This window comes from Streptomyces sp. NPDC002536, from assembly GCF_053594995.1.
The window spans coordinates 1-57671 of sequence record NZ_JBSFWU010000022.1; the positions used below are offsets into that span (position 1 = coordinate 1).

Genomic DNA, 57671 nt, shown 5'->3' on the forward strand with positions numbered 1-57671 from the left:
ACCCGCGGTGCGCTGACCACCTTCTCCATCGCCAACGACGTCGCGAAGTACTTCGCGATCATCCCCGCGATGTTCGCGGTCGCCTACCCCGGCCTGGACAAGCTCAACATCATGAGCCTGCACTCGCCGCAGTCCGCGATCCTGTCGGCCGTCATCTTCAACGCGCTGATCATCATCGCGCTGGTGCCGCTCGCCCTCAAGGGCGTGCGCTACCGGCCGATGAGCGCGGACGCGATGCTCCGGCGCAACCTCTTGATCTACGGACTGGGCGGCCTGATCTCCCCGTTCATCGGCATCAAGATCATCGACCTGCTCATCTCCCTCATCCCTGGCATCGGGTGACGTCATGAACAACTCCGTACGCAGCACGGCACGGCTGCTGATGGCGGGGCTCCGGGCCCTGCTGGTGCTCACCGTCGTCTGCGGTGTGATCTACCCGCTGGTCGTCACCGGCATCGCCCAGGCCGCGTTCAACGACCAGGCCAACGGCTCCGAGATCAAGGTCGACGGCAAGTCCGTCGGCTCCGAACTCCTGGGCCAGAGCTTCTCGCTCGACAAGAAGGACAAGGACGGCAACCCGCTGCCCGACCCGCAGTACTTCCAGCCGCGGCCGTCGGCGGCCGGGCCCAACACCGAGAACACCCAGTACAAGCTGCTGGTCTCCGGGGCCTCCAACCTCGCCGCCGACAGCAAGGTCCTGCTGACGAACATCCAGCAGCGCCGCGCGGACATCGCCGCCTTCAACGGCGTCGAGCCGAAGGACGTACCCACGGACGCCGTGACCGCCTCCGGCTCGGGTGTCGACCCCGACATCTCCCCGGAGTACGCGCGGCTGCAGGCGGACCGGGTGGCCAAGACCAACCACCTGCCGGCGGCCGAGGTCCGCAAGCTGGTCGAGGACCACGTCGACGGGCGGCAGCTGGGTTTCATGGGCGAGCCGCGGGTGAACGTCCTCAAGCTCAATGTCGCGCTGCGCGCGCTGGCCAAGGGCTGATTCTTCGGCCGCGGGCCGTCTGTGGCCGGTCGCGCCCACGCGGCGGAGCCGCATGATGTGACAGCCCCGCGCCCCTTAACGGGGCGCGGGGTTTCCCTTTCTCACCAGACGTCCCCCGGCCGCCAGTCGCACACCAGCTCCCCGTCGAGGTCCAGTGCCGAGCGCATCGGCAGCACGTAGATGTGGCCCTCCTCCTCCGGCGTGCGCGCGACGCCGTCCGGGGTGAGCACGGCGGCGCGGCCCCGCCACTGCTGCCAGCCGCGGCCCGTGTAGAGCGGGACGGCCTCCTCCGCGGCGCCGAGCGCGCCGAGGTGGTACCCGCCGGAGTGCAGCACCCGTTCCAGTGCCTCCATCACGGCGCTCGCCAGGCCCTGCCGGCGGTGGTCCGGGTGGACGGCCACGGCCTCCACGTAGCCCGTGCGCAGCGACCGCCCGCCGTGCAGCAGCCGGCGCTGCACCAGTGAGCCGTGGGCGAGCAGCCTGCCGCCCTTGTGGACGGTGGCATGGATGCCGCAGACGGTGTGGTCCCAGTCCTCGGCGGTGAAGTCTCCCTCGAAGGCGAGGTCGAGCAGGGCCCGGATCTTCGCCAGCCCGGCGGGCGTGAATGCGGACGTGTGAGCCGTGGATGCCCGGTGCATCGGGGCATCCTCGCAGAAGGACACGCCAGGCGGCGTCAGAACTGCGTCAATACCCGACCCCTGACCGCCTCCCGCCCGATATGTCCCGAACCTTGGCCGTAAGGTCGACGTGCGCGGCAGTGCTGCACCTCGCGGCGAAAACCGCCCGAACACGGCTGCGCATCGTGAAAGACAATGGGGCCATGGGACGCGGCAATCTCCGGATCTATCTCGGTGCGGCACCGGGCGTCGGCAAGACCTACGCCATGCTCTCCGAGGCACACCGCCGCGTGGAGCGCGGCACCGACGCCGTCGTGGGCTTCGTCGAGCACCACAACCGGCCGCGCACGGAGGTCATGCTGCACGGCCTGGAGGAGGTGCCGCGCCGCGAGATCGTCTACCGCGACTCCACCTTCACGGAGATGGACGTCGACGCCGTCCTCGCGCGCCGCCCCGAGGTCGTCCTCGTCGACGAGCTGGCCCACACCAACGTGCCCGGCGCGCGCAACACCAAGCGCTGGCAGGACGTCGAGGAGATCCTCAAGGCCGGCATCGACGTCGTCTCGACCGTCAACATCCAGCACCTGGAGTCGCTGGGCGACGTCGTCGAGTCGATAACGGGCGTGCGGCAGCGCGAGACCGTGCCCGACGAGGTCGTGCGCCGTGCCGACCAGATCGAGCTCGTCGACATGTCGCCGCAGGCCCTGCGCCGCCGCATGGCGCACGGCAACATCTACAAGCCCGACAAGGTCGACGCCGCCCTCTCCAACTACTTCCGGCCCGGCAACCTCACCGCGCTGCGCGAGCTGGCCCTGCTGTGGACCGCCGACCGCGTCGACGAGTACCTGCGCCAGTACCGCACCGACCACAGCGTCTCGACCATCTGGCACGCGCGTGAGCGCATCGTCGTCGGCCTCACCGGCGGCCCCGAGGGCCGCACCCTCATCCGCCGCGCCGCCCGCATGGCCGCCAAGGGCTCCGGCAGCGAGATCCTCGCCGTCTACATCGCCCGCAGCGACGGCCTGACCTCGGCCTCGCCCAAGGAACTGGCCGTCCAGCGCACCCTGGTCGAGGACCTCGGCGGCACCTTCCACCACGTCATCGGCGACGACGTGCCGGCCTCGCTGCTGGAGTTCGCCCGCGGGGTCAACGCCACCCAGATCGTGCTGGGCTCCAGCCGTCGCAAGACCTGGCAGTACATCTTCGGCCCCGGCGTCGGCGCCACCGTCGCCCGCGACTCCGGGCCCGACCTCGACGTCCACATCGTCACCCACGACGAGGTCGCCAAGGGCCGGGGCCTGCCCGTGGCCCGTGGCGCCCGGCTGGGGCGGGGGCGGATCGTGGCGGGCTGGCTGGTCGGCGTGGTCGCACCCGTCGCGCTCAGCATGCTGCTGACGACCGTCGTGCCCGAGGTCGGCCTCGCCAACGACATGCTGCTGTTCCTGTGCCTGACGGTCGGGGCGGCGCTGCTCGGCGGCCTGTTCCCGGCCCTGGCCTCGGCGGCCGTCGGCTCGCTGCTGCTCAACTACTACTTCGTCGAGCCGCTGCACGAGTGGACGATAACGGACCCGAAGAACATCGTCGCGATCGTGATCTTCGTGTTCGTCGCGGTGTCCGTGGCCTCCGTGGTGGACCTCGCCGCCCGCCGCACCCACCAGGCGGCCCGGCTGCGTGCCGAGTCGGAGATCCTCTCCTTCCTGGCCGGCAGCGTCCTGCGCGGCGAGACCAGCCTGGAGGCCCTGCTGGAGCGGGTCCGGGAGACCTTCGCCATGGACTCCGTGGCCCTGCTGGAACGAGCCAGCGAGGTGGACCCGTGGACCTGCGCGGCGAGCGAGGTGACCAACTCCGGCAGGCCGCTGCTGCGCCCCGAGGACGGTGACGTCGACATGCCCGTCGGCGACAACATGGCCCTCGTGCTCTCCGGCCGCGTCCTGCCCGCCGAGGACCGCCGCGTGCTGGCCGCCTTCGCCGCCCAGGCCGCCGTCGTCCTGGACCGGCAGCGGCTGGTCGGCGAGGCCGAGCGGGCCCGCGAGCTGGACGAGGGCAACCGCATCCGCACCGCCCTGCTCGCCGCCGTCAGCCACGACCTGCGCACCCCGCTGGCCGGCATCAAGGCCGCGGTGACCTCCCTGCGCTCCGACGACGTCGCCTGGTCCGAGGAGGACGAGGCCGAGCTGCTGGCCGGCATCGAGGACGGCGCCGACCGGCTCGACCACCTCGTCGGCAACCTGCTCGACATGTCCCGCCTGCAGACCGGCACGGTCACCCCGCTGATCCGGGAGATCGACCTCGACGAGGTCGTCCCGATGGCCCTGGGCGGCGTCCCGGAGGGCAGCGTCGCGCTCGACATCCCCGAGACGCTGCCGATGGTCGCCGTCGATCCCGGCCTGCTGGAGCGCAGCGTCGCCAACATCGTCGAGAACGCCGTGAAGTACAGTCCCGACGGCGTGCCCGTCATGGTCTCCGCCAGCGCCCTGGGCGACCGGGTGGAGGTCCGGGTGGCCGACACCGGCCCCGGCGTGCCGGACAGCGCCAAGAACCGGATCTTCGAGCCCTTCCAGCGCTACGGCGACGCGCCGCGCGGCGCCGGGGTCGGCCTGGGCCTGGCCGTCGCCCGCGGCTTCGCGGAGGCCATGGGCGGCACGCTCGCCGCCGAGGACACCCCCGGCGGCGGCATGACCATGGTCCTCACCCTGCGGGCCGCAGCCGGCCTGGCGCCCGTGCGCGCCGACCTGCCGGCGCAGGCCACGACATGATCCACCGGCGCACCGGCGCCCGCACAGCACAGCACGCACAGACCGACAGACCGAGACCGCGCGCCCAGCGGATGGGCCGCATGAACAGCAGAGGTGGTTCAGCATGAACCGGGTGCTCGTGGTGGATGACGAGCCGCAGATCGTCCGCGCTCTCGTCATCAACCTCAAGGCGCGGAAGTACGAGGTCGACGCCGCGCCCGACGGCGCCACCGCACTCCAGCTCGCCGCCGCCCGCCACCCCGACGTGGTCATCCTCGACCTCGGTCTGCCCGACATGGACGGCGTCGAAGTGATCAAGGGCCTGCGCGGCTGGACCCGGGTGCCCATCCTCGTCCTCTCCGCCCGCCAGACCTCCGATGAGAAGGTCGAGGCGCTGGACGCCGGCGCCGACGACTACGTCACCAAGCCGTTCGGCATGGACGAGCTGCTGGCCCGGCTGCGGGCCGCCGTGCGGCGCGCCGAGCCGACGGGGCCGTCGGCCACGGGCGACGACGCGATCGTCGAGACGGAGGTCTTCACGGTCGACCTCGCCGCGAAGAAGGTCAACCGCGACGGGAGAGACGTCCGGCTGACCCCGACCGAGTGGCACCTGCTGGAGGTCCTGGTCCGCAATACGGGCCGTCTCGTCAGCCAGAAGCAGCTCCTCCAGGAGGTCTGGGGCCCGTCCTACGGCACCGAGACCAACTACCTCCGCGTCTACATGGCCCAGCTCCGCCGCAAGCTGGAGCGGGATCCTTCGCACCCGAAGCACTTCATTACCGAGCCGGGGATGGGGTACCGCTTCGAGGTCTGAGGGCCCGGTGGCCTCCGGCCGGGGGGCCGGGGGTCGGCCCCCCGGGAATCGCAGCATCACGGAGCCGGGGATGGGATACCGGTTCGAGGTGTGACGCAGGTGGTCACGGGAGGGGATCGGGCGGGGCCCGCCCCGGTACGCTGGGTTCATGAGCGCCGCACCACGTTCCGACAAGCCGACCGGCCGTTTCCGCCGGATGCTCGACCGGCTGTCCAGCTCGCAGGAAGAGCTGCACCACGCCGAGCTGCAGCAGGACACGGAGGCCGTGGGCTGCACCCGGATCTGTGACTGTGACGACCGTCAGATCGTCAAGGTCACCGGCACGCTGCGCACCGTCACGCTGCGCCCCCGCGCCGGCGTCCCCGCGCTGGAGGCCGAACTGTTCGACGGCTCGGCCCCGCTGGACGTGGTCTGGCTGGGACGGCGGTCCATCGCAGGCATAGAGCCCGGCCGCAAGCTGATCGCCTCCGGCCGGATCTCCATGAGCCGCGGCCGCCGGGTGCTGTTCAACCCCCGATACGAACTCCGACCCGTCGGACAGGAGTAGCTGTTGACGTCTCTCGACAAGCCGGTGGACCGCCAGGAGCAGGGCCCCGGCAGCGATGCGAGAGCAGCCACCGAGGCCGCTCTGTTCGAGGCCTTCGGCGGGGTGCGCGGCATGGTGGAGACCACCGTCCCCGGCCTCGTCTTCGTCGCCTTCTACACGGTCAAGCGGGACATCCACCTCGCGGCGATCGCCGCGCTGAGCCTGTCCGTGGTGCTGGGCGTGGCCCGGCTGGTGTCCCGGGACACCCTCAAGCACGCCTTCAGCGGTGTCTTCGGGGTGGCCTTCGGCGCCGTCTTCGCGATGATGTCCGGCGACGCCAAGAACTTCTACCTGCCGGGCATGCTCTACACCCTCGGGCTGGCGGTGGCGTACATCGTCACCTCACTCGTGGGCTTCCCGCTGCTCGGCGTGATCCTGGGCCCGCTGTTCAAGGAGAACCTCTCCTGGCGCACCCGTAACCCCGGACGCAAGCTGGCCTATACCAAGGCCAGCTGGGCCTGGGGGCTGATCCTGCTCGCCAAGTCGGCGATCCTGTTCCCCCTGTACTGGTGGGGCGACGCCACCCAGCTGGGCTGGGTGAAGGTGGCCCTGGGCATTCCGCCGATGCTGCTGTCGGTCTACCTGACCTGGATCTTCCTGGCCAAGGCCCCGGCGCCGATCGACGTCTTCGCGGAGATGGAGGCGGCGGAGGCCGCCGAGCGCGAGAAGGCACAGGCCTAGCGGACAGCCGAAAGCCGAAGGGCCCGGGAACCGAACGGTTCCCGGGCCCTTTCGTGCCCCGTCATTCCCGGCGGAACGCTCAGCCGACGTCCTCGCGACGCACCGACAGCAGGTCCTCCAGCTGCTCCTCGCGTGCCGGGGCGGCGACGAAGAGGAGCTCGTCGCCGGCCTCCAGCGCGTCCTCCTTGTTCGGAGTGAGCACGCGGTTGCCGCGGATGATGGTGACCAGCGAGGTGTCCTCGGGCCAGTCCACGTCCCCGACCCGGGTGCCGGCGAGGGCCGCCTCCGGCGGAAGGGTGAGCTCGACGAGGTTGGCGTCGCCCTGGCTGAAGCGCAGCAGCCGCACCAGGTCGCCGACGCTCACGGCCTCCTCGACCAGCGCGGACATCAGACGCGGGGTGGAGACGGCGACGTCCACGCCCCAGGCCTCGTTGAACAGCCACTCGTTCTTGGGGTTGTTCACGCGGGCCACGACCCGCGGCACCCCGTACTCGGTCTTCGCGAGCAGCGAGACCACGAGGTTGACCTTGTCGTCACCGGTCGCCGCGATGACCACGTTGCAGCGCTGCAGCGCGGCCTCGTCGAGCGAGGTGATCTCGCAGGCGTCGGCCAGCAGCCACTCGGCGAGCGGCACCCGCTCCACGGAGATGGCGGACGGAGCCTTGTCGATCAGCAGGACCTCGTGCCCGTTCTCCAGCAGCTCGCCCGCGATGGAGCGGCCGACGGCACCGGCACCGGCAATCGCGACCCTCATCGGTGCGCCTCCTCAGGCCCCTGGGCGAAGGCCGCTTCGACCTTCTCCACCTCGTCGGTGCGCATCATCACGTGCACCAGATCGCCCTCCTGCAGCACCGTCGAGGACGACGGCAGCATCGCCTCTCCCAGCCGGGTGAGGAACGCGACCCGCACCCCGGTCTCCTCCTGGATCAGGCTCACCTTGTGGCCGACCCAGGCCTCCGAGACGGGCACCTCGGCGAGCTGGACGCCGCCGCTCGGGTCGCGCCACAGCGGTTCGGCACCGGAGGGCAGCAGCCGCCGCAGCATCTGGTCGGCCGTCCACCGCACGGTGGCCACGGTCGGGATGCCCAGGCGCTGGTAGACCTCGGCACGGCGCGGGTCGTAGATGCGCGCCGCCACGTTCTCGACGCCGAACATCTCGCGGGCCACCCGGGCCGCGATGATGTTGGAGTTGTCGCCGCTGCTGACCGCGGCGAAGGCGCCCGCCTCCTCGATGCCCGCCTCGCGGAGGGTGTCCTGGTCGAAGCCGACCCCGGTCACCCGCCGCCCGCCGAAGCCGGAGCCCAGGCGACGGAAGGCCGTCGGGTCCTGGTCGATCACGGCGACGGTGTGGCCCTGCTGCTCGAGGGTCTGCGCGAGGGCCGAGCCGACCCGCCCGCACCCCATGATCACCACGTGCACGTCGATGCCCCCGTATTCCGGAATACCGCGCTGACCTGCACCAACACCCTGCTCACACTTCCTTGCTTCGGCTTGCGGCACACCCATCGGAGCATCATCCGAATCGGTGCACGACACCACCGTATCCGTTGTGCCGCGCCGACCGGAGGCCAGGACGGCCGACCGGGCGCGGGGGCCATTTCATCACCCGGTGAAATGATCTTGCCCCGCCGGGTCCGCGGCCGGAGCCGATCGTCGAGGACCGGCCACCCCGGATGCGGACCGGGCCGGGTCCGGTCGGGGGCTCACGAGGGGTAATGGTCCGGACCGGAAGCGTCAACACGGCGGCAGAAGTCCGGAATTGGACTTCCCTTTCCGTGCAGTCCGTGCCGGACACCCCGAAAGCGGAAGCGTGTTCGTCTTTCGTGACGAAGATCGGACACACGGTCACCCGCGTGGTTAGGATGATCCGCGTATTCCGCTTCTGGACGGGACGTCAGGTCCTTCCCCTGTCCCGGCGCCCTCAATGCCCCCGTAGTCCAAGAGGAATTGATGTCACATCACATACCGGAGGTGGTGATCTGGTGTCTGGCCATCGCTCTGACCGTTGCGGTCGTGCTCCTGATGCGTCAGCGGACGATCACCACCGGTGTGCGCAGGCGAGCCGACCGGCTGGAGGACGGTATCCGGGCGCGTGACGAGGAGATCGGACACCTCGTCCGGGTCCGGCTGCCCGCCGTCGCGGCTTCCGCGGACCAGTCCGTGCCGCTGCCCGGGCTGCTCGACGAACGTCTCGCCGGCACCGTGTTCGCCCAGGGCATGCAGTCCGTGATGGAGCTGTTCACCCGGGCCGTGGACAAGGCGCAGTCCCGTGCGGACCAGTCCGCCAAGGCCGCGCTCAAGGCGTCCATGCGCGCCCTCCAGGGACTGGCCCACGAGCAGCAGCTGGCCATCTCCGACATGCAGGACCGGCACGACAACCCCGACGTGCTGCGCGACCTGCTGGAGATCGACCACGCCAACTCCCAGTTCGGCCGCCGCGCCCAGGCCATCGCCGTGCTCTGCGGCTCCTGGCCCGGCCGGCAGCGCGTCGCCTCGCCGCTCACCGACGTCGTCCGCGGCGCGACCTCGCGCATCCGCGACTACCGGCGCGTCCGGGTGCACAGCCAGGCGGACATCGCCGTCGTCAGCCGGGCCGTCGAGCCCGTCGTGCTGGCCGTCGCCGAGCTCCTCGACAACGCCGCCCGGCACTCCCAGCCGAACACCACCGTCGAGGTCAGCCTGCAGCCGGTGCACAACGGCGCCTGCATCGTCATCGACGACGCGGGCGTCGGCATGGACGGCCAGGAGGTCCAGCAGGCCGTCGCCTTCCTCTCCGGACGCCGCACCGTGGACGTCTCCCGGCTCGGAGACCCGCCCCAGTTCGGCTTCCCCGTCATCGGCGTGCTCGCCGCCCGCTACGGCTTCAGCGTCTCCGTCGACACCCGCTCGCCGTACGGCGGCGTTCGGACCGTCGTCTTCCTGCCCAGCGCCCTGCTGACGCAGCTCGACGTCGACGGGCCGGACACCACGCCGCTGGCCCCGCCCTCCCGGCAGGCCGCCAGGAGCGCGCGCCCGGGCGGCCGTCCGCACCCGCGCCCGGTGGAGCGCACCCACCCCGACCCCGTGCCGCCCGCGCCGGACGCCCCGCCGCCGGTCACCGGGTCCACCGCGGGCGGACTGCCCAAGCGCCGCCGCCGGCAGCCCCCGGCCGGGCACGGCCGCACGGGCTCGGTGCCGTTGCCCGCCGAGGCCCCGCAGGAGCGCACCGCGGAGGAGACCGCCCGGCGCATGGGCGCCTTCGCCCGCGGCACCCGCAACGGCCGCGCCGCCCGCCACCAAGGATTTGACCGGCACGATGGCCCCACCCGGCACCCGGACCGGGCCCCCGGAGAAGACGAAGGGAACCCCTACGCGTGAACGACCACATGAACAAAGAGCTGGGCTGGATGCTCGACGAGGTCGTCAAGATGCCGGAAGCGCGCCACGCGATCCTGCTCTCCGCCGACGGCATGCTGCGCGCCCACTCCCAGGGCATCGACCGGGACGAGGCCGAGCGCCAGGCCGCCGCCCTCTCCGGGCTGCAGTCCATCAGCCGTTCCACCAGCGACTTCTGCACCCACCCGGAGCACCGGGAGAGCGCCTGGCAGCAGACTCTGGTGGAGTTCGCCCACGGCTACGTCTTCCTCATCGCCGCCGGCCCCGGCGCGTACCTCGCCGTCTCCGCGGGCGAGAACGTCGACATGGAGGCCGTCACCTACCGCATGCAGAAGACGGTCGACCGGCTCGGCAAGGAACTCGTCAGCCCGCCGCGGCTGGACACCTGGCAGGGCAACCGGGCATGACCCCTCCCGCGCCGAGGCACGAGAGAGGGCTGGTGCGCCCGTACGTCGTCACCGACGGGCGCTCCCACCCGACCCGCAACACCTTCGACCTGGTCACCCTGGTCATGGCGCACGAGGACCGGCCGCTCGGCGGCCTCAGCCCGGAGAAGCGCAGGCTCATGGAACTCTGCCTCGGCGGCGCCCTGTCGGTCGCGGAGATCGCCGGCCACCTGATGCTGCCCGTCAGCGTCACCAAGGTGCTGCTCGGCGATCTCGTCGACAGCGGTCACCTGTCCACCAGGGCTCCCATTCCCTCGGCGCAGCTGCCCGAGGCCCAGATCTTGCAGGAGGTGCTCGATGGACTCCGTGCTCGCCTCTGACGGAGACCTCTATCTGCGACGGACCGTGCAGACCGCCGTGAAGATCCTCGTCGTCGGGCACTTCGCGGTGGGCAAGACCACCTTCGTGGGCTCGCTGTCGGAGATCCGGCCGCTGCGCACCGAGGAGACGATGACGCAGGCCGGCGCGCTCGTCGACGACCTGGCCGGCATCGACGGCAAGACCACCACCACGGTCGCCATGGACTTCGGCCGGCTCACCCTCAGCGACAGCCTGGTCCTCTACCTCTTCGGCGCCCCCGGCCAGCAGCGCTTCACCCGGCTCTGGCAGGACATGACCCAGGGGGCGCTGGGCGCGCTCGTCCTCGCCGACACCCGGCGCCTGGAGCAGTCCTTCGACGTCATGGGCCTGCTGGAGGAGCAGGGCCTGCCGTACGCCGTGGCCGTCAACCACTTCGACGGCGCCCCGGCGCACCCGGAGGAGGAGATCCGCGAGGCCCTCGACCTGCTCCCGGAGACCCCGCTGATCACCTGTGACGCCCGTGACCGGATCTCCTCCACACACGCGCTGATCACCCTCGTGGAATACCTGCAGAACCGCACCGTCCAGGAGCACGTGTGACCCACCGTCCGCCGCCCGGCTGCCCCGCGCACCAGGGGGACCGACCGGGCCCGCCCGTCACCCCGCTGTACGGGCCGGACTTCGCCGCCGACCCGCAGGCCGTCTACCGGCGGCTGCGCACGTACGGCCCCGTCGCCCCGGTGGAGCTGGCGCCCGGGGCGCACGCCAGCCTCGTGACCGACTACCGGGCCGCGCTCGAAGTGCTGCGCAGCCCCGAGCGGTTCGCCAAGGACGCCCGCCGCTGGCGCGCCCTGGCGGACGGGCGCGTGGCGCCGGACAATCCCGTCGTGCCGATGATGGCCTACCGGCCCAACTGCCTCTTCTCCGACGGGGACGCGCACCGCCGCTACCGCGAGGCCGTCAGCGACAGCCTCGGCCGGATCGACCCCAACGCCCTGCGCGGCTATGTCGAGCGCAGCGCCGACAGCCTCATCGACCGGTTCACCGCGCTCGGCGAGGCCGACCTGCTCCGCTCGTACGCCAAGATGCTGCCGCTGCTGGTCTTCCAGCAGCTCTTCGGCTGCCCGCCCGAGCTCGGCGACCGGCTGGTGCAAGGTTTCTCCGGCATCTTCGACGGCGTCGACGCCGAGCGGGCCGACGCCCTGATCACCGGCAGCCTGGTCGAGCTCATCGCCCACAAGCGGGAGCAGCCCGGCGCCGACATGACGTCCTGGCTGATGGCGCATCACGCCGAGCTCACCGACGAGGAGATGATCCACCAGCTCGTCGTCCTCATCGGCGCCGGCACCGAGCCCCAGCAGAACCTGATCGCCAACGCGCTGCGGCTGCTGCTGGCCGACGACCGCTTCGCGGGCGACCTCCGCGGCGGCAGCATGCCCGTCGAGGACGCCCTGGACGAGGTCCTCTGGCTCGACCCGCCGATGGCCAACTACGCCGTCCACTACCCCGTCGACGACCTGGACTTCGGGGGAACGCGGCTGCGGGCGGGCGAGCCCGTCGTGGTGAGCTTCGCCGCCGCCAACACCGATCCGGCCCTGCACTCCGAGAACCGCTCGGGCAACCGCGCCCACCTCGCCTGGAGCGCGGGCCCGCACCACTGCCCCGCCAAGGAGTCCGCACGGCTGATCGCGGCCGTCGCCGTCGAACGGCTCCTGGACCGGCTGCCGGACCTGGAACTGGCCGTCCCCGTCGACCGGCTCGTCTGGCGTCCCGGCCCCTTCCACCGGGCCCTCACCGCTCTGCCCGTGCGCTTCCCCCCGGTGCCGGTGCCCGTACCGGCGCCCGCGCCGCAGCACGTACAGCCCGGCTACACCGCCGAACCGCAGTCCTCGCAGTCCTCGCAGCCCTCGCAGCTCTCGCAGTCCGATCCGTCCGCAGCAGCAGAGACCTCTGGAGAAAGCCGATGGAACGCCACAACTGCCCTGTCGCATCCGTCGCCATCGATCCCTCGGGCCGCGACATTCACGGAGAGGCAGCCCGTATCCGCGCCCACGGCCCGGCGACCCCTGTGGAGCTCCCTGGCGGCGTGGTGGCGTGGGCAATAACGTCCCAGCCCCTGATCAAGCAGCTGCTCACCGACCCGCGCGTCTCCAAGGACCCGCGGCAGCACTGGCCCGCGTGGATCAACGGGGAGGTCTCCCCGGAGTGGCCGCTCTACACCTGGGTGGCCGTGCAGAACATGTTCACCGCCTACGGGCGTGAGCACCGCCGCCTGCGCAGCCTCGTCGCCACCGCCTTCACCGCACGCCGCACGGCCGCACTGCGCCCCCGCATCGAGCGGATGACCGCCGACCTCCTCGACGGTCTCGCCGCCCGTCCGCACGGCGAGATCGTCGACCTGCGCGAGGAGTACGCGTACCCCATCCCCATCCAGGTGATCTGCGAGCTCTTCGGCGTCGACGACGAGGCGACCCGGGAGGGCCTGCGCCACTGCGTCGACTCGATCTTCCACACCTCCGCCGATCCGGCGGAGGTCACGGCCACCTACGCCCGGATCTACGAGCTGCTCGGCTCGATCGTTGCCGCCAAGCGCGTCACCCCCGGGGACGACATGACCAGCATCCTGATCTCCGCGCGCGACGAGGAGGACGGCAGCCGGCTGAGCGAGCAGGAACTCGTCGACACCCTGCTGCTGATGATCGGCGCCGGGCACGAGACCACCGTCAACCTCCTCGACAACGCCATCCACGCGCTGCTCACCCACCCGGAACAGCTCGCCCTCGTCCGCGAGGGCAAGGCCGGCTGGAACGACGTGGTCGAGGAGACCCTGCGCTGCCAGGCGCCCGTCGCCAGCCTTCCGCTGCGCTACGCCGTGGAGGACATCGAGCTGGAGAACGGCGTGACCCTCCGCAAGGGCGACGCGATCGTCGCCGGCTACGCGGGGGCCGGGCGCGACCCCGGGCTGTACGGCGACGACGGCGACCGCTTCGACCTCACCCGGCCCGGCAAGGAGCACCTCTCCTTCGGCCACGGCGTCCACTTCTGCCTCGGCGCACCGCTCGCCCGGCTGGAGGCGGCCGTCGCCCTGCCCGCCCTCTTCGAGCGCTTCCCGGACCTGACCCTCGCGGCGGAGCCGGCGGAGCTGGTGCCGGTGGACTCCTTCATCTCGAACGGCCACCGGACGCTGCCGGTTCGGCTGCATGGGTGAACGAACTCGTGACTGACCTCGGTATTTGACGACCCCTTTACCCGTCGGACCGGAGGCGCGCGGAATGCTCGCTTCTGGTCCCGGCGGGTGGCGGGTGGGCGCACGCCATTTCGAACGCTTACGATCCTCTGCGTGTCCAAACTGACCGACCTGCCGAAACGGATCCTCATCGGCCGGGCGCTGCGCAGCGACAGGCTGGGAGAAACACTCCTGCCGAAACGTATCGCGCTCCCCGTCTTCGCCTCCGACCCCCTCTCCTCCGTGGCGTACGCGCCGGGCGAAGTGCTGCTCGTCCTGTCCGTGGCGGGTGCGTCGGCCTACCACTACAGTCCGTGGATCACCCTCGCCATCGTCGCCCTGATGGTCACGGTCGTCGCCTCCTACCGGCAGACCGTGCACGCCTATCCGGGCGGCGGCGGTGCCTACGAGGTGGCCACCACCAACCTCGGCCAGAAGGCCGGCCTCTCCGTGGCCAGCGCCCTGCTGGTCGACTACGTCCTGACCGTCGCCGTCTCCGTCGCCTCCGGCGTGGAGAACCTCGGCTCGGCCATGCCCTTCGCCGTCCAGCACAAGGTGCTGTTCTCGCTGGCGGTCATCGCGCTGCTGGCGCTGATGAACCTGCGCGGTGTGAAGGAGTCCGGAACGCTCTTCGCGATCCCCACCTACGCCTTCGTGGGCGGCGTGATCGTCATGGTGTTCTGGGGCGGCTTCCGCGGCCTCGTCATGGGCGACGTCATGCGCGCCCCGACGGCCGACTACCAGATCAAGGCGGAGCACGCCGGCCTTGCGGGCATCGCCCTGATCTTCCTCCTGCTGCGCGCCTTCTCCTCCGGCTGTGCCGCGCTCACCGGCGTCGAGGCGATCAGCAACGGCGTCCCCGCCTTCCGCAAGCCCAAGAGCAAGAACGCCGCCGCGACGCTGTCCCTGATGGGCGTCCTGGCCACCGTCATGTTCGTCGGCATCATGATCCTGGCCATGACCACCAAGGTCCGCATGGCCGAGAACCCGGCGACCGACCTGCTGGTCAACGGCAAGCCGGTGGGCGACGGCTACACCCAGAACCCCGTGATCGCCCAGGTCGCGGAGGCGGTCTTCGGCAACGGCTCGTTCGCGTTCATCTTCCTGGCCGCGGCCACCGCCCTGGTGCTGTTCCTGGCCGCCAACACCGCCTACAACGGCTTCCCGGTGCTCGGCTCGATCCTCGCCCAGGACCGCTACCTGCCGCGCCAGCTGCACACCCGCGGCGACCGGCTCGCGTTCTCCAACGGCATCGTGCTGCTCGCCCTGCTGGCCGGCGCGCTCGTCTACGCCTTCGGCGCCGACTCCACCAAGCTGATCCAGCTGTACATCGTGGGCGTCTTCGTGTCGTTCACCTTCAGCCAGGGCGGCATGGTCAAGCACTGGAACCGCCACCTGGCCGCGGAGACCGACCCCGCCGCCCGGCGCCGGATGCACCGCGCCCGGGCGATCAACGCCTTCGGCATGGTCTTCTCCGCGCTCGTCCTCGTCGTCGTGCTGCTCACCAAGTTCACGCACGGCGCCTACGTGGCCGTCATCGGCATGGTCGGCTGGTACGCGATCATGACCGCCATCCGGCGCCACTACGACCGCGTGTCCGAGGAGATCGCCGCGGAGGAGGCCGTCGACGACGACACGGTGCGTCCCTCGCGCGTCCACTCCATCGTCCTCGTCTCGAAGATCCACAAGCCCACGCTGCGCGCTCTGTCGTACGCCAAGCTGATGCGCTCCTCCGGCACCCTGGAGGCGCTGAGCGTCAACGTCGACCCGGCCGACACCAAGCTCCTCCAGGAGGAGTGGGAGCGGCGCGGCATCGACGTCCCGCTGAAGATCCTCGACTCGCCCTACCGCGAGGTGACCCGCCCGGTCATCGACTACGTCAAGAGCCTGCGCAAGGAGAGCCCGCGCGACGCGGTCAGCGTCTACATCCCGGAGTACGTGGTCGGCCACTGGTACGAGCACCTGCTGCACAACCAGAGCGCACTGCGCCTGAAGGGCCGGCTGCTGTTCACGCCGGGCGTGATGGTGACGTCGGTCCCGTGGCAGCTCGACTCGTCGGAGGCGGCCCGCAAGCGGGCCCGCAAGCGTGCGGAGTGGAGCGCGCCGGGTGCGGTGCGGCGTGGTCCGGTGACGCCGCCGAAGAAGGAGAAGGTGGCGAAGAAGTAGGGCGCTGCCGAATTAGCAGGTGAGGTGCGGCGGGACGTAGACTGGACGGCTGTTGTCCAGGCGGATCCCGCCGCACCTTTCTCGTCTCCTGGAGCTGACCCACCATGCAGCAAGAACCCAACGCATCACTGGTGGGCGAGGAGTACGAGGTCGAGGTGGGCCCGGTGGCGCACGGCGGCCACTGCGTCGCCCGTACGGAGTCGGGCCGTGTCCTGTTCGTGCGGCACACGCTGCCGGGGGAGCGGGTGGTGGCCCGGGTGACGGAGGGCGAGGAGACGTCGCGCTTCCTGCGGGCGGACGCGGTGAAGGTGCTGGAGCCTTCGAAGGACCGCGTCGAGGCCCCCTGCCCCTTCTCCGGCCCGGGCAAGTGCGGCGGCTGCGACTGGCAGCACGCCAAGCCGGGCGCGCAGCGCCGCTTCAAGGGCGAGGTGATCGCCGAGCAGCTGAAGCGGCTGGCGGGCCTGACCCCCGAGGAGGCCGGCTGGGACGGCACGGTCGTGCCGGCGGAGGGCGACAAGCTCCCGGCGGGCCAGGTCCCGGCGTGGCGTACGCGCGTGCAGTACGCGATCGACGCGGAGGGCCACGCGGGCCTGCGCAAGCACCGCTCGCACGAGGTCCAGGTCATCGACCGCTGCCTGATCGCGGCGCCCGAGGTCACGGAGCTGGGTGTCGAGAAGCGGGAGTGGCCGCAGATCGCCTCGGTCGAGGCGATCTCGGCGATCGGCTCGACCGACCGCCAGGTGGTCCTCACCCCGAAGCCGGGCGGCCGCCTGCCGATCGTGGAGTTGGACAAGCCGGTCTCGGTCCTGCGCGTCGGCGAAAAGGACCAGCAGATCCACCGCGTCCACGGCCGCCCCTTCGTCCGCGAACGCGCGGCCGACCGCACCTGGCGCGTGTCGGAAGGCGGCTTCTGGCAGGTCCACCCGAAGGCGGCGGATGTGCTGGTGCAGGCCGTGATGCAGGGCCTGATGCCGCGCAAGGGCGACATGGCGCTTGATCTGTACTGCGGTGTGGGCCTGTTCGCGGGCGCGCTCGGCGAGCGTGTGGGCGAGAAGGGCGCGGTGCTGGGCATCGAGTCCAGCAAGCGCGCGGTGGAGGACGCCCGGCACAACCTGCGCGACCTGGACCGGGTGCGGATCGAGCACGGCAAGGTGGAGTCGGTGCTGCCGCGGACGGGGATCGACACGGCGGATGTCGTCGTCCTCGACCCGCCGCGGGCGGGGGCCGGGAAGCAGACGGTGCGGCACCTGGCGTCGCTGGGGGCGCGGCGGATCGCGTACGTGGCGTGCGATCCGGCGGCGCTGGCGCGGGACTTGGGGTACTTCGCGGAGGAGGGGTACCGGCCGGTGACGTTGCGGGCGTTCGATCTGTTTCCGATGACGCATCATGTGGAGTGCGTGGCGATTTTGAAGCGGGTCAAGCAGGACGACTGACCTGTGGTTTTGGCAGGAGCGTCAGGTGCCTTCACGGGACGCCTGGCGCTCCTTCAGCATGAAGCGGCGCATAGCGCCATGGGGCCGACGCTCAGATCTTGATCACGGTGGCGCGTGTGCCGCACAAAACGGTGATGTCCTCCGGGTCGGAGGTGAGAATCGTGATGGGGCCGGGGGCGGCGAGTGCCGTGGCGCTGAGCATGGCGTCGATCGCGTGCTTGTGACCGTGGAGGCCGGTGTCGGCGAGCAGTGCGGCGGCCTGGCGGGCGATCGGCTCGGTGACCGGTTCGACGACGAGGCGGGACAGTGTCCATTCCAGGGCCGGGCGGTTGATCCGAGGGTGCACTACCTCGACGAGGGTGGCTGCGGACGTGATCACCCGCACGTCGTCGGCGCGGGCAAGCGCGAGCCAGGTGGTGACCGTGCGGTCGCGCAGGACGGCCTTGGCCAGTCCCTCGCTGTCCAGGACAAGGGTGCCGCCCGGCGTGGCGGCGGGGAAGCGGGTCACGCGGCGTCTGCCCCGCCCCGGGTCTGCTCCTGACGTGCCTGGTGGAGTTGGTCGCGCAGGGCCTGGATCTCGTCGTCGGTGATGGCGCCGTGCTCGGCCTCGGCGACAGCGATGAGTTCGTTGAGGTTGTCGCGTTCGATCTGACGGGCGACGGCTGTGGCGACGTAGGCGGACAAGCCTGAAGGGCCGCTGCGGGCGCGGGCGGCCTCCGCGATGTCGCGCGGCATCGTGATCGAATACTTGCCGGTAGGCTCGCTCATGCTACCTATCCTACTCCTCATCCTACTTCCGTGGGTCGGCCGCTGCGCATCTGCCGGGACAAGGCCGCGATGCCGGCGAGCAGCTCGGCGGGTGGCTGGTCGAGGTCGAGGGCGTGCTGATGGATGATGACGCCGACGTGCCGCACCCGGTGAGCGGTGTGCGGGGCGTTTCCTTTCGCGTAGACGAGGTGGCCCTCCGGCAGTCCCAACGCCGTGCAGTAGGCAAGCATTTGGTACAGGTCGGCATCCGGGTAGCCGTCCCGCCTTTCCGCCTTGTACTTGGCGTCGGCCACAGCCAAGGGCGTGCCGTCCGGTCCCTGCAGGACGAAGTCCGGCTTCATGCGGATCACGGCTGCCTCGTCGAGGTGGTGCGGGTCCTGGAGACGGCCGGTGAGATCCGTGCCACGCAGAGTCTCCTGCAGCGCGACCGTGACGAATTCCTCGAAGAGCCTGTTCATGTCGAACAGGAAGCCCTCGATACGCAGTCCGCCGGGCGAGTGGTCGGCCGACATGCCGTCCAGGACGGCATGGGCGAGGTGCAAGGCATGGTGATAGCGGGCGTTGAGACGGGAAGGGTGCCAGACAGGCAAGGCCTGTCCCCGCACCAACGGGGCAACTTCGGCGAGACGGGTGCGCTGGTGCAGCAAACGTCGGCGTACGTCGCGCGGTACGCCAGGCAGACGGAGCAGCCGGTCCACCGCGGCCCGCAGGATGCGGTTCTCCGTGATGTCGGTCGTGAACTCGTCGTAGGCCACTTCGACCGGCAGTGTCGCCCCGAAGCGACGTCGTATCTGGTCGGCCTCCCGGATCCGTCCTCGGACGACCGTAGCCGTCTCCTCCGTTGGCCGGTATCCCTGGAGCAGACCCTGCCGCAGCGCCCGGTCGGTCTGCCGTTCGACGGCGTGAGCGAAGGCCGGCACCAGGTTCTGGTACCCGGCCACCTCGACCTGCCCGTCACGCCAGCCGCCGCGCGGGTCCAGGCTGTAGCCGAGGAGGAAGAAGAGCCGGGCGATGGGCACCTTGGGCCTGACGCGGACAGTGACGGCTTCGCCGCTGTGCGGAGAAGTGACGGTGACCGCGCCGACCTTGCTGCCCGCCCGCAACAGCCACCGGCCCGGCGTGTACGGGTCGGGAGAGGCATCGACGATCCGGCCGGCCGCGAGTTCCCTGCCGATCGCGTCCGGCAAGGGGTGGCTCGTGGCCGGGGCATGTTCGACGAGCTCGACAGCCGAGACGATTGCCGGGGTCACGCGGGCGGCTCCGGCAGCGACTGCCGCAGGGCGGAGAGGCCGTAGCGTTTTTCGATGTCGACGTCTTCGCCGTAGTGATGCTCTTCCAGGAGGGGGAGGATCTTCGTGCGCCACGTCCGCTCCAGACCGCCGTCCCGATAGACGCCCTTCTTCATGAGGTACGAGGGGCCGATCTTGAAATCGCCTTCTTCGATGCGGGAGTTGAGTGCTTCCAGGAGGTCGGCTGGTTCGGAACCCCTGTCCTGGGACGCGAGCCATCGGCGCAGCAGCCCTCGGGTCGGCTCGATGCGCGGTGACAGCTCCACGAACGCGAACCGACGACGCATCGCCGCGTCCACGAGTGCGATCGAGCGGTCGGCAGTGTTCATCGTGCCGATGACGAACAGGTTCGGCGGCAGGGCGAAGTCGTCTCCGGAGTACGTCAGCCGGACCGACTTGTTCCGGTACTCCAGGAGGAAATAGAGCTCACCGAAGACCTTGGCCAGGTTGGCCCGGTTGAGCTCGTCGATGATCAGGAAGTGCGGGATGTGCCGGTTGCCCTCCCGCGAGGCGAGGTCGGCCAGCTCCCGCAGGGGCCCGGCCGTGAGCCGGAAGGCGACCTCTCGTGTTTCGGGGTCTTCCTGCGGCCGGAACCCCTCGAAGAAGTCTTCGTAGGCATAGGAAGGGTGGAACTGCACGAGCTTCACCTGCTCCGGCCCGCCGCCGAGGAACTCCGCCAGCTTCTGCGCGAGGTACGTCTTGCCCGTACCGGGCGGCCCGTACAGCACCAACTGCCGTTCGTCCCAGAGGAGGTCGCGCACCTCGCGCAGCCAGCCCGCATCGTGCACGTGGAGTTCGGCCGCCAACTCGTCTGTGGGGTCGGGCAGTTCGAGCTCACGCCGGGCAATGATCGCAGGAATTTCCAGGCTGGGATCGCGCTCGGTGGCCTCAGCGTCGTCGGCAAGCTCCTCGTCCGTCATCCCGAGCCCTTCGACGACGGACTGCACGGTGGTGAGGTCCACGATGTCGTGCTGGACGGACAGCTTCTGCTGGAGTTCCTCCGGCAGTTCGTCGTAGGGATATCCGGTGTCCTGCCAGGTCACGGGGCGACGGAGGTTGGACCGCCGGTCCTCGGATTCTGTCTGCTCGGCCTCGCCGGTGATCTGGCCGACGTGCAGCCGCCCGTCGGAGATGGTGCACACGGTGTCGCCGGGCTTCATCCGGGACAGGAAAGCATGCAGCTCTTCCGCCAGGTCCTGCTTCTGGCTGTACGTCGCCGTGGACTCGTAGTCCTCCTGGACGAGGGTGCGCAGCCGGTCCTTGCTGATGCCCTGGGCGACGCCCTGGCGGAGCCGGGAGGCCGCCAGGGTCACTCGACCTTCGGGCAGCCAGAGGCGCTGGACCAGGTCGAGGCCGTTGACGTTGGAACCACGCACCAACCAGGGGCGATTGGGGCCGGCCCAGGTCCCCGGCATGAAGTCGGCAAGAGGGCGGCCGTCCTCGGTCTTCCAGTCGACCCAGCCGTTGGAGCTGCGGCCGGTGACGACCTCCGCGGCCTGGGAGGAGGAGTTGAAGGTGATGTCGTCGGCGGTCTCCAGCCAGCCCGGCAAGGTCTGGGACTGCCTGATCCGGCCTTCGGCGAGCAGCTTTTCGCGCAGCCGGTGGGCGGAGGCCGCTCGCGTGGCGAAGGACGGCACCACCTCCGGTCGTACGGGCTGTCCCGGGCCGATGACGAACTTCCGGCTGCCGTTCGTCCCCAACTCGTCGGTCTGCCGCCCGCGCGCCTCCGGACCGCCGTTGGGCAGCCGCAGGCGGAACTCGGGGTACGGGGACTGCATGTGCTCGCCGTGGTCGTCGGTCATGGACCCCTCACTTGTACGGCCTGGATCGGTCGGGTTCTGCGTCGGACAACGAGCCTAGACGTCACTACTGACACCGACCGGTGGTCGGCCGACCCTCCTCGTAGGATGAGGATCCGATTTCGATCACGTGACGCAGGCGGCCGACCCGGAAAGCGGTTTGGCCGCAGGGGAGGGCAGGACGTCATGGCGGAGCACGGCGCAGATGAGTCGGCGGTCACAGCGTTCACCGAGGCTCGAGAAGACTGGCTGAGGGCGCGTGCCTCGGAAATCGGCGAGACACTGGCCGATCATTCCCCCCGGCTGCACAAGCTGGTTCCCTCCGATCTGGGCGACCGGCGGCTGCTCGACGCGCTGGTGATGGTTCGGGCGGCTTCCGACGAAGCACGTGTACGACCGGTGGCGGATACCGTTGCATGGCTTGAACTGCTCATCCCTCATGGTCACCGGCACGACCTGAGCAGCGCGGTACAGGAGATCCGCTCCGCTCTCGCACTGACCGACGAGCCGGCGCTCCGCTCCTGGAATGCGGAAGCCTGGCAGGAAATACTCCTTGCCCTGTGGTGGAGCGACCGATGTGTCATGGCTGGGCCGAGGCAGGCGGACGACGAACTGATATCCCGCTGGGGAATCCGCAGTCCGGTTGCCACACGCGTCCTTGCACCCGAGCACGAACCTGAGCGGCAGTACCACTGGGAGTTCACCTCCTTGGTCGAGCATCTCGCCGCGGAGGCCGCACCGTTCGGGCTGCTCGCTCGCGCTGTTTTCGCCGAAGGGCATGTCAGCGAGGCGATCGAAACGTCTATGGCCGAGTCGGAAGCGACCCTCCAAGGCGCAGGACATCTGGCGCTCCTGGTAGAGGAACGAGTCCGCGCCGAGGAGCTGAGGGACTGGGCCGAGAAATCCGACAGTGGTGCGTACGCGCCCGTCGGTGCCTTCCTGGCAGAGCTGAGCCGCGCAACCGAGACCTACCTCAGCGAGGTCATCCAGCCAGTCATTGCGGGGCTTTCGCGGTGCGAGAAGGAGCTGCTCAGTAATGCTGAGCAGCGAGAACGGCAGTCTGCAGAGGCGTACTTGGAGGAGTTCTTCAGCTGCATCGACGATGTGCCGTCGGCCACGGACGGCGAATTGGACAGCCGGACAGAGCAGGAAGCAGTGGCTCGCAGCGCACGGGGTGAGCTCACCTGGCACGCCATGCGCGGCTCCGTTCCGGTCTGGTACCACATCATTGGTTCTCTGCAGGAGCGTGCGGCGGCACTGGCCTTCTCGGGAGCGGCGTCCTCGTCGGTGATCCGAGTACACGCGGATGTGGAAGCCCCTCGCCAATTCGACCTGTTCAGTGTCGATCAGCTCACTGGCCACGGTGCGTTCGGCGAGCCGGAGGACTGGTATCCGGAACCCGGCATCGCATTGCAGTATTCCCGGCACAGTGTCACCGACCTGTGCGAGTTGCTGGTTCTGGCCAGACTCGGCCATGCGCGCCTTGAGTTCCTGACCCCGGACACGCGTGGCGGCTTCGCCGTCCTGCGGTCGCTCCGGGCCGAGGTGCGCGCTGACGATGCCGAACACTGGGCGATGGGTGCGCTGGCCGGGCTGCGCGCACGGGTCCCGGACCCCGAGGATCTGGCAGATCTGCTTGCGGACGAGTGCGAGACGGACGAGGACGACGAGCTGGACGGCACCGGCGCGGGCCCCGGTGGTGAGCAGTCCCCGGAGCCGCAGGAGACCCCTGCCGGCCGAGATGCGCCGGAAGCGCCTACCACCTCGACAGCGGCGAATCTCCCTGAACACTTGCTGACCCGTGTGAAGGCGATACTCCGCAAGGCCGAGGACCCGGCGGCCACTCCCTACGAGGCCGAAGCCTACCTGGGCAAGGCGACGGCGCTGATGGCCAAGTACGGCATCGAACAGGCCATGCTCCAGGGCGACGACCCGGCATCCGAGCAACCTGCCGACCGCATGGTGGATGTCACGGCCCCGTGGATGCGCGAATGCCAGCGGCTGCTCGCCGCGATCGGGGTGGCGATGCGCTGCCAGGCCGTCTACCCCGGTGGCAAGGCGAATCGCCATCGAGTCCACCTCTTCGGCTTTGCGCCGGATCTGGAATCCGTGATGATTCTCTACGCGAGTCTGCGCCTGCAGATGTTGCAGGGAGCCGAAAGGGCGGGCGTGCAGCACCGGCCGACAAAGGAAAACCTGCGCGCGTACAAGCGTTCCTGGATGCTCGGCTTCATCCGCGCTGTTGCTCTGCGCATCGAAGAAGCCGAGCGCCAGGCCCGTGAGGAGACAGAAACCGAACGCAACCGTCAGGACGCCGGCCTGGCCATCGGCGAGAGCCGCAGCGTGGCTCTCGTCCTGGCCGATCGGAGTGCCGTGGTCAAGGACGCGGTCTCCTCCCACTACGGGAAGCTGGGTAAGAAGCGCCGTGTGACCTTCAAGGGCAGCGGCTACTGGCGGGGCCACGCGGACGGTCAGCAGGCAGATATCGGGGGCCCTACGTTGGAGGGCAACCGGTAGCCCACTCGGAGTCCTGCGGTGTGAGGCACACGCTCAGGTGACTGGGCAGAGTGCTGCTGTACGGGGCCCCGCCATCCCAGATGGTGGCACTGCGGTCTGCGGCCGCCTTGTCCCCAGGGGCGCGGGGGTTCAGCACCTGCGGAAGTCCGGGCGGGCGCAGGGCGCCTACGGCGCGCATGGGCTCCTCCTCGACGATGCCGCGGGCACCAGGTTCCGGAGCGGGGTGAGCGGGAAGTCGGCGATGGGTAGCCAGGAATACCGGTCGCGCGGCGATTCCGGGGAGCCGGGAAGGGCCTCGAAGAAGTACCAGAAGTACAGCCGGTGTTGCTGCCACGGGCCGTCGCGGAGGGCGGGCCGGTGCTGTTCGATCCACAGCGGCGGGGCGGAGCCCGTCGGCGCGAGCCGCAGCCGTGTTCCCTCAGCGGTGATTCGGCGGGCGGCGGCTGCCAGCGATCTGTCCTGTCGCGTCAGCGTCCCGCCGAGCAGGCGCACCCGGTCGCGGAGCGTACGACGGAACCAATAGTGACGGTGAGGCAGTTGTGGTTGCAGGGCCTGCCGGTGGCCAGGTGGTCGCACGCGCGAGGGGTGTAGTGGAGGACGTCCGTCAGACGCCCGGGGTAGGCGTTTCCGTAGCGGAAGATCTCATGGACGATGTCCGCTGCGTTGACGGTTTCGGTCCGCGGTGCCGCCTGTGAGGTGTCGAACAAGCAGTGCACCTCTTTGCCCTCGCCGGGCGACGTCGTCGCCACGTTCCAGCATCCATGAGTGAGCCCGTCGATCAGAGCCAGGCCGCGTCCGGTTGTCCGGTCGATGTTCGGCCGCTGCTTGACCGGAGCTGCGCGGTGGTTGTCGCTGACGCGTACGTGCAGGAGGTGTGCCTTGTGCTCAAGGACCAGCTTGCAGCGGGCGCCCGGTACGTGATCCACGACGTTGGTCAGCAGCTCGTTGACCACGGTCACCACGTCGTCGGCCTGCGCCGTCAGGTTCCAGTAGTGGAGTTGGGCGCGCACGATCCGGCGCACTTCGGCCAGCTCCGCAGGTCTCAACGTGAGGTCCATCGTGAGCCGGCGGTCGGAGCGTTGCGGGTGGATCGGCATGTCCCCTCCACGTCTGAACAGACCGAAGCCTGAGCAGGGTTGATTGGCTCGTTGTCACGCTTCGACTGCGAGCCGTGACGTGTCGAGGTGGACCAGCAGACCGGCCTGGGCAACTATTTCCGTACAGGCGATACATGCCCAGCGGGATTGGCATATGACAGCGCTGGCGCGTGGTTGAGTGGGCCATGATGCACGCATGGATCAGAGAAGCCTGCCGACCATGCGTAGCAAGCGGCTCGGTAGCGAGCTACGGCGGCTCCGTGCGGACCGGAACCTCACTGTCTCCGAGGCGGCGAAGCGACTGGGGTGCGGCCAGCCCAAGATCTCGCAGATCGAGAACGGCAACCGAGGCATCAGGCCCGGGGACTTGGCGACGCTCCTCGACCTCTATGAAGTGACGGACGACAAGTACCGTCGGCGCCTGATCAAGTTGGCTGCTGACGTGCGCAAGGTCGACTGGTGGACGTCCCAGGGTCCGCTGGTCGACGCGCTGCGTGACTATCTGATGCTGGAGTCCGACTCGGGGCTCGTCCGGGTGTATGAGCCGATGCTTGTGCCAGGGATGCTGCAGACCGAGGCATATATGCGCCAGTTGTTCTCCGCACGTCTTCCCGAGGATCAGGTGGATGCGCTCGTGGAGACACGGCTGAAACGCAAGGAACTCCTGGACGACCACCTGGGTTTCAGGCTTCGCGTAGTGGTGGACGAGCCGGCACTTCACCGCATCCCGGGCCCCCGTGCCGTGGTTGCCGAACAGCTCCGGCACCTCGAGCAAGTGGGACGTCGGCCCAACGTCACTGTGCAAGTCCTCCCGCTCAAGGCGCGGTTCGTAGTGGACCAGTTCGCGCCGTTCAGCCTCTTCACGTTTCGCGGAGAATCGTCGATCGATGTTGCCTGGCTGGAGTACCTGACTGGTGGTACGTTACTTGAACAAGCGCACGACGTACAGGCGTACACGCGCGCGTGGGAGGAACTGACAGCCGTCGCACTGTCCCCGTCCGACTCGCGGCGGCTCATTCGCGCACTCATCGAGGAAAACGGATCATGACTGGCGCTGTGTCCGAATGGCGCAAGAGCAGCTATAGCGGCAGCAACAACAACTGCCTCGAACACGCGGTTCTCCCCGAGGGGCGTCATGTCGTACGCGACACCAAAGACCCCGGACGCCGAATAGCTATCTACTTCAAGGCTGCCGCCTGGCAAGTGTTCATAGACAGTCAGAAGAGGTTGGCTCTTTAGCGCCAGCGTGTCGGCCTTGCTGGCGCATGGTCGGGAGGTATTCGCTGGTTCACGAGGTGGGGTCGCACGTGCCACGGCTGGGCCCGTGTGGGGCCTAACCGTGGCACGGCGATGGGTCAGCGGGCTCAGACGTGGGGCTTGTGCCGGGGGCCATGGCCTGGCGGTGGGGTGAGGGTCGATGTGTAGTTCTCGCCGTCCACGAGGGGACTGCTCATGCTGAGTCCAGCCGTTGCCATGCGGTCGTACTCCGTGAGGACCAGTCGCTTGGTGCGGTACTCACCATGCTTTGCGATCTCGTTGTTCTTCAGGCCGCCGTTCTCGGTCTGGAATGACTCAAGGATGTAGTCGGTGTCCTCGCGGGAGATGCCGTAGAGGTGGAAGAAGTACGCGTCCAGCTCGGCTCGGATCTGGGCACGGCGGTCCTCGTTCCAGATGAAAGGTGCGCCAGCGTCGCCGAGGTCCTGAGCCAGCGGTTGCATCTCCCACGAGGAGTAGATGAGTTCGCGGCTGCGGTGGGTTAGGAAGGTGGCGTGCGGGGCGAGGTCGTCGGGGTGATGTACAGGTAATTGCTTCCAAGTCATCAGAGCCATGTGGATACCACCGACCTTCTGGCGGGCCACAAAGTCGAAGACCAAGGAGCTCTGAGCTGCGATCATCGTGACTGTCAGGGTGGCCGAGGTGTCAGGGAACATCAGCGGGAAGGTGTGGCCCACGGCCGCCTTAGGCAGGAACGCCGGGATGGCTGTCCGCTCATCTGTTGTCCGGGCAACATCCCGCCAGCCGAGTAACCAGTTGTGCTTCCACGCCAGCTCCTCCAGGCGTAGGTTCACGCCAGGGATTGTTGTTTTCTTGCCCTTGCGGACGGTGGAGATGCGGCCGCTCTCCGGGATCCAGTGTCGGGGCAGCGTTGCACCGTAGGGGTCCCGCTTGTCCTCCAGCGAGACGCGCTCGTAGTCGTCGTTGCCTAGGTTGTGGTAGCGGTTCCAGCGGTGGTCGAAGAGGTGGGCCATCTTGCCCTCGTACAGGGGCAACATTCGTTCCTCGTCACGGACGAAAGTGTTCCCCTTCAGGCGCCAGTCTTCCGCTCTCAACGTGCCCCGGTCGCGGAAGAGATCGGAGTCGTCGGTCATGTCGAAGAGACGCTTGAAGGCGATGCGCCATGGGTTTCCGTCCTTGCGGCGTTCGTCTACCAGAACGGGTACTGCGCGATGGATAGCTGCGGTGAGGTCAGCGTCCTTGCGGGTGCGGAACACCGGCAGCGTGCCCGTGTTCGGGTTGATGAGGGCGATCTCCTCGGGTGCGAGTGCGAACACTGACCTACCATCAGCGAGTTCGTCCGGGTGGCCTAAGAAGAATGCGAAACGTGCCGTTGGCTCGAGTGAGCCACGGCCTGTGAGGGAAAGCAGCGAGAACGAGTATCGGGAATCCACCGCTGGAAAAAGCTTCTCCCGCTTACCGTTCTCGAAGTCGTACAGGTGCTTCACAGCCCCCCGCCGTGTCAGGTCCTGGAACAGGAACTGCGCACCCGCACCCGTAGCGATCTGCGTCGGCACAATCGTGCCGCAACGCCCCTCGGATGCTGTGATGGACACGAACCTCTCCGTGAACAACTGGTCCGTCTGGAGCGAGTTGACCCCCTTGATGGAAAGCCCCTTCCGCAACTGCGGATACGCCCCCGAAGACCCGAGAAACAAGAACGACGACTTCACCCGACGCCTGGCCGCCCGATATCGCGCCCCCTCCTCCGGATGCCCGTCGGCCCACTTCGCAATCGCCGTACGCCGCGCCGTACCGGAGATCTCCGCAAGCGACGGCTCGACCACGCTGAAGTACTTCTTGTCCTCGAAGTCGACCTTGTCCCACGGTGGATTCCCCAGCACGCAGTCGAATCCGCCGGCCCATCCCGTCACGGGGTCGACCCCCGCCGTCGGCTGGTCCGCGTGCACACGGAAGATTTCCGGAAACTCCAAGTGCCAGTGGAAGAAGCGGTATTCGGCCCCGAGCCGGACAATCTCTCGTCGCGTCGCCTGCAACGCACCCTTGCCCTCGGGGGACTCCAGTGACCGGAAGACGCGCTGTGTCACCGGCGGCGGGGCCGCTGCGGTCTTCTCCCACATGAACGCGGCACACCAAGCATCCGCAACATGCACGGCGTTGACACGCTCAGGTGACTGCAGCCACGCCTGGTAGCGTCGCGCGAGTGCCCGGACCTGAGCGACGTTGTCGGTCGGGGAACTGTCCACGAGATCCCGCAGTTCCTCAGCAAAGGCCGCGTTGGAGACGCTCACCGACTCCTCGACCGCCGCGTCCAGGGTGTAGATGCCCTGGTGCTCCTCCCTGTTCCGCTTGAGCCACTTACCGGCCACCGACTTGTCATCGCCCTCGACGGCCTTGAACGCCTCATCCGGGATCCCGCCCCGCAGCAGCGCCGGCGTGGCTCCGATCAGCCCATTGCCGAGCTTGATATGTGCGTCGAGGAACCCCAGGGCCTTGCCCGGCTCCAGTGCCTCCATCCACAGGGAAACCTTGGCCAGTTCGACGGCCATCGGGTTGAGGTCCACGCCGTACACACACTGGGCGATGACCTCGTGGAGAGCGTGACGCACGCTCTCCACAGTGGGCTCCGGCGTACCCTCTCGCACAGCCGCCACGCGCTTGGCGATGCGGCGTGCTGCCGCGACCAGGAAGTGGCCCGAGCCGCAAGCAGGGTCGCAGACGGTCAGCGAGAGCAGTTCCGAGACCACGGCCTCCGCAGCGTCCAACTGCTCTGCCTGAGCAGCCTTCTGCTCTCCCCGTTTCTGTGCCTCGTCGAGAACAGGGTCGAGAGTCGAATCCAGCAGGGTGTCGACCAGGCAACTCGGTGTGTAGTACGAACCCGTCTTCTTGCGCTCGTTGCCCGCCCGGATCACCAGCTCGAACTTGCGCTCGGAAATGCTGTATTGGGGTACGAGCGCGAGCAGCGACTCGTAGATCGCGCCCAGCTCCTCCGCGTCCAGCGTGCGATAGTCCACTGCGCGCCAGCGAGCCGCCTCCGTGTCGCGCACGATCGCAAGGTGCCGTACAGCGGCCAGCAGGTGCTCGTTGGAAAGGGCGAGGCCCCGCAGCGGGGCATCCGCCTCCGTCTCGTCGAACAGGCCGCCGAGACCCGGCAGGCCGAGCTCCGCTCGGCCTGCCTCGTCGCCGAGAGCGCCGAGAACCAGGCACAGGGCCTGATACCGGTCGGAGTGGGAAGTGCCCCGGCGGCGGCGCGCCTGCTCGCGCAGCCGGGCGGTGGAGAAGTACGCGGCGTACCGGTCGCGGGCCTCGAGGCTCGCCTCGGGCGGGTGGAGGGCACCGCGGTCCTCGGCGACGAAGACGAAGAGCAGGCGGTAGACCAGCCGGAGCAGGGCGCCATGGTAGGAGTTGACGTTCAGGTTCTCGCGTAACGCGGCGTTGGCGGGGTGCCGCAGGAAGCCCGTGCCGAGTTCCCTGATCGCGAGGCGCACGCCCTCGCTGATGTCGTCCAGGAAACGGGCGCCGTAGCGGATGGCGGTGTCCCGCCAGGCCTCGAGCCAGCAGGTCCGCTGGGAGGTGCTGCCCTCGCGGGCTTCGAAACGCGAGGCGTGCACCAGCCGGTACATCAGCACGAATTCGCTGAACAGCTCGCCGTCGAAGATGGCTTCCAGGTCGAATTCGATGTATGGCGTGGTGGCCAGAGCGCTGGAGTCCCGCAGCAGGCGGAGCCGGCGACCGTTTGTGAGCAGGGCCCACACGTGTGGTTCCGCGCGGTTCAGTGCTTCCTGGAGCAGGGACTGCGGTGCCGGATTGCCAGCCCCATGACGCTTGTCGAGCGAGACGTTCCACGCCGTGACATGGACGAGTGTGTCTTCGCGACGATGGCTGACCGGAAAAGTCTTGAGACCGTCGTCCGAAGTGATGCCCTCGATGCCCACGGGGGCGAGGCGGCCGAAGCCCAGGGCCTCGAACAGGGGGTGTACCCAGTTGGCGCGGGCATAGCCCGTGGTGTCCAGAGGCACGTCCGACTCGGGTGCGACGGGCAGCTGTTCACGCAGCTCCTGCCAGAGCGACTTGAGGTGGTCCCAGTGGCGCTCCGCCTCGTCGCGTACGGAACGTGAGCCGGGAATGCGGTAGTCGGCGGGTGCGAGGCCCTTGAGATCCTTCGCGACCCTGCCCTCGGAAATCCGTACCAGCATGTCGGCCGGCAGCAGCCCGCCGACTGTGTGGACGGAGGAGAAGACCTGATTGCGAGCGGTGGCGGACATCAGGCGGGCTCCCCGGGAACGGCGATGGGCGCGGCGGGCAGATAGACGTATGCGCCGAGGATGTCGGCGGGCTTCTGGGCAGTCACGGTGAGGCCCCGGACGATCTCGCCCGCAGCGGCCCTCACCCGGCGGTGCGAGGCGTCCAGCTCGGCTGCCAGCTCATCGCCGTATGTCTCCAGATGGCCGGATGCTTCCGGGAGTTGTGTGAGTATGCGGGTCATCGTGCGCTCGGCGAAATGCCGGTCGGTGTTCCCGCTCGCGGTCGCGTCGAGCAAGGCGGTGGCCCGCTCCGGCGTCAGCCACGCGGCGTTCTTCGGGGAACCCTCGAAGGCGAGCAGCCGGGCGTCTTCCGCGACCAGCTGCCTCTCGCCATTGCGCGAGGGCAGGGTGAGGTGGAAGCGGTAGCGGACCAGGAGCAGGGTCGTGCGGGTGGCGACCGCGTCCGTGGTGATCACGCCGCAGCGGCGGGCCGGACGGGGGCCGTCGGCCTCCTTGTCCAGGGCGGCGTTGAGGACGTGGGCGGCGAGAGCGCCGACCACCGGGTCGGTGCGTACGAGGGCTGCCTCGCCACGGGTCACTGCTGGGTCGGTGCGGAAGGGAATCGGTCGGTCCTTCTCGATCACCGCGGGGCCGACGGCCGGCGCGAGCGCGTCGCGGAGGCCGGCGGGAGCGCCGCCGACCTGGGCCGTGAAGTCTTCGCCGTCCCCGCGCAGGACCGCGCCCATGGCGTGAAGCGCTTCCCGTACGAAGGTACGGATCTCGCCCGCACCGCCCAGGGCCTCCCGGATCGAGGCGACTTCCCGGGCCACTTCCTCGGGGCGCACGGAGCGCTGCGCGAACAGGGAGCGCGACGCCTTCTCACGCTCCGCCGCCGAATGCCAGTCGCTGTCCAGTTTGGACTTGCTCAGCTTGAATGCGTCGGCGCTGAAGAGCGCGTCCTGGTTCTCCCGGCCGCGCATCAGCAACCATTCGACGATTGCGTCCGTGACGCCCGCCGACAGCTCGTCGGGTACGGACACCGAGATGCCGAGGTCCTTCTTGATCTGGCGGTGCTTCTTGATGAGCACCTCCAGGACTTTGCCGTCGATGCCGTTGTCGTCGCCGTAGAGCGTGATGACCCGGACCTGGTCCCTGCGCTGGCCGTAGCGGTCGACCCGGCCCTCGCGCTGGTCGTGACGCGTGGGATTCCAGGCCAGGTCGTAGTGGACGACGGCGTCGAAGTGGTGCTGGAGATTGACCCCCTCGGAGAGGCAGTCCGTGGCGATGAGGACACGGCGGGCGGCGGCGTCCTCTCCGGCTTCCTCGGCGAGCTTCTCGATGCGCTCGATGCGTTGTTGCGGGGAGAGCGTGCCGGTGACGGACTTCACGACGGCCTTCGCTCCCAACGGGCTTCGCTTTCCGTCCTTGTTCTCCAGCTGCGCGGCGAGATATTCGGCCGTGGGGATGTACCGGCAGAACACGATCGGGTTGTACCCGTCGGCGAGCAGCGCCTTCAGATGCTTGACGAGTGCCTTGAGTTTGAGGTCCTGGGCGGGACCCTCCAGCTTCTCGGCGCGTTCGGCGAGCTCGGCCAGTCGGCTCCGGCTGCCCTCCTCGACGATTTCCGCGCCCGGCGCGACGTCCATCCCCTCCATCGCGTCACTGTCGGCCGCATCACTGGTGAGAGGCGCGCAGAGCCGGTCGGCCTCCTCGGCCGACGCCGCGAGTGCCGCGGCCGAACGTGTCCGCAGCGTCTGCGCGGCGGCTCGCGGCGACGACACCAGTGAGCGCAGCAGCGCGATGGCCGACCACCAGGCGATCCTCGCTTCCCGCCTGCCCCGGCCGTCCGCCTCCTCGACGCGTTCACGCGCATATGCGATGGCATCGTCGAGCAGGGACCGGTACTCCGGCGACAGCTTGTACGTCTCGTCCTTGAAGTAGCGGTCCGAGGGGAAAGCCGTCCGCTCGGCCAGGGAGTCGTCGCTCAGCCCGTCCCCTTTTGTGAGGTACTGGCGTACGTCCGCCCGTTTGCGTGCCACGAAGTGCCGGGCGAGGAGTTTCCGGCCTGCCTCCGATTCGAGGTTCACCGCGGCGAGCTCCGGCTTGACCAGACCCAGCAGATTCCGGAACGCGGACTCCTTGCCGCTGTGCGGGGTTGCCGTCACCAGCACCAGATGCCGGTCGGCATCATCGGCGACGCGTCGCACCAGCTCGTAACGGAGTTGGTTCTGCGAGCCGGACGAGGCATCGTCGCCGGCTGCACAGGTGTGTGCCTCGTCCACGATCACCAAGTCGCGGCAGTGGCGTACGAACTCGTCCCGGTGACGCGGGGATTTGATGAAGTCCGTGGAGACGATCACGTTCGGGTACTTGTCGAAGAGGGACTGGCCGAAGTCCAGCCCCCGCTCCAGGCGGGAGACTGTCGAGGCGAGGACCAGTTCCGCGTCGATGCCGAACTTGCTGCGCAGCTCCTGCTGCCACTGCTCGGCGAGCGCGGGCGAGCAGAGAACCGCCAGGCCCGTCGCCTCGCACTGGGCAAGGAGCTCACTCGCGATCAGGCCCGCTTCGATCGTCTTGCCGATGCCCACGTCGTCACTGATCAACAGGCGGACCGTCTTGTGCCGGAGGGCCATGAGCAAGGGCACCAGCTGGTATGCGCGCGGCTCCACCGCGATCCCGGCGAGTGATCGGAAGGGGCCCGCACCTGAGCGGAACCCGATCCGCAGAGCCGTGCGTAACAGGCCCGCTGCATGCTGGTTCCCGAGGTCGCCCGGCTCCGGCGGTGCGAACTCGGCGCCCTCGACCTTCTCGAATGCCGGAAAGATGGCGGCAACGTCGTCGTCCGAACCACCTAACGGACGTAACACGAGCAGATCGGGCTCGCTTTCAGGGAGCACCACCCATTCGCGACCGCGAGCGGACACCAGGGAGCCTGCAGAGTATGTGAGTGCCATGTGAGTCGTGAATTCCTCGTGGTCAGTGGGTGGCAGAGCCACCGAATTCGCGGGCGTGGGAGGCGGCAATGGCATCCCAGTCCGCGCCGTGCGGGAAGCGGACGAAGTCCCAGCCGGCGTCGAGCAGACGGTCCTCGGCCTCCTCGTCCCGGAAGGCGTCCTGTTTCTCTTCCGGGGGGTCCACGAAGACCGCCAGATTCACGCCGGGCAGTCGGTAGACGAAGTCCGGGCCCGCGTTCACCTCTTTGAGAAACGTTCCGGACTCGTCCGGCAGACGCAGTCCCCGGGCCTTCACCCAGCCCAGGAAGTCGCCCTGCGCCGCGAGCTCGGCGGCCGACAACTCGACCCGTGTGGGAACGGAGGACAACGGGTCGAGCAATCGCCGGTACTGCTCCGAACGAGACTCCCCCCGGGACTCGCGCCGGGCGGTAGCGGATGCGAACCGCACCAGCAGGTCGCGTACCGAGCGCCGGTCGATCTGTGCGTGGACCAGCTGATTCCCGTACGTCAGCAGGCATTCGTAGCAGCCCAGTTCGCACAGCCGGTCAGGATGCGGACCACCCTGGTCGTTGCCGTCCGCGTCGAAGTGGCAGATGGCCAGCGCGTGCTGGGCCGCCTTCGCCAGGGCGTCGGGCTCTGCCTGCAGACGGCGCAGCACACCCGCGCCGCCCTCCGCGGCCTCCGTGAAGAGGATGCGGTTGCGAGGACCGTCGTCCGGTGGCAGCAGCTCGCTGGACAGCTCCGCGTCCTCCAGCTCGAACGCGGCCTCGATCCCGCGTTCGAGGGCGTACATCAGAGACAGCGCAACCGGCTCCTGCAGCGACTGGCCGAGTGTCACCACGAGGATGTTGCGGCGGTCCTCCACGTACGGGATGACGCGCTTCCTGCGGCGTCGCTCTCTGCCGTCCGCATCGATCACCGGCAGTTCGCTGGAGTCGCCGGATGCCTCGGCGGCGTCCTTGTCGTTCATCCACCGGCCGTCGGCCAGATCCAACCAGTAGCCGGCCGGTTCGTCGCTCTTGGCACGCACCCGGCCGACGTTGGTGATCCGGACGGTCGCCGAGTCGCCGTACGCCAGCTCGGCGAGCGGGACATCCGCAGAGTCGGTGACGGAGGCGTTCAGGCGGCCCTTGCGGGCGCCGTGGTCGTGGAAACGGTACGACGTCTCCAGCTTGAAGCCCGCCCGCCGCCGCTCCTCCTCGTCGGAGGAGATCCGCTCCCGGGGCGTGGTGTACACCGTGTGCAGATGGAGCAGGCCGGTCGTCTCCGGGCCCAGCGGCTCGCTGCACATGGTGCAGCGGTCCTCGAGTTCCTGCGGGTCGTGATGGTAACCGCACTGTGCGCAGCGGCGAGCGGAGCCGGTTGCCAGGTCACCCGAGGAGTCCGGCGGGAGCTGGACGCGGGTCACCTGGTAGCGGGCGCCCTCGTGGTAGATGAGTGCACCCGGCCCGAACTCCCTGATGGCGAGGAAGCGCGGCCGCTGCAGATAGTCACCGTCCGCGCGGCGATGCCCCGCCCTCGGAATGTATGCGGCGAGCGGCAGGCGCGGGAAGCTGTAGCCGGGCAGGAACCCCTCGGAGGCCAGGTAGCGGTACGGATTGAAGTCCGACAAGACCGACTTGCTGTCGACGCTCTGGTTCATCAGCAGATTCAGCTGCGTCTCCGCTTCGAAGCGCCGCGCGTTCGCCCGCTTGCGGTCACCCTCGGTGAGGCTGTAGTCGAGGCGCCGTTTGTTCTGGATGTATTGATCATCGAGCGCCGCCCGGTACAGCTGGCGCCATCGGTCGAATGCCCGGTCGAACCGCTCCGGCGCCGTCCGTACCTTGTCCTGGATCCAGTCGTCGTGCCACCAGGTGGTCTCGGCGAAGTCGCGCAGCAGCGGACCCAGGACACGTAACGCCGCATCGACGGTGCGGCGTTGGGCATTCTCGTCCAGGGAAGCATGGCGGACGCGGGGCAGCAGTTCCAGGTCCAGGTCGGGACAGTCGCCGGTGTCCGGCTGCGACACGTCCAGGACGTCAGGAATCGCCCGCCCGAGCGCTAGCCCGGCCTCGGCTGCCCAGATGGCCTGGAGGTGGGAGAGGACCAGATCCTCGTTCGCGAGATCCAGACGCGGCGGGGTGACCGCGCCCGCCACCATCCGCTCTGACCGGCGGAAGTAGTACTGGTCATGGCTGTTGCCCGTGGCGCAGTACGTGGTCACCAGGGCGGGCTGCCCGCTGCGGCCTGCACGGCCCGAGCGCTGCGCGTAATTCGCCGGAGTCGGCGGCACATTGCGCATCATCACGGCGTTCAGCGAGGAGATGTCGACACCCAGCTCCATGGTGGGGGAGCAGTACAGCAGCTTCAACTCGGCGTTGCGGAAGGCGTCTTCCCGCTTCTCCCGTTCCTCCGGCGCGACCTGCGCGGTGTGCTCGCGCGCGAACAACCCCGACAGAGCGCTCGCCGTGTCCTTGTAGAGGTCACGGAAGAAGGTGTTGACACGAGGACCGTCGCCGCTCTGGTAGGTGCGCGTCAGCGGATCGTGTGCACCGGTCTCGCCGTTGCGCGCACGCCAGACGAGTGACTGGGCGGCAACCCGGTAGCCGGTCGGCACTGTGGCGGTCGGCCTGCGGTGGCGGTCGGCGCGCTGCGGGGTGTGCGCCACTTCCTTGACCAGGCCTGCTTTCGCCAGGACTTTCAGCAACTCCTCGATGACCAGCTGGAGATCGCCGGTGTCGAGTTCTTGGAACGACCGGTCGGCGCGCCGCAGATACTTGCCGAACTTGCCGCGCGCCGACAGGAACAGGCCGGAGCGCTCCATACCCGGGCGGGACGGGTGAGGGTAGGCGGTGCCCACACGTGGCTTGTCGGAGGCGGACAGCACCCAGGGGTTCACCAGCCGCTCCTCGCTCGCCCGCTGCAGCGAGTCGAAGTCGTCGCGGAAGTACGACACGTCGATCGCGAGGGAGCGGCGCATCTCGTCGAGCAGAGCCTTCGTGATCTCGGCGCGAAGCGCGGGGTCGGCATCGCGCAGCGCCCGGTGCGTGCCGGCCCACCGGTCCTGCTTTCCGGCGACCCAGGCCAGATCCTCATAGTCGATCTCCAGCAGACCCGTCTGTTCAAGGTTCGGCATGGTGATGCGCCAGCCACGCTCCAGATCGAGGTAGAGCCGGAACGCGACTACGTCGCGGAACGTCCTGGAGGCATTGCGGGCAATGGACGGAGGCAGGTCGCTTTCTCCGGTGTAGGCAACCGGGTCGACGGCAAGCGCGCTCGTCACGGCGGAGGCCAGCTCCTCGTGGTGCAAGCCGTCCTCGCCTGCGTCCAGGGCCGCCCGGTACAGGGCACCGCGCAGCTGGGTGATCTGGACGAAGTCGTTGAAGTGGCCTGCTTGGAGAGACGCGTCCTGCCGGTTGTCGACGAAGGTGAGGAGCTTGCGGGCCTTCTCGTCCAATGCCTCTGCGGGGACTGCCTTCAGCGACCGCACCACCGAGGCGGAGATCAGCGAAGTTGCGGAGGACCGGCCTTCCTGGTCGAGCGTCGCGAGCTTTGCGAAGTCCTTGCCGCGTGTCTGCTCGTACGCCACCCCACAGTGCAGGCAGAAGGGGAAGGGGGAAGGGATGAAAGCCGCCTGGAGTTCACCGCGGCCCTCATAGCCCAGCGGGTCGACCGTGACGGCGCGCGGCACGCGGCCAAGGTATGTCTTCTTCACCACCTCCTGGCCTCGTTCGTCCAACTCCAGCCAGGACTCCGGTAGACGGCGGTCGTCCACCGCGTATTGAAGATCGGACGGCCATGCCCGTTCGTCGTCGACGTACAGGTAGCCGTCGCCCTGCCGGCCGCCCGAGGCGGAGGTGTCACGGCGTGCCTCGTAACGGACTTGGCCGTCCTTCTCATTGCGCCAGACCGTCAGATATTCCTGTCCGCATTCGCGGCAGAACGCCAGCGGCATCAGTAGCTTGCCGCCGCTGCGCGGCTTCTCCAGCTGGTAGGAACGGGTGCGATGGCGGGTGAGCTTGTCCTCGAGAGTGACATACACCGTGTCGCCCTTGGAGAGGAACTGGTGCAGCCGGAAGGCGAACAGGGGGCGTTCGGTCACCCGATGCCGCGCCTGCGAACCCGCCTCCAGCGTGGCTCGGATGGCGGCGGCGCAGTCTTCCTCACCGACTCCGGACTGTGCGGCCAGCTCCTTGGCAGCGGCTTCGATCTTCGCGGGCCGACGGCGCACCAGCCTGCCCGTGGTCTCGTCCTCGGCAAGACCGAAGCGGCTCTCGATCCAACGGGCCAAGGGGTCCTGTACAAGATCGTCGTAAGGTCGCGGGGCACCTGGCGCTGTGAGGCGCTCGGCAGGAACGGTGCGAGGTGCTTCATCGGTTGCGCGGACGAGCGTCTCGCCGATGACGTGTTCCGGGCGGACGGCCGTACCGAACAGGGTGCTCGCCACCTCGGCAACGACCTTCTTCTGGTCGTCGGGCGTGCCTTCCGTCGACATGGTGGCCGAGGTGCCGACGCACTGCAGGTTCCGCGCCTTGCAGGCATCGCGGACCCGGCGGATCAGCAGCGCCACGTCGGCACCCTGTCGGCCGCGGTAGGTGTGCAGCTCGTCGAAGACCAGGAACTCCAGACCCCGGGCCATCTTGATGAGGCTGTCCCGGTCGGCGGGACGGGTCAGCATCAGTTCCAGCATCACGTAGTTGGTGAGGAGGATGTCCGGCGGATTGTCCCGGATCTCCTTGCGCTTCGCGTCGTCCTCCTGACCCGTGTACCGGGCGAAGGTCACCGGCTCCCGGCCCGCGCCATAGCCGTCGCGGAGGTACTTCTCCAGTTCCCTGAGCTGGCTGTTGGCGAGGGCATTCATGGGGTACACGATGATCGCCCGCACCCGCTTGGCGGCTTGGGGCCCTTCGGCGTCCCGTTCGTGAAGCACCCTGTTCACAATCGGGACGATGTACCCGAGCGACTTGCCTGAGCCAGTACCGGTCGTCAGGACGTACGATGCGTGGGATTCGGCGGCATCGATGGCGCTACGCTGATGTTGATGGAGTGTCAATGGACGGCCGTCGGGTACGGTGCCGCCTCCGGTCTTCTTCGTCTGGAAGATCCGGGCGCACTCCTCGTGCAGGACGCCTTGCCGGGATAATTCGTCGACCGTACCGCCGCTCTTGAAGAACGGGTTGAGTGAGAGCCAGGGATCTGGCCACTGCGACTTGGCATTGAGGTCGTCCTCGACGAACTCGGCGATCCGGTCGTCGCGGATGACGGTGCCGCCCTCGGTGAAGGAACGGTAGTCCTCGATGAGCGCACGGTGGATGCCGAAGACGTCCATGGCTGCGTCGCCGGATGACAGGCGCGGGTGTTTCAGCGCCGGCGGAGCGGGTGGTGGCGCGGCTGAGGCGGTCCGCAGAGCGTGGACGGGGTCGAGGGCACCCCAGTGAGGGAGCGTGGACAAGCCGTCGTCTCTGCCGCCTGCATCGATCAGAGGCAGTAAGGCATCGCGTACGGCGGCCGCGTCAGCGGGGCGCTCGGCGGGGTCCTTGGCCAGCAGTCGGTCCACCAGGCGCGCGAGTTCCGTGGAGACTGCGGGCCGCACCAGCCGCACGGGGGCAGGCGTCTGGGTGAGGTGTTTGTGCCCCAGCTCATAGGCAGACCCGCTGGCGAAGGGCGGGACGCCTGCCAGCATCTCGTAGAGCACGCAGCCGAGTGCGTACAGGTCGGCCGCCTGGGTGACCTGCTTGGCCTCGAACTGCTCAGGAGCCATGTACCGGGCTGTGCCTACGGTGACTCCCGTGCTGGTGAGCCGCGTGTCGTCGGGATCGTCGGCGATCCGCCCCATGCCGAAGTCGAGGACCTTCACCGTGCCGCCTGTGGTCAGCATGATGTTGGCCGGTTTGAGATCACGATGGACGACGCCGGCTGCGTGGGCCGCGGCCAGACCAGCCGCGATCTGGGCGCCGATGGCAGCCGTCCAGTCGAGAGGAAGCTGACCCTCTTCCTCGATGAGGTCTCGTAATGTCTCGCCCTCCAGGAATTCCATGGTGAGGTAGGGGCGGCCACCGTCAGCTTCGTCGACGCCTCCGTCGATGAGGTGCGTAAGGTTGGGGTGATCGAGGCGTCGCATGATGCGCACTTCGCGGGCAAACCGCTTGACAGCTTTCTGATCCGCACCTGTTTCGACCAGGGCCCCGGATCGATGGCGGAGGATGGTTTTCACCGCGACCCTCCGGAACGGGTCCCCCAATGCCCGGTGCAGATCCTCGGCCCTGTGCACCTCGCCCATGTTCCCGGCTCCGATGGCCCCGGACACCCGGAACCGTCCACCGATCAGCCGTTCGGTCACTGCCGCCCTCACTCCCCCATGCGTGCAGGCCTGCGCGGCACTTGCCCGCGCGGTCGTGTCCCTCATGACCGCGAGGTCCGATTGCACACCGTAAACGTATGATGACCATTCAGATATAGGGGCACGTATTGAACTTGTCAACGCGCCGCAGCTCCTCTGGAGAAGGGCAGGGGAGCGTGGGCGGCGCCGCAAGCACTGTGCTGCACTAAGTCAACTTGTGCCTATGTTGCTGCCCGGAATACCAACTACCGCCGCCCAGACTACGTCTGGCCACCGGCAGCCTCACCCCGCTGCAAGTGCAGCAACCGAGCCTCGAAGTTCGTGTGCGCATTCCTCCCCGCCAGGTGGCCGCCCTGGTGTGCCGCGCCCGGTGGCGGAATGCCTGGGCCGGACCGGGCCTGGTGTTCTGCCGCCAGGACCGACATGAGCTGGGAGCCGAAACCGAGGCCTGCGGCGTAGTCGTCCGCGCGGTGTTCGGCGCGGCGGTGCAGCCAGGCGATGAGCAGGGGGGCCGTTGTGACGGGCAGGACCAGCCACCACATCGATGCCTCGAAGGTGAGCGTGTACAGGAACCAGAGGATGAACAGCGACAGGCAGCCTCCGCAGGCCACGCCCGCTACGTTTTTCGACCTCAGGAGCCCGGTCAGGCCCGCCAAGATCCATCGCCCCACCGTTCTGGCCGGCAATGCGTACCAGTCGGCGAGCATGGCCGCCCATGTGTGTCCGCCTACGTGGTGGCCCAGTTCGTGGGCGAGGATGGCCGCCAGCTGGGAGTTGGGCAGGCGGTCCATCGCATGCCGGGTGACAGCGACGATGTGGCCGGCCGCCGCCGTTGCGTTCAGTTCGGCACGTTCCTGGACCCACAGCACGTAGGTGCCCTGGCTTACGCCGGCGCGACGTGTCACCTGTTCCCACACTGTCCACAGCCGAGCCGCTTCTTCGGGTGTGGGCTGTCGCATGCCCAACAGGCGCTGTGCAATGGCCGCTTCGACGGTGTGGTTGAAGACCAAGGGGCCTGACAGCAGCCAGGCAAAGGTCATGATGAGTCCGAGCCCGGCATTGATCAGGGAGAAGGTGAACGTGACCACAGCGAGGCTGATCAGCGCGATCGGGAGCGTCATCAGCAGTTGTGAGAGGGCGGCGCCGTCCACTCCTCGCTGATGTGCCTTCAGGTGCCTTCGCCCCGACTGCAGTGCCAGGTCATCGTGGTCGACCGCGCCTGCCGGTGGGAAGGGCGGGAGGGGCGGGAGCGGTGGTGGTGCGAGTGCTTCCGGCGCGGTGTGGGGTGGATCGGCATACGGATTCGGGGGGTTGGCCGGGGGCTGTGGAGGAGTCCCCGGGTACCCCGGTGGTGCCGCCTGCGACTCGGTCACGGGTCCGCCCCCTGGGAGCGCGTCAACTGGGCGGCTTGCGACAGTCGTTGCTCCCTCGCCCGGGTAGGAGGGCAGGCCTTCACCCGGGTGCGGCGGAGGCACCGCCTCGCCCGGATACGCCGGAGGCACCCCTTCACCCGGGTACACCGGCGGCGACCCCGTCGGCGCCGGCATCGTCGGATACGGCGGCGGCACCTTCGGCGGGAAAGCCGAGGGCCCCTGTGCGTCGGTGCGGCCCTGTTCGGGCATGGCTGTACGTCTCCTGATCCTGAGGGTTGTCCACGTGCTCGGCGGTCAGCCGACGAGGAGCGCGACCGGCAGCAGCACCATCGCCGCCGTGAAACCGGCCATGCTCATGCGCAGCCACCAGTACTTGCCGACGACGATCCGGCTGTTCTCTGCGAGCGCCGACAGGAGTGCGGGCGCAGGAGCCCGCTCCGTTTCGTGCAGGGCCTCTTCCAGTGCCGTCGGCCCATAACCGGCCGCACTGCGGATGTCCGCGAAGTGAGTGAGCGGCAGGCCGGGTTGCCACCCGCGCGACCGGTAGCGCGGAATCACCGTCATCAGCAGCGAGAGCAGCGAAGCGAGGAAGCCGGCAGTGCCGGCCCACCACATGACCTGTCCGAGTGCCGAGAGGGACGTCGGGCGCCAGCTGCGGCCGGTAAGCACTGCGATCAGTCCGGACGCCGCCATGGCCTGCACCGCCACCAGTACGGAGCTCTTGGTGTCGGCCCGGGCGGCCTCCTGGCGCAGCTCCGCCAAGAGGCGCTCGGCCGTTCGCGATGCGGCTGCCGGAGCCGCAGCGGTGGGCTCCGGAGCGCCGGTCGTCATTGGTCCGAGGGAGTGCTCGGGGCCCGGTAGCCGAAGACAGGGCCTGCGGCGGGTGGGGCCGTGCTGTCCTGAGGAGCCGGAGGTTCGGCCCCGTCCTGCGCGTGCTGTGCCGGTGCCTCGACTGCGGGCAGATGGTCGGGCAGCGAGGGAGGACGCTTGGCGCTGAGGAACTGCTTGGCCAGGTTCACCGCCATCCTGCGCGTTTCGTCCATCTGGTGTTCCTCGAGGCCGCCCGGGGCCCCGCCGAGTGCCTGCAGGACGATGTCCATTTGGCTCTGCATGGTGCGCAGTTGGTCCTCGCGGAGGTTCTCCATGACGAGCCGGGTGTCCTCGGGGTGCCTGGCGAGCTGGAAGGCCATCGCGGTGGGCCCGCCCTGCTCCAGGTAGTACGCGTAGTACTGGATCTTCTGGGCCTCGATCTCGTGCAGTTCCAGTTCCTGTCGGCCCTGGAGCAGCTGCCGTTCGTGAGCGAGGTTCTGGTTCTGCAGTTCTACCTGGTGCTGCTGCTGTCCCTGGGCGAGTGCGCGCTGCGCCGTCAGCTCGTCCTCCCGCATCAGCAGGGCATGCTGGGGCTCGAGCTTCTGCCGCGCGAACTCCAGCTCGCGCAGTTGCCGTTCGTGTTCGAGGGTGGCCTCGTCCCGGCGGATCTGGATGCCGCACCGGACGTGCAGGCCGACCATCGCCCCCAGTTGTCCGGCGGAAGCGAGTGCCTGCTGCGCCTCCCGCTCCGCCGCCGCGCTGTCCGTCATCGCGTGCCGGTGCAGCACCGGCCGCACGGCGTCCTCGACGAGCCGCTGCACCATCGCGGGCACATGGCGTTCCCCGCTCGCCACGAAGCGGGCAGGATCCAGCACCTGCCAGCTGCAGCTCAGGGACACTTCGAAGAGGAAGGCATCGTTGCTGCTGGGCAGTGCGAGCACGGCTTCCGCGTCGTGCAGCCCCATGTCCACCTCGTACACGCTGGTCCAGCGGCGGGTGGCAAGTTCCGTGCGGCTCGGGCGGGTCGGCGGCAGAAAGGTGTCGAGTCCGCCCTGAGCCGTGGTGAAGACCAGTGCGTAGTCGATGCGCGTGGTGCGCAGGGGCTTGAAGCGCGACAGCTCCTGGATCATGACGACCGGGTCGACGATCTGCGAGTCGCGGTTGGCGTTCTGCTGCCACTGGGGCTGGTGGCTCATCATGGTGTTGCTACTCCTTGGAACGGTTCCGGGGCCGTCGGCGTGTGCGCAGGGGACAGGGTCCCGAGCAGCCGGAGGGCCACCGCAGGGGGAGCGGAGTCCGCCTCGCTCCGCAAGTTCTCCAGCAGATAGGCGAGGCGTTTCGTGTCCTCGACCGATACGGCAAGGAGCGGGAGCAGCTCCGCAAGGGCGCGTTCGGCGTCCGGGTCGTCGTCGGCCGCCCGGACCCAGCGGCGCATGGCCTCCAGGCCGGACGCGGAGGACAGCGGGTCGTTCAGGACGCTGCGCCACAGAGCGGCGAGCGACTGCCGGAGCAGCGCACCGGGGGTACCGGCCGTCGCCTCGGCCCTGCAGAACTGGTCGAGCAGCAGCGGGCGGCCCGCGTCACCGGCCGTGTCCGTCGGGCCGCAGGCGTGGACGACCGTACGCAGCGCGAACTCACGGGTCATGCCGCTGCGCGTCAACGGTACGAGTGCGGGCCACAGTTCGGCCGCAGCGCTGCCAGCCCCCTCGCCGTCGTCGTTCTGGCCGGCCGCGAGCAGTAACGTGGCTGCCGACTGGGCGAGTTCGTCGAGCTCCTCCGGCCAGGCGGGGGCCGTCTTGCCCCGCGTCTCCATGCCACGTACCGCGTCCTTGAGCGCCTCGACGGCCTCTACGGGGAACGCCTCCCCTACGAGTGCGTACGTGCGCACCGCCGTCCAGCGCAGCCGGTGATCGGGGGCGGTACACCACTCCCGCAGGATGCGCGGCACGTGGGGCGCGCCCAGGCGATGCGCGAGGGCGAGTGCGTTGGCGGCGGCCAGTCGGGCGCGGAACCGCTGTTCCACAGCCCAGGGACGGACGAGCAGGGCCATGGCCGACGGCAGGTCGGTCTGTGTCAGTACCGCTGCGGTGGAGGCCGCCCGGGTGCGTACGAGGGGACGGGGGTCGTCCGCCAGGCGGCGCAGCCAGGCCACGAGCGCCGGGCGGGCCGACGGGTGGCCGGTCCAGATCTCGCGGAGGAGCGTGATGGCCGTGTAGGGATCCCGGAACTGCACCTTCGTCTGGAGCACCGGGCCCCATTCGGTCTCCTCGGCCTCCTGGTACCGCTCGGCCTGGGCGTGTTCGACGCGCTGGGCGCTCGAGGTGCCGAAGACGGGGATGCAGGCCGGCTCCCCGGGATTCTCGATCCGTTGCAGCAAGCCGAAGAGGACGTCGCTCAGTTCGGCCGTGAGGGGATAGGCGGCCTCGTCGAAGGTCGCGAGTGCGATCAGGAACGCCTTGTCGTGCAGGCTCTGTTCGGTACCGTCGAACCAGGCCCGCACTTGCCGTTCGGCGGCGTAGTGACCGTAGGCGGCGAGATCGGGCAAGGACAGGGTCCCCTGGGCGTAGGCGGCGATCCGGTCGGCGAAGTTGGCCAGGTCGTTCACCGGCCTGCGGTGCCCCAGGACCGACTGCACCTCGGGGAGCGCGAGGAGCTCGTCGACGCCACGGTCCGCCAGGTCCTTGTGACGCAGGTGCCCGCGCAGCAGTTCGGCGGGCTCCGGCGGCTGCCATGCCACGTGCCCGAGCGCGCCGTGGATGACGGGATGGGGTCCGACCACGATGACCAGGTGGCTGTCTGCTGCTTGCAGCTTCTCGCTCAGGGCGAGTAAGTGGTGCTCACGCAAGGGACGTTCGGCTGTGGTGGGGAAGTCGTCGACGAGATGCCCGCACTTGTCGCGGAGTTCGCCCGCCAGGCGGCCCGGGGAGAGCGTCGGGTCCAGGGCCCGGTAGCCGGTCGAGCCCACGGCGCGCAGCAGCATGAGGGCCGCGGTCTGACGTCCGGTCGTCGCGGGGCCGGAGAGGATGGCGACGCGGTGCTCGCGGAGGCTGCTGAGTGCGAGGTCGAAGGGGCTGCCGGGTTCCCACTCGCCGTGCGCGGCGGGCCGGTGCCCCTCCTGACTCGGTGCGCCGTCCTCCGTAATCCGCGGAAAGACGAAGTGCCGGGCCAGCGCCTCGACTTTGTCGCCCCGGATCTCGCCGGACCTCTCCTCACCGTCGCCGCCCAGGTGGTACTCGATCTTGCTGCCGCCGAGGATCACGTCGCCGGTCACCTGGCCGCCGCTGACCCCGTGCTGGTCACCGCCGACGAGCGAGCCGCCCAGCTGTGCAGAGCGGCCGAGCATGAAGCGCGGGCTGTGGCGGTAGAGATCTTGACGGGAGTCCCAGGCGTACTCGGTTGCGCCCTCGGCGTTGTTGTCGTTTCCGTCCGAGCCGGAGCCGGAGCCGGAGCCGGAGCCGGAGCCGGAGCCGGAGCCGGGGTCGGGCGCGGTGTGCGCGTCAGGCGCCGGATCTGCCGGGGCAACCCCCGTGTGTCCCGGCAGATCGGCGGACTGTGCGGGCTGTGCAGCGTTCTGGTGCTCGTGCGGTGCGCTCACGACCGGCTCCCGTGCTCGGGCTGCTCGGGCCGGGCGTCGTCGGCGGGCTTGGCCGGGGCCGGTCCGGCGACGGATCCGCCGAGGACCACATTGCCGGTCACCTGGCCGCCGCTGACGCCGTGCTGGTCGCCACCGACCAGTGAACCGTGCACCACCGGGGCGCCGTGGAAGTGGAAGACTGCGCCCCCGCGTTGCTCCTGAGGCTGGGGAGGCTGGGGAGGCTGGGGCGACCGGGGCCGCTCCTGCGGCCTGGAGACGGGCGAGGGGGCGGCCGCCTGCTCAGCCTGGTCGGCCGGATGGAGCCAGGCCGACAGCACACCGTCCTTGACCTTCACATCCGTTCGCCGGAAGAGCTCCGGCCGGACCCCGTGATGGCCGTGACGGACGATCCCCTCGTAGACCGGGTCGCTCACCGCCAGGACGCAGCCCCGGTCCGTCTGCTCGGCGAGGGCGGTGCGCAGGGCGTCTGAGTCGAGCAGCCGGCAGGCCTGATTGAGGTCGTGCCCGACGAGCCCTCCCGTGGTGCCCGCCTGCGGGTCGTGAGCGACCTCGCCCGCGGCGAGCACCATCCGCAGTCGCATCTGCGCGCTGACCGATGCCAAGCGGTTGTGGTCGTGGAGGAGTTCGGGTGTGACGGTGATGAGCGAGCGGAGGACCGCGGTCTTGGCCACGTCTCCGCTGATGAGCACGATCAGACCGTCACCGCGGTCCTCACGGTACTGCTGGGTGGCCTCGGCACCCGCAGCCTCCAATAACTGGTCGACGACCGTGTTCAGGGTGCGCCGGAGGACGGCCTGCACCACGTCGTCACCGCGGCTGAACCGCTCAATGTCGAGGAGCAGGATGGTCCGGTTGACAGGCTCGCGCATGGTCGCCTTCCACTGGAGATGCAGGCCGGTGAAGGCCTTCGGGACACCGAAAAGGTGCCACCGGAACCGAGTTGGAGGCGATGGAACCTAGCACACTCCGAATGTGACCATGTGCACACAACGGAACCTGCATACCGTGCAGGCCCCGGACGCGCTTCACCGGTACTCCTGGCCCGCCATCCTCCGCAGCACGTCCGGTCGCACCACCACCAGACCCCGCCGCCCGGTGCGCACGATGCCGCGCTCCCGCAGCCCCTTCAGCAACCGGGCCACCGCTTCCCTTGAGGCGCCCACCGAACCGGCCAGCTCGCTCTGGGTTAGCCCGGGCGTCAGCTGTACTCCGTTCTCCGTGTCCTCCCCGTGGCTGTCGATCAGTTCCAGCAACAACAGGGCCAATCGCTCCTGCACGTTCAGGGCCGCGTACTGCACGCGTCGACGGTCGCTGTCACGCATCCGGTCCGCAGTCAGCGTCAGCAACTTCCGCGAAATGCCAGGTCGGTCATCGAGGAGCCTGCTGAACCGGTCGGCGTCGACGGCCAGGGCCTCGACCCGTCCCAGCGCCGTCACGGTCGCCCCTCTGGGACGTCCGCTGAGTACGGCCCCTTCCCCGACGATGTCGCCGGGACCCCGCAGCGCCAACAGCGCCTCGTAGCCGTTCGCGGCCGCCGAGGTCACCTTCGTCCAGCCGGACAGAAGGATCAGTGCGTGTGCCGAGGGCTCATGCTCCTGAAGCAGCACCTGCCGTACGGCGAAGGTGAGAGGTGTCCCGCTCTCGAAGAGGGCCTGCCGGTCCTCGGCATCCAACCGGACCACGAAGGGAACCCGGTCCTCGAACTTCATCAACGGCCTCTCCCGCCCACCGACTTTCCAACGATGGGAAGTATCCGGCAAAGCCCCTACTGCACACCGGCGTCATCGAGGAAAGGATGTTCGATTCATTGGTCCTCCCTACGGGGCCTGAGCTGCAGCGGTGACCGGGGGTGCAGGGCTGCGCGCAGCGGATCCCGGACCTCAGGGCCTGCCGCCGGCCAGCTGGATGTTCTGATTCCAGGCGTTGCTGCGGCCCGACGGGCCTGTCTTGCAGGTGGTGTCGTAACAGCGCCAGAACCAGGTGCCGTTCGTCCGGCGGCGGAGTTCGATGCTTCTGCCGCCGCAGCGGCCGCACTTCGGCGGGCGGGCGAACAGCTCGGCGTGCTGCTGCTGAAGCAGCTTGCGTGCGAAATGGCCGCCGTGCATGGTCAGCATCACCTCACGGGTCCAGCTCTGGGACAGCGCATTGAGGCTGCCGATCATTACGGTCCGTTCGTCGATCACCACGATCTTCTGGTGCATGACGTTGACGGGGACGACTGTGTCCACCACAGCCCGGAGGTCCGCGATCAGCGCCTGGTTGATCGGCCGGCTCTGAATCTGGTCCGTGTCGTCGCGCAGGAACACCGTGATCCGCACTCCGCGCTGGGCCGCGTCCCGGAGCAGGGGCAGGATGCTGCGTACCCGGTTCGCCACCCATGGGGCCCACAGCCACAGTGAGGTCCGTGCCGTGCGGATCTCGTCCTCGAAGGCCCTGAAGAACGCCAGCTCGTCCTGGATATCGGTCACTTCCACATGCCGGGCCAGGACATCGGCGAGAGCTGCTCCGAACCCGCCCAGCATCGGGTTGTCCTTCTGGGGCGGCGTGATCAGGTGTTTGGCCTGCAGGCGGCGCACTCCGGGGGTGTTGACCATCGCAGCCAGGTGTGTGAACACCTTGTCGTTCTTCGAGGACTCGATGCGCTGCCAGCTGGCAATGACGTACAGCCGCGTCTGGACGCGCGTGGCCGCGACGTTGAACAGGCGTACGCCATCCCGTTCCCAGTCGTTGGCCCCAGGCCCCCGACGCGCCAACGCCATCCAGAGTTCCCGGCTGTCTGCGCCCTCCACAGTGTCGAAGACGACCACGGGGAACTCCCGTCCCTGGAATCGGTGCGCCGTGCCCACCTCGGCCAGGGGGCCACCTCGGCCCTCGACATCCCGTAGAGCCTCCAGGGTCGTGTCCGCCTGAACCCCGTAGGGTGTGACGATCCCCGCCTCCTCGCCCTTCTCGCGGTGGTACTCCACCAGTGCTCTGGCGATCAGAGAACCCGCCGGCCACCAGCCGCTTCGGCTGCCGGTCAGGTGAGCCCTGGCCAGCTCATGCAGCCCGTCGGTGTCGACGATGACGATCTCGGGATCGTCCGGCGGCCTCGGCGCCGCAGCTTGTCTGCCGCCTTCCAGCACCCCGCCGTAGGCGAGCGTGTTGGCAAGGCGCATGACCGCTGGTCCGAAGCGGTGCTGCTGGAAAAGGGTGACGCAGGCCGGATGCCGCTGCGCGTCCTGCGGGTCCTGTATCCCACAGTGCTGGAAGACGTCGGGAAGCAGCCATCGCTTCACGTCCGGACGGTCCAGATCTTTGAGCCTCGACTCGATGACGGGACCGAGCTGCATGAAGTCACCGAGCAGTACTGCTGTGCATGTCGCCTTCGCCGTTGCGAGGATCACCTCGGGCAAGGTCGCAGCACCTGCTTCGTCGACCAGGACAACGTCGTACGGACCCTTGAAGACGGCCTTGTTGGTGCGGAAGCGGGCGAGGGTGGTGGCCACGAGCTTGGCACCTTTGATGATTTCGCCCTGCGCGTTGCGGGCGAGGCGTTCATACGCTTCCTGAACCTGCTGGAATTGCTCTTCCAATGAGGCCCGTTGCTCGCTGTCGACTGTCACCTGCGGCCGTATTCGCTCGGCTCGGACGTGGAGAGCGGGCCAGTCCTGTTGTTGGGCGTATGCGGTGAGGTCCGCCGCCTTCATGGTGCGCGTGGCGGCTTGTTCCCGTCGGCCGGACTCCTGCCGGCAGTTGGACTCGTGTTGTCTGGCGGACACTTGCCCCGCCTCCGCGGACCGGAGCGCGTTCCCGCGCGCAACGATCTCCTCTGGCTTGTGCACGATGGTCGCGATCAGCTCTGCCAGCTGCGTCTCCAGCGTGGCGATATGTGTGGTCGCCGTCGTGCGTGCGTCCTTCGCATCGAGGCGCTTACGGGAGATGTCCTTCTCGGCTGTGGCCAGCTGCTCGAGAAGTTCCTGCCGCTTGTCGCGGCTGCGCCATCGGGCCATGGACCCCTTGCTTTCCAGCGTCCGCAACTCCCCTTGAAGGTCACGGAGGCCGTCCTCGGCCATCAGGACATCGGCCTCTCTGCGTTCCGCTGCTTTCCGGACGCGGAGTTGCTCCTTCCGTAGCCGACTGACCTCGTCCCACTGGCGGCGTGATGCGTCTGTCTTGTCCCAGCGTGCCTGAGCCTCGATCGCCGCTGCGTCAGCGGCCTCCCGCGTCACCTCTGCCTCCTCGACCAGGGCCCGGCCCTCCGCTGCCCGGGCCTGGACGGATGCGAGATCCTGGCCGGGCGTGCGCAGCAGCTTCAGCGCCGCGAAGTACGCGGGCGAATCGAAGCGTACGAGCGCCGTATCCAGAGCTGCCAACTCCTCTCCGCGCGCACGGATGTCCACCAGCGCCGCCTCGATCTTGCGGCGCTGCTCGGCTGTCTCCGCGAGACGTTCACGCACCATCAGTGGCAGCGACACCTCCGGGTTGTCAGCGACCTCTCTCAGCTGAGGAGGGCCTACGCGGACGATGGCACCGGGACTGTGACGGTTCTCCTTGACGACACCCAGCAGGGCGTTGTCCACCGCGACGTTGGTGGCGGAGACCAGCAGAACCCGTTCGCCACGAGCGATGAGGTCACCGATGGCGCGCTTGAGGACCGTTGTCTTGCCCGTACCCGGCGGCCCCCAGATCAGATGGACTCCCTTGCCGAGGCAGGCGCGATAGGCATCGCTCTGGGCAGGGTGAAAGCCCGGAGGGTCAGGAGCCGGAGAAGACTCCCCGCCGATCACCCGCGCGGCCAGCGCAGCTGCCAGAGGAGCCTCGCCCAGCCCCGCGATGCCGTCGCGCAGTGCCTCGACGAGAAAGGTCGGGGGCTGCTTCAGCATCCACAGATACGGATCGGCGATGTCGGCGAACTCGGCGACCTTCAGTATGAGCAGGGAACCGTTCTGCACTGTCTCGGAAACGGAGAACCCGTCTGCCTCGATACCGTCCGACTCCGGGCCCGCGAGCCGCAGCCCGTCCAGCTGGTCCGGTCCGATGTCGGAGCCGCGCAGGTCGACCGCGTAACGGCCCGGCTCGCCGGTGCGGACCGCACGCCCGATCCGCTGCCAGCGGGCGGTCCTCCCAGCACCTCCCGTCATCGCGATCAATTCGCCTAGCGCCGTAGCGATCTCCTCGCGCCACCCCAACTGTCGCCGCCCCCGTTCCCCAGTCAGCTCGGCCCGAACCTACCCAGCGGGCAGCCGATATCGTCCCAGGGGCGCGGCTCGGTCGGGTGAAGACATGGTCATGACTGGGACCGACATCATGCAGAGGGACGTGCGTACTTCACCGCACGACCCCGCAGCCTTCGCGAAGGTGACGAAAACGCAGTCGGAGAGCCGAAGACAGGAATAGCCTGCGTGAGGCACTGCACGTGGGCCGGGACGCCCCGCAGTGCGGCGGAGGTGTCATGGGTGGGGAGCCAGAGGGGCCGGCATCCGTCAGAGAACTTGGGGGACCGGCCGGAGGGCAGCATCCGAGGGATCTGACCGGGCATCCGGAGGTAGCGAACGAGGAACGCCAAGGGGGTAGTAAGGTCCCGCCACCTCACCCCTTCACCCGCCGCCCCCATACCCCCGCGCCAAATACCCCTGCAGCCGCGCATGCCGGAACTGGTACACCGCCCCCGCCTGGCGCAGCACCCCCCGCTCGTAGGCGTCCTCCAGGAACGCCATGACCGACCACGGCAACCGCCCCGTCAACGGGAGCCAGATGCGGGAGAAGACCACCCATTGCCCCCAGGCCGTCAGGCCGAGCGAGTAGCCCAGGCCGCCGCCCAGGCCGCTGGCCATGCCCAGTTTGAGGGCTCCCGAGAGGTTCCAGTTGTACGCGCCCAGGAAGGCCGGCAGGTTGTGGATGACGACCCCGGAGCCGGAGCCGACCAGGAGGCCGAAGGCCGGGGCCCAGACGGCGAATTGGGTGATGACCGTCCGGCTGTTTTCGCGCAGGAGGCTTACCGGGTTGACGGCGGAGCGGATGTCCAGAGGGGTTTCCAGGAGGGCCAGGAGGGCGAAGGCCGGGCCGGCGCCCAGGGCGAAGACGGTTCCGAAGAAGACGCCGTTGGCTAGGGCGGCGCGTAGGCAGGATGTGAGGTCGGTGCCGTAGAGGACGTGGGACAGTCCGTCCAGGGCGCCGAAGCCGGAGCCGAAGGCGAGGCCGAAGAGCAACCCGATCAGCAATCGGTGGAGGGCTCTTCGTGCCGGCCTGCCCGTTCTGCCGAACAGTCTCATGCGCACGCTGGTCGGGGCCACCGCCGCGCCCTTGGCCGCGACCATGAACCAGTACGTGATCCCGAACACGAGCCCGGCGAAGAGCCCCGCCACCAGTCCGTCCAGGATCTGGAAGGACAGCATGTCGTTGATGATGCCGACGAGGACGTCGGTCAGGCCTATGACGACGCCTATCACCAGTGCCGTCACCAGCGTGCGCGTGGAGCGCCGCGCCGCACAACCGAGGCGCCACCACTCCAGGTTGGGGGTGTCGAGCCGCGTCAGGTGGTCGGCGAGGTAGCCGAGCCAGTACCTGGCCCGTTCGGGGTCGAACTCGTGGTGCCGTCCGGGCCGCGGGCGGTAGACGGAAGTGGTGAAGTTGTCGAGGAGGTGGTCCTCCAGTTCCTCGGGGCTGCCGAACCGCCGGGTGTCCAGGAGCGCAGCCGGGTCCTGCCCTGGCGTGTCGCTGTAGACGGCGCGGGCGAGGGTGACCATCAGGGGAGTGGCCAGCACCACGGCGAGGTTGGCGGCGGCCCGGCCCTCCGGCCGTTCGCGCAGCTCGTTCAGCACCGGGTCCCAGGCGGTCGCCGTGGGGTCCCCGCCGCGGGACTTGCGCGTGGTGCGCGGCAGGTAGTCCGCCAGGTCGTCCAGGGCGAGATCGGTCAGCTCCACTGCCGCGGCGGCGGTGAGCACGTCCGTCTCCGCCACTGCCGCTTCGTACTCCTTCGGACGGCTCGTCAACAGCAGCGGAAGCGTGGTCGCGTTGAGCGACTCCAGCGCCGGGCGGCGCAGGCCGTCGGCTATCTCGTCGAAGCCGTCCAGTACGGGGAGCACCCGGCCCGTCTCGACCAGGACGGCCGCCAGGGTCGAGCCGCCCGGTGCCGCGGCCGCGAGACCCGGGTAGTCCCGTGTCAACTGCGCGGTCAGCCAGGCGCGGAACGTGATGACCGTGGGATCCCACGAGCCGATGCTGAAGATCACCGGTACGGCGTCGGCGCGGGTACGCGATTTCAGATAGTCGAGGACGAATCGGACGGTCAGTACTGTCTTTCCCGAGCCGGACCGGCCCAGTACCACCAGCCGGCCGGACGGGATTCTCCGGTACACGCCCACGATCTCGTCCAGCCGCCCGCTCAGGTCCAGCGGGCCCTGCGCACTCCCGGCAGGCAGGCGGCGGATGTTGGCCCAGTGGTCCGTCAACTCCTCGGGAACCGCCTGCCAGCGCACCGGCAGCGGGTACGGATCGTGGACCTGTCGCTGTTCCTCCTCGCGCTGCCAGCGGGCCGCCACCGCCTGCGCCAGTTGATCGGCGACGTCAGCGAGGGATTCGTCCAATGCTGAACTGGGCAGTGCTACGACCGGTTCGACCGTCGGCTCCGCCGGAGGCTCACCCTCCGCTCCCCGTCGCACCGCCGCCGCCAGCAACGCCTCGCGCTCCTCCGGCCCCAGCCCCAGCGCGTCGGCCAGCAGCCGCACCGTGGTCACCCTGGGGTCGGCGCGCTCGCCCGTCTCCAGCCCGCGGATGGTGCGCACCCCGACCTTGGCGCGCTCCGCCAAAGCCTCCTGGGTCATCCCCGCCCGGCGCCGCAGTTGCCGCAACAGCGTGCTGAACTCACTGCTCACAGGTTCCGACCTTCCCGCCCCGGACACGTCGATTTCCCCAGGTGAGGGACTCTATCGCGGCCACCGGCCGCATACGGCCGGTCCCTTGGCCTGTCCGTTTCCCGGCCTCGCGGCCAGCGTCGACGGCATGCGTCAGACCGCCCAGCACACCGAGCAGTCCGGAGCCCGGGGAGCCACGATGCCGACGACCGCAACCATCTCCCAGCCCACTCTTGCCCCCCTCACCCACCAAGAGCGCGAAGTGCTCTACGCAGTCGGCTGCGGCATGAGGGACGCCGAGATCGCCACCGCACTCTCCATCCCCCAGGACACCGTGGCCGGACACCTCGCGCGGATCCTCGCCGCCCTCGGGCTGCGCGACCGGGCCGCCGCCATCGTCCACGCCTTCGACTGCGGCCTCGTCACACCCGGCCGCGGCCCCCGCAGGCAGGCGCCGAACCTGGCATCGCGAGCCGTCGTCCGACATACGCCGGAACGACATATTCCGGAACGCCATGCTCCGGAACACCGCGCTCCGGAACCGCCGTTGCGGATATCCGTGCTCGGACCGCTCCAGGCGTGGCGCGGCGGGCAGCCTGTCGACCTCGGGCACCTGCGCCAGCAGTCCGTGCTCGCCGCCCTGCTGCTGTGCCCGGACCGGGCGGTCAGTCAGCAGGAACTGCTCGACGGGGTGTGGGGGATGGAGCCTCCCCTGACGAACGTGGTGCCCGTGTACATCTACCGGCTGCGCAAGATCCTGCGCAGCGGGGACAGCCCCGGTTCGGTGATCGAGCACAGCCGGTGCGGCTACCGGCTGCTCCCCGGCGCGGCCGAGGTGGACATGGCGCGCATGGAGGAGCTCGTCACCGCCGCCGGAACGGCCGAACGGGCCGGCGAACTGACCGAGGCGGTCCGCTTCTGCTCCCAGGCGCTGGGCCTGTTCCGCGGGGAGCTCCTGGCCGGCCTGCCCGGACCGTCGGCCGAGCTGGAACGGCTGCGGCTCACCGAGCGCAGGACCGCCCTCGCTCAACGCAAGCTGAACTGGCAGCTCCGGTTGGGCCGGCACACCGAGGCGATCGAGGAGCTGTGGGCCCTGACCGTGGCGCAGCCCCTGAACGAACCGGTCGCAGCGATGCTGATGCGTGCGCTCTACCTCGGCGGCCGACAGGCGGACGCGCTGACCGTGTTCGAGCGCACCCGCCGCCGGCTGGCCGACGACCTGGGCGTGTCCCCGGGCCAGTTGCTGCGCCGGACGCACCAGATGATCCTGCGCGGGTACGACGCCGGTCTCGGCCTCGCCGGAGCCACGCCGTGACCGGGGCGACGCCGCCGAAGCGCGGCGAGGAACTGCTGCTGGCGAGAATCTCCGCGGCGGCCGGCCGCGCGCACCTCGGCAGGCGGCGTGCCACCTACGCGGCACACGTGAACGGCACGGGGAAACGTCGGGGGATCCGTGGCCTGCCGGCCCTCGTCCGCAGCGTCCTGCCCTCCGCGACGAGGGCGAATCCGGACGCGCGGCTGGATCTGTACGAGCGCGGAATGACGGTCGTCGTCAAGGGGCGGATCCGTGTCCTCCGCTACGACACCACCTCCGTGTTCCGGCAGGACGGCACTTTCACGCTCACCGATGCCGACGGACAACGGATCACGCTGTCGCACGGTGCAGCGGAGGAATGGGCCCCGGAGATCCAACGGGCCGTCACCGATGCCCAACTGCCCCTGGCGCTCGCCCGCCTCGGCAAGGGAGAGCGGCTCACCTTCGGGGACGTCTGGCTGACCAGGGAAGGGGCCGGGATCGCGGGGGTGTCCGCGCGGTGGTCGCAGGTGCAACGGATCGAGATCCGGGACGGCACCGTCACCATCGGCGTCGCCGGGACGCGGAACGGGCCGGAGACCGCCGCGTCCGCGACCCCGAATCTCTTCGTCCTCCGGGCCCTCGTCGAGCACCTCCGGACGGAGGGCGGACACCCGTGACCCCGGCACCTGCAGGTTCATCGCGATTTCAAAGCCGTCACTAACGTCGATGGCGACTACAGCAGTTGAGTTTCCGCCGTGGCCGAACGTGATGTGACCGGACGTGACTGGAGGAGAAGCAAAGCAATGACTCTGGCCAGCAGATGGAAGAAGGCGACGGGTGCTGCCGGTGCGGCGGCGGCCATGATGGCTGCCACCGTTGTCGCCGCACCCGCCGTCCACGCGGATCCGGTGCACCACTACTACCTAGAGGTGGGCGGCACCGGCTCGGCGGCATCGGCGCCCGACTGCACGACCACGTACACCTTCGCCAACAAGCACCTCAACGGCGGTATCCCGGTGCCGGTGTGCTACCCGGCGAGCGCCGGCCCCTGGCTCAACGGCCGCAACGTCCCGGACGTGACCGCGCCCAGCTTCGACGCGAGCGTGCGCGAGGGGTACCGCAATCTGCTGACCGCCGCGGAGGACACGTACCACCGCGACCCCGGCGCCCGCTTCACGATCGTCGGCTACTCCCAAGGCGCGCAGATAGCCGACCAGGTGCTCCAGAAGATAGCCGCCGGCGGCACCGGCATACCCCGCTCGCAGGTGAACGGCATGCTCTACGCCGACCCCATGCAGCCCGGCACCGGCATCTGGGCCCGGGTGCCGGACGGCTGGGGCGCCCTGGGATTCACGTCGCCCGGCGCCGGCCCTGCGACGTTCGACGGCGTTCCGGTGCAGCGGTTCTGCATCCGCACCGACGGCGTGTGCGACGCCACGTCGGTCCAGTCCGTCGGGGGCTTCCTGGTCCAGCACCCCAAGTACTGGCAGGATGGCAACGTCATGACGCAGACCATCGGGCACGACGGCGGTGACGGAGTCGTCTGGTACGACTCCTGATCACCCCTTGCCCATCCTTGAACGCCCCCTCCCAGAGCTCCGTAATTCGGGGGATTGCGGGGGAACGGTCCGACCGGTGCAGCCCCGGTCGGACCGTTCGTTTGGGACCCGCCGCACAGTCCTGTGGGGGCATGTGGGACGCTGCTCCACTGATGAACCGACTGTGCGGAGTACGCCCCGTCAGGTGTCGCTCCATCAACAGCCGCTGTCGACAGCGGAGGTGACGCGCCCTCGCGGCGGAGCGCTTCCGCACGGCGCGTGTCATTGGGCCGAATGGGGCCGGTTGTCCCTAGAATCGCGGGATGTACATAGTCAGCACGTTCCCCGGAGGGGTGAGCCGGTGAACAGGTCCGAGGCCACCGATGAGCAGTGGGAAGGGCTTGCCGAAGTGGTCCCGCTGCGCGGGCACCACGCCTGGCCGTCCTGGCCAGACCACAGGGCCCTGCCCGAGGAGGAGACGGGGCGCGACCGGCGGCGTCTGGTCGTTCTGCGCGTGCAGTTCTTCGCAGACATACGAGAGGTCGCCGAGCATTTGATGGATGCGGTGCCGGTGGTGCTCGACCTCACCAGTGCCGACACCGAGGTCGCCCGGCGGATTCTCGACTTCGCCAGCGGCGTGGTCTTCGGCCTGGGCTGCGGGATGCACCGGATCGACACCAACGTCTTCCTTCTCGCACCCGAAGGGACCGAGGTGGGGTCCGGGTACCCCGATCGTAGGAAGAGTGATCAGCTGAAACGGTTTGGCTGAACGGTCGCCGCATACGGTCCGGGCATGGACACACACCGTGCCCGACCGGCCGCCGTCTTCGAGCGGCCCACCGTCACCGAACTCCGGCTCTCCGCTTTCAAGTCCCACCGCAACGCCGTCTTCCCGCTTGCTCCGCTGACCCTCTTCCGGGGCGCGAGCGGCAGTGGCAAGTCCAGCGCCCTGCAGGCCTACGAGGCCCTCGCCCGGCTCGCCGGCGGCGACACCCTCGAAGAGGCCCTCGTCCCCGTGGCCGGCGGTGCCGGCGCGTGCGTGCCGCAGCACGCCAGGCCGGACGCCCAGGGGCGGCGCGGGTTCCGGATCGGCTGCACGGTCGAGGGGCCCGTGGGGCCGGTGAAGCTGGACGTGGCGGTGCAGGCCGAGCCCGAACTGCGCGTGGTGGGCGAACGGTTGACCGGTTCGGGGCGGACGCTGCTGTCCACGGCGCTGCGCGACCCGGAACAGCCCCGCGTCGAGGCCGCCTGGCACACGGCCGGGTCCGTGCCCGTCACCCGCGCACCCCTGCCCGACGACCGGCTCGGCACGGCGCTGCTGCCGCTGCGCGTCGCCGGCAAGACCGTGGGGCAGCGCATGGTGCTCGACGCGGCCGAACAGGTCCTGATCGCGCTGCGCTCGGTCTTCGCCTGCGACCCGCGTCCGGAGCTGATGCGCGCCCCCGTCGCCGCGCGCGACGGGCGGCTGCGCAGCGCCTGCGACAACGTCGCCGCGGTCCTGGGGCGGACCGGCAGCGAGTGCGTCACCCGGCACGCCGCGCTGGTGTCGGCGGCGGAGGCGGGGTGCCGTGGGCAGGTCGAGGGGCTGTCGGTGCAGGGACTGGAGGGCGGCTTCGTGCGGGCCGTC

Annotated in this window: 41 protein-coding genes and 1 pseudogene (1 of these 42 running past the window's edge); 22 read left to right on the forward strand and 20 right to left on the reverse strand. The window is 69.1% G+C overall.

The features are described 5' to 3' along the window. Positions 1–342 (forward strand): annotated as a pseudogene (locus ACWD4B_RS10910) (potassium-transporting ATPase subunit B); the annotation flags it as partial. Positions 343–346: 4 nt separating this feature from the next. Next, positions 347–994 (forward strand): potassium-transporting ATPase subunit KdpC, encoded by a 648-nt coding sequence (gene kdpC, locus ACWD4B_RS10915; RefSeq protein WP_451420446.1) that lies wholly within the window; start codon positions 347–349, stop codon positions 992–994. Positions 995–1095: 101 nt separating this feature from the next. On the opposite strand, the gene ACWD4B_RS10920 is transcribed toward kdpC, so the two are convergent. Then, positions 1096–1632 carry a GNAT family N-acetyltransferase gene (locus ACWD4B_RS10920; protein ID WP_451420447.1) on the reverse strand — a complete coding sequence of 179 codons (537 nt, stop codon included), beginning with the start codon at positions 1630–1632 and terminating at the stop codon, positions 1096–1098. Positions 1633–1814: 182 nt separating this feature from the next. Here ACWD4B_RS10920 and ACWD4B_RS10925 point away from each other — a divergent pair, with 182 nt between their 5' ends. The 4 genes from ACWD4B_RS10925 (at position 1815) to ACWD4B_RS10940 (ending at position 6427) form a co-directional block, all read left to right on the forward strand. Continuing rightward, entirely contained in the window at positions 1815–4367 is a 2553-nt protein-coding gene (locus ACWD4B_RS10925) for an ATP-binding protein (protein ID WP_451420448.1), read from the forward strand. 103 nt (positions 4368–4470) lie between these two features. Further along, positions 4471–5160 (forward strand): response regulator, encoded by a 690-nt coding sequence (locus tag ACWD4B_RS10930; RefSeq protein ID WP_171086978.1) that lies wholly within the window; start codon positions 4471–4473, stop codon positions 5158–5160. 148 nt (positions 5161–5308) lie between these two features. After that, positions 5309–5707 (forward strand): OB-fold nucleic acid binding domain-containing protein, encoded by a 399-nt coding sequence (locus ACWD4B_RS10935; RefSeq protein ID WP_336412729.1) that lies wholly within the window; start codon positions 5309–5311, stop codon positions 5705–5707. Between the two features lie 3 nt (positions 5708–5710). Beyond that, positions 5711–6427: a DUF3159 domain-containing protein gene (locus ACWD4B_RS10940; protein WP_451420449.1), complete on the forward strand. Its 717-nt coding sequence runs from the start codon at positions 5711–5713 to the stop codon at positions 6425–6427. 79 nt (positions 6428–6506) lie between these two features. On the opposite strand, the gene ACWD4B_RS10945 is transcribed toward ACWD4B_RS10940, so the two are convergent. Beyond that, a complete protein-coding gene (locus ACWD4B_RS10945) occupies positions 6507–7181 on the reverse strand; it encodes a potassium channel family protein (protein WP_451420450.1) in 675 nt (224 codons plus the stop codon). Beyond that, positions 7178–7846, reverse strand: a complete 669-nt coding sequence (locus tag ACWD4B_RS10950) for a potassium channel family protein (protein ID WP_451420451.1) — start codon at positions 7844–7846, stop codon at positions 7178–7180. The genes ACWD4B_RS10945 and ACWD4B_RS10950 overlap by 4 nt, the downstream gene beginning before the upstream one ends. A 531-nt stretch (positions 7847–8377) precedes the next feature. On the opposite strand from ACWD4B_RS10950, the gene ACWD4B_RS10955 reads away from it, so the two are divergent. The 8 genes from ACWD4B_RS10955 (at position 8378) to ACWD4B_RS10990 (ending at position 17373) form a co-directional block, all read left to right on the forward strand. Continuing rightward, on the forward strand, positions 8378–9784 hold the full coding sequence (locus ACWD4B_RS10955; protein WP_451420452.1) for an ATP-binding protein: 1407 nt from the start codon (positions 8378–8380) through the stop codon (positions 9782–9784). 8 nt (positions 9785–9792) lie between these two features. After that, a complete protein-coding gene (locus ACWD4B_RS10960) occupies positions 9793–10209 on the forward strand; it encodes a roadblock/LC7 domain-containing protein (RefSeq protein WP_451420502.1) in 417 nt (138 codons plus the stop codon). Beyond that, on the forward strand, positions 10206–10568 hold the full coding sequence (locus ACWD4B_RS10965; RefSeq protein ID WP_171086990.1) for a DUF742 domain-containing protein: 363 nt from the start codon (positions 10206–10208) through the stop codon (positions 10566–10568). The genes ACWD4B_RS10960 and ACWD4B_RS10965 overlap by 4 nt, the downstream gene beginning before the upstream one ends. Continuing rightward, positions 10546–11148 (forward strand): GTP-binding protein, encoded by a 603-nt coding sequence (locus ACWD4B_RS10970; protein ID WP_390778351.1) that lies wholly within the window; start codon positions 10546–10548, stop codon positions 11146–11148. Before ACWD4B_RS10965 ends, ACWD4B_RS10970 begins: the two co-directional genes overlap by 23 nt. Positions 11149–11213: 65 nt before the next feature. Next, complete coding sequence (locus ACWD4B_RS10975; protein ID WP_451420503.1) at positions 11214–12653, forward strand: cytochrome P450; 1440 nt, start codon at positions 11214–11216, stop codon at positions 12651–12653. Continuing rightward, positions 12635–13756: a cytochrome P450 family protein gene (locus ACWD4B_RS10980; RefSeq protein WP_451420453.1), complete on the forward strand. Its 1122-nt coding sequence runs from the start codon at positions 12635–12637 to the stop codon at positions 13754–13756. The genes ACWD4B_RS10975 and ACWD4B_RS10980 overlap by 19 nt, the downstream gene beginning before the upstream one ends. 132 nt (positions 13757–13888) lie before the next feature. After that, entirely contained in the window at positions 13889–15940 is a 2052-nt protein-coding gene (locus ACWD4B_RS10985) for an APC family permease (RefSeq protein WP_451420454.1), read from the forward strand. A gap of 104 nt (positions 15941–16044) precedes the next feature. Then, positions 16045–17373 (forward strand): class I SAM-dependent RNA methyltransferase, encoded by a 1329-nt coding sequence (locus ACWD4B_RS10990; RefSeq protein ID WP_451420455.1) that lies wholly within the window; start codon positions 16045–16047, stop codon positions 17371–17373. A gap of 91 nt (positions 17374–17464) precedes the next feature. On the opposite strand, the gene ACWD4B_RS10995 is transcribed toward ACWD4B_RS10990, so the two are convergent. The 4 genes from ACWD4B_RS10995 to ACWD4B_RS11010 are packed head-to-tail and all read right to left on the reverse strand — an operon-like array spanning position 17465 to position 21208. Then, positions 17465–17881 carry a PIN domain-containing protein gene (locus tag ACWD4B_RS10995; protein WP_451420456.1) on the reverse strand — a complete coding sequence of 139 codons (417 nt, stop codon included), beginning with the start codon at positions 17879–17881 and terminating at the stop codon, positions 17465–17467. Next, positions 17878–18141 (reverse strand): CopG family transcriptional regulator, encoded by a 264-nt coding sequence (locus ACWD4B_RS11000; RefSeq protein WP_451420457.1) that lies wholly within the window; start codon positions 18139–18141, stop codon positions 17878–17880. The genes ACWD4B_RS10995 and ACWD4B_RS11000 overlap by 4 nt, the downstream gene beginning before the upstream one ends. A gap of 17 nt (positions 18142–18158) precedes the next feature. Beyond that, on the reverse strand, positions 18159–19391 hold the full coding sequence (locus ACWD4B_RS11005; RefSeq protein ID WP_451420458.1) for an McrC family protein: 1233 nt from the start codon (positions 19389–19391) through the stop codon (positions 18159–18161). Then, the gene (locus ACWD4B_RS11010) at positions 19388–21208 is read right to left on the reverse strand and encodes a DUF4357 domain-containing protein (protein WP_451420504.1); all 1821 of its coding nucleotides are present in this window, start codon (positions 21206–21208) and stop codon (positions 19388–19390) included. The genes ACWD4B_RS11005 and ACWD4B_RS11010 overlap by 4 nt, the downstream gene beginning before the upstream one ends. Before the next feature lie 207 nt (positions 21209–21415). On the opposite strand from ACWD4B_RS11010, the gene ACWD4B_RS11015 reads away from it, so the two are divergent. After that, on the forward strand, positions 21416–23746 hold the full coding sequence (locus ACWD4B_RS11015; protein ID WP_451420459.1) for a DUF2786 domain-containing protein: 2331 nt from the start codon (positions 21416–21418) through the stop codon (positions 23744–23746). Positions 23747–23911: 165 nt separating this feature from the next. Here ACWD4B_RS11015 and ACWD4B_RS11020 read toward each other — a convergent pair whose 3' ends face one another. Both ACWD4B_RS11020 and ACWD4B_RS11025 read right to left on the reverse strand, forming a co-directional pair. Continuing rightward, on the reverse strand, positions 23912–24238 hold the full coding sequence (locus tag ACWD4B_RS11020; protein ID WP_451420460.1) for a hypothetical protein: 327 nt from the start codon (positions 24236–24238) through the stop codon (positions 23912–23914). Continuing rightward, positions 24214–24843, reverse strand: coding sequence for an ATP-binding protein (locus ACWD4B_RS11025; RefSeq protein ID WP_451420461.1), 630 nt, complete (start codon positions 24841–24843; stop codon positions 24214–24216). Before ACWD4B_RS11025 ends, ACWD4B_RS11020 begins: the two co-directional genes overlap by 25 nt. 196 nt (positions 24844–25039) lie before the next feature. Between ACWD4B_RS11025 and ACWD4B_RS11030 the strand changes: the two genes are divergently transcribed. Both ACWD4B_RS11030 and ACWD4B_RS11035 read left to right on the forward strand, forming a co-directional pair. After that, positions 25040–25891 (forward strand): helix-turn-helix domain-containing protein, encoded by an 852-nt coding sequence (locus ACWD4B_RS11030; RefSeq protein WP_451420462.1) that lies wholly within the window; start codon positions 25040–25042, stop codon positions 25889–25891. Then, the gene (locus ACWD4B_RS11035) at positions 25888–26082 is read left to right on the forward strand and encodes a DUF397 domain-containing protein (RefSeq protein WP_451420463.1); all 195 of its coding nucleotides are present in this window, start codon (positions 25888–25890) and stop codon (positions 26080–26082) included. The genes ACWD4B_RS11030 and ACWD4B_RS11035 overlap by 4 nt, the downstream gene beginning before the upstream one ends. Positions 26083–26207: 125 nt before the next feature. Here the strand turns inward: ACWD4B_RS11035 and ACWD4B_RS11040 are convergent, their stop codons facing one another. The 11 genes from ACWD4B_RS11040 to ACWD4B_RS11090 all read right to left on the reverse strand — a co-directional run bounded on the left by ACWD4B_RS11040 (position 26208) and on the right by ACWD4B_RS11090 (position 53230). Then, complete coding sequence (locus tag ACWD4B_RS11040) at positions 26208–30344, reverse strand: Eco57I restriction-modification methylase domain-containing protein (protein ID WP_451420464.1); 4137 nt, start codon at positions 30342–30344, stop codon at positions 26208–26210. Further along, positions 30344–33277: a helicase-related protein gene (locus ACWD4B_RS11045; protein ID WP_451420465.1), complete on the reverse strand. Its 2934-nt coding sequence runs from the start codon at positions 33275–33277 to the stop codon at positions 30344–30346. Before ACWD4B_RS11045 ends, ACWD4B_RS11040 begins: the two co-directional genes overlap by 1 nt. Before the next feature lie 22 nt (positions 33278–33299). Then, positions 33300–39662 (reverse strand): protein kinase domain-containing protein, encoded by a 6363-nt coding sequence (locus ACWD4B_RS11050; RefSeq protein ID WP_451420505.1) that lies wholly within the window; start codon positions 39660–39662, stop codon positions 33300–33302. A gap of 194 nt (positions 39663–39856) precedes the next feature. Continuing rightward, positions 39857–40747 carry a M48 family metalloprotease gene (locus tag ACWD4B_RS11055; RefSeq protein WP_451420466.1) on the reverse strand — a complete coding sequence of 297 codons (891 nt, stop codon included), beginning with the start codon at positions 40745–40747 and terminating at the stop codon, positions 39857–39859. A 516-nt stretch (positions 40748–41263) separates the two neighbouring features. Beyond that, on the reverse strand, positions 41264–41800 hold the full coding sequence (locus ACWD4B_RS11060) for a Pycsar system effector family protein (protein WP_451420467.1): 537 nt from the start codon (positions 41798–41800) through the stop codon (positions 41264–41266). Continuing rightward, a complete protein-coding gene (locus ACWD4B_RS11065) occupies positions 41797–42978 on the reverse strand; it encodes a PE-PGRS family protein (protein WP_451420468.1) in 1182 nt (393 codons plus the stop codon). Before ACWD4B_RS11065 ends, ACWD4B_RS11060 begins: the two co-directional genes overlap by 4 nt. Continuing rightward, positions 42975–45374: a hypothetical protein gene (locus ACWD4B_RS11070; protein WP_451420469.1), complete on the reverse strand. Its 2400-nt coding sequence runs from the start codon at positions 45372–45374 to the stop codon at positions 42975–42977. The genes ACWD4B_RS11065 and ACWD4B_RS11070 overlap by 4 nt, the downstream gene beginning before the upstream one ends. Further along, entirely contained in the window at positions 45371–46243 is an 873-nt protein-coding gene (locus tag ACWD4B_RS11075) for a hypothetical protein (protein WP_451420470.1), read from the reverse strand. The genes ACWD4B_RS11070 and ACWD4B_RS11075 overlap by 4 nt, the downstream gene beginning before the upstream one ends. A gap of 156 nt (positions 46244–46399) precedes the next feature. Then, the gene (locus ACWD4B_RS11080) at positions 46400–47083 is read right to left on the reverse strand and encodes a Crp/Fnr family transcriptional regulator (protein ID WP_451420471.1); all 684 of its coding nucleotides are present in this window, start codon (positions 47081–47083) and stop codon (positions 46400–46402) included. Positions 47084–47254: 171 nt separating this feature from the next. Beyond that, entirely contained in the window at positions 47255–50497 is a 3243-nt protein-coding gene (locus ACWD4B_RS11085) for an AAA domain-containing protein (protein WP_451420506.1), read from the reverse strand. Between the two features lie 456 nt (positions 50498–50953). After that, entirely contained in the window at positions 50954–53230 is a 2277-nt protein-coding gene (locus ACWD4B_RS11090) for a helix-turn-helix domain-containing protein (RefSeq protein WP_451420472.1), read from the reverse strand. Between the two features lie 178 nt (positions 53231–53408). On the opposite strand from ACWD4B_RS11090, the gene ACWD4B_RS11095 reads away from it, so the two are divergent. From ACWD4B_RS11095 to ACWD4B_RS11115, 5 genes are all read left to right on the forward strand, one after another. Further along, on the forward strand, positions 53409–54524 hold the full coding sequence (locus tag ACWD4B_RS11095) for a BTAD domain-containing putative transcriptional regulator (RefSeq protein ID WP_451420507.1): 1116 nt from the start codon (positions 53409–53411) through the stop codon (positions 54522–54524). Then, positions 54521–55183, forward strand: coding sequence for a DUF6585 family protein (locus ACWD4B_RS11100; protein ID WP_451420473.1), 663 nt, complete (start codon positions 54521–54523; stop codon positions 55181–55183). The genes ACWD4B_RS11095 and ACWD4B_RS11100 overlap by 4 nt, the downstream gene beginning before the upstream one ends. A gap of 126 nt (positions 55184–55309) precedes the next feature. Continuing rightward, entirely contained in the window at positions 55310–56065 is a 756-nt protein-coding gene (locus tag ACWD4B_RS11105; protein WP_451420474.1) for a PE-PPE domain-containing protein, read from the forward strand. Positions 56066–56405: 340 nt separating this feature from the next. After that, complete coding sequence (locus tag ACWD4B_RS11110; RefSeq protein WP_336412701.1) at positions 56406–56813, forward strand: cell division protein SepF; 408 nt, start codon at positions 56406–56408, stop codon at positions 56811–56813. A 24-nt stretch (positions 56814–56837) separates the two neighbouring features. Then, a protein-coding gene (locus ACWD4B_RS11115) for an AAA family ATPase (protein ID WP_451420475.1) crosses the window boundary here: on the forward strand, positions 56838–57671 show its 5' portion. It continues 342 nt past the right edge of the window; the window shows 834 of its 1176 coding nt (coding positions 1–834); its start codon is at positions 56838–56840; the stop codon falls past the right edge of the window.

Coding starts and splice junctions, on each gene's coding strand:
- ACWD4B_RS11030 (WP_451420462.1), top strand. CDS start 25,040: ATGGATCAGAGAAGCCTGCCGACCATGCGTAGCAAGCGGCTCGGTAGC.
- ACWD4B_RS11095 (WP_451420507.1), top strand. CDS start 53,409: ATGCCGACGACCGCAACCATCTCCCAGCCCACTCTTGCCCCCCTCACC.
- ACWD4B_RS11105 (WP_451420474.1), top strand. CDS start 55,310: ATGACTCTGGCCAGCAGATGGAAGAAGGCGACGGGTGCTGCCGGTGCG.
- ACWD4B_RS10920 (WP_451420447.1), bottom strand. CDS start 1,632: ATGCACCGGGCATCCACGGCTCACACGTCCGCATTCACGCCCGCCGGG.
- ACWD4B_RS11065 (WP_451420468.1), bottom strand. CDS start 42,978: ATGATGAGCCACCAGCCCCAGTGGCAGCAGAACGCCAACCGCGACTCG.
- ACWD4B_RS11035 (WP_451420463.1), top strand. CDS start 25,888: ATGACTGGCGCTGTGTCCGAATGGCGCAAGAGCAGCTATAGCGGCAGC.
- ACWD4B_RS11075 (WP_451420470.1), bottom strand. CDS start 46,243: ATGCGCGAGCCTGTCAACCGGACCATCCTGCTCCTCGACATTGAGCGG.
- ACWD4B_RS11025 (WP_451420461.1), bottom strand. CDS start 24,843: ATGCCGATCCACCCGCAACGCTCCGACCGCCGGCTCACGATGGACCTC.
- ACWD4B_RS11080 (WP_451420471.1), bottom strand. CDS start 47,083: ATGAAGTTCGAGGACCGGGTTCCCTTCGTGGTCCGGTTGGATGCCGAG.
- ACWD4B_RS10960 (WP_451420502.1), top strand. CDS start 9,793: ATGAACAAAGAGCTGGGCTGGATGCTCGACGAGGTCGTCAAGATGCCG.
- ACWD4B_RS11000 (WP_451420457.1), bottom strand. CDS start 18,141: ATGAGCGAGCCTACCGGCAAGTATTCGATCACGATGCCGCGCGACATC.
- ACWD4B_RS11010 (WP_451420504.1), bottom strand. CDS start 21,208: ATGCAGTCCCCGTACCCCGAGTTCCGCCTGCGGCTGCCCAACGGCGGT.
- ACWD4B_RS10945 (WP_451420450.1), bottom strand. CDS start 7,181: ATGAGGGTCGCGATTGCCGGTGCCGGTGCCGTCGGCCGCTCCATCGCG.
- ACWD4B_RS11050 (WP_451420505.1), bottom strand. CDS start 39,662: ATGAGGGACACGACCGCGCGGGCAAGTGCCGCGCAGGCCTGCACGCAT.
- kdpC (WP_451420446.1), top strand. CDS start 347: ATGAACAACTCCGTACGCAGCACGGCACGGCTGCTGATGGCGGGGCTC.
- ACWD4B_RS10970 (WP_390778351.1), top strand. CDS start 10,546: ATGGACTCCGTGCTCGCCTCTGACGGAGACCTCTATCTGCGACGGACC.
- ACWD4B_RS10935 (WP_336412729.1), top strand. CDS start 5,309: ATGAGCGCCGCACCACGTTCCGACAAGCCGACCGGCCGTTTCCGCCGG.
- ACWD4B_RS11060 (WP_451420467.1), bottom strand. CDS start 41,800: ATGACGACCGGCGCTCCGGAGCCCACCGCTGCGGCTCCGGCAGCCGCA.
- ACWD4B_RS10925 (WP_451420448.1), top strand. CDS start 1,815: ATGGGACGCGGCAATCTCCGGATCTATCTCGGTGCGGCACCGGGCGTC.
- ACWD4B_RS10990 (WP_451420455.1), top strand. CDS start 16,045: ATGCAGCAAGAACCCAACGCATCACTGGTGGGCGAGGAGTACGAGGTC.
- ACWD4B_RS11085 (WP_451420506.1), bottom strand. CDS start 50,497: ATGACGGGAGGTGCTGGGAGGACCGCCCGCTGGCAGCGGATCGGGCGT.
- ACWD4B_RS11040 (WP_451420464.1), bottom strand. CDS start 30,344: ATGTCCGCCACCGCTCGCAATCAGGTCTTCTCCTCCGTCCACACAGTC.
- ACWD4B_RS11015 (WP_451420459.1), top strand. CDS start 21,416: ATGGCGGAGCACGGCGCAGATGAGTCGGCGGTCACAGCGTTCACCGAG.
- ACWD4B_RS11045 (WP_451420465.1), bottom strand. CDS start 33,277: ATGGCACTCACATACTCTGCAGGCTCCCTGGTGTCCGCTCGCGGTCGC.
- ACWD4B_RS10955 (WP_451420452.1), top strand. CDS start 8,378: ATGTCACATCACATACCGGAGGTGGTGATCTGGTGTCTGGCCATCGCT.
- ACWD4B_RS10965 (WP_171086990.1), top strand. CDS start 10,206: ATGACCCCTCCCGCGCCGAGGCACGAGAGAGGGCTGGTGCGCCCGTAC.
- ACWD4B_RS10930 (WP_171086978.1), top strand. CDS start 4,471: ATGAACCGGGTGCTCGTGGTGGATGACGAGCCGCAGATCGTCCGCGCT.